A 57,671-nucleotide genomic window follows, 5' to 3' on the forward strand; every position below is an offset into this window, starting at 1 on the left:
AGCCGAAGAGGTGTATTTACCACCCGCCCCGATCTGATCTTGCAACCGGGATCAGCCGGTCAGATCGGGGCTGGCCCGTGTGCCGTATGGTGGCCTTGCGGACATTTTAACTTTGCAAACCGGCGGACATTTCAACTCTCACGCCACATGATGTGCGTCGCGGTACATTCTATTTCCAAGTGCGACATGCCAGTAATTTCAATGGCTTCACTTTGGAGATTTTGGCATGTCGCTTTGCTATCAGCAGTTCACCATCGCCTATCGTCGCCGTCTTTATCATCTCAGAGAGCGAAAGGTGCCAGTTGGCGAGATCGCCCGCCAGCTCGGACGTCATCGCTCAACGATCTATCGTGAGCTCAAGCGCAACACTTTTCACGATCGCGAGTTTCCCGAGTATACCGGCTACTTTGATACGATCGCCGATGACATCGCCAAGGAGCGGCGTCGAAGGCTGCGCAAGCTCAGGCGGCACCCAAGATTGCGCGAGCTGGTAATTGACCGCCTGAAGGCCTATTGGTCCCCGGAGCAGATTGCCGGCCGTCTTGCCGAAGATGCCGCCAACCCGGTTCGCATTTGCCCTGAGACCATTTATCGCTTTGTCTACTGCAAGGAGGATTATGGTCTGGGCCTCTATCGCTATCTGCCGGAGGCACGCCGCAAGCGTCGACCTCGAGGCTCTCGCCGACCGCGCGGCAACGTCTTCCCGGCCGATTGCAGGATATCTCAAAGGCCTGATTTTATTGGCAATCGGACCGAGTTCGGACATTGGGAAGGCGATCTGCTGATCTTCAAGCGGGAGCTTGGGCCGACCAATGTCACCTCACTGATTGAACGCGAGAGCCGCTATACGGTCATGCTCAAGAACAACAGTCGTCATTCGCGACCGATCATGGATAAGATCGTTCATGCTTTCTCGCCGTTGCCAGCGATGGCGCGGCGGAGCTTTACCTTCGATCGCGGCACGGAGTTCAGCGGCTTCAGGGCTTTGGAGGAAGGCATCGGCGCAAGGAGCTGGTTCTGCGATCCCAGCGCGCCATGGCAGAAAGGCGCCGTTGAGAACACCAACAAACGTATCCGACGCTTCATGCCTGTTGACACGGATCTTGCCAATGTCACCCAGCAACAGCTGACTGAGTTGGCGCATCATCTAAACTCACAGCCTCGCAAATGCCTCGGATACCGGACCCCCGCCGAAGCCTTTGCCGCCTATTTGCGCGAAGGTGGCTGATGCCCTACCCTCCAAGGCGGCCATGATGCACTTGGGTTAGCTTCCCCACGCCGGACGTGCTGCGCCTCTCGCGAGGAGTTCCCTCGAAGCACAAAAGATGATGAGCTAGACTGCCGTGGCCGACGGTCGGCTCCAGAAAGTTCGGCGTGCATTTGATGATCTCCTCGATTATAGATTGCCTCTGTCGCTACACGTCTGATCAAACACCGCCGGAAGTCAGGAACAGCTATGAAGCAAGCTTCGATTGCCGCCACCGAAACACATCACGCGGCAATTCCGGCCTGGACCTGGGTGGCTCCGCTTCTTGCCTCGGTCCTATTGGCCCTGAAGTTTCTCCATGTCGTGCCATCGGACGCGGCACTGGTGCTGGTTTTCGCGGCCGTCTTCCTTGGCGCTTCCGTCTTCAGCGCCGTGCATCACGCAGAGGTCCTGGCACTCAAGCTCGGCGAACCTTTCGGCTCGATTCTGCTGGCGATCGCCGTGACCGTTATTGAAGTCGCGCTGATCGTCTCCATCATGGCCTCAGGAGCAGAAGGCAGCGGTTCGGTGGCGCGTGATACGGTATTTGCGGCCGTGATGATCGTGCTCAACGGTGTCGTCGGGCTCTGCCTGATCGTGGGCGGCCGGCGGCACTTCGAGCAGACGTTCCAGCTTCAGGGCGCGTCGTCTGCCCTGGCCGTGCTCGGCACCCTCGCAGCGCTGGCGCTGATCCTGCCGAACCACACGCTGACAGTCCTGGGGCCGTCATACTCGCCGCTACAGGCGATGTTCGTCGGGTTGGTTTCCCTGATGCTTTGGGCCGTCTTCGTCTTCGTGCAGACCGTCAAGCATCGCGCCTATTTCCTGGATGCGCCTGCTGACGATGTGGAAGGCGATAGCACGGTGGCAGAGCACCACGCGAAGCCGTCCGACCGGGAATCGCTAGCATGCCTCGGTCTCCTGCTGGTATCTCTCGCCGCTGTCGTCCTGCTTGCCAAGACCCTTTCCCCCTCTCTCGACAGGGCGATCGATCTGGCAGGCCTGCCCCACACCTTCGTCGGCGTGGTGATCGCCGCGATCGTGCTTTTGCCGGAAGGCATTGCGGCGGCGAAGTCCGCGCTGAAGAACCAGCTTCAAAACAGCATCAACCTCGCTCTCGGATCGGCGATTGCGAGTATCGGCCTCACCATCCCGGCCGTCGCCGTCGTCTCGCTCGTTCTCGATCAGCAACTGTCGCTGGGGATCTCAGCAGCAAACACGACGCTGTTGGTGCTGACCCTCTTCGTCAGCACCCTGACTTTGGGCACCGGCAGGACGACGGTCCTGCAGGGTGCGATCCATCTGGTTATATTTGCGGTGTTTCTGCTGGTTTCGGCAATCCCCTAAGGACCGCCTTCGCGCATGCTGAACTGTGACCGTCAGAACCGCTCGACCCATGGCCTGACTTCGATCTCCCATGACCAGGCGCTTCGATGCTGGCGCAAGAGATCGATGTAGGTTTGTGCGATTGCGTCAGGGTCGAGGGTGCTATCCGGCGCTTCCGCGGGATCGCCGCGAAGCGCGCTCCGGACACCCCCGTCAACCACCACATGGGCGACATGAATTCCCTTCGGAGCCAGTTCTCTCGCAGCACTTTGTGCCAGCCCGCGCAGCGCGAATTTCCCCATGGCGAACGGTGCCGAGTTGGCGAAGCCCTTTACGCCGGCCGTAGCACCCGTCAGCAGGATCGCGCCCTTGCCGGCCGCAAGCATGCGCCTGGCGGCTTGCTGTACCGAGTAGAATGCACCCAACGCGGAAACGGCCACGGCCCTTTCGACCTCCGAGGGATCAAGATCGGTGATTGGTCCGCGCACGCGGCCGCTGGCGTTATAGATGACGACCTCAGGCGGCCCGATATGCGTATCCGCTTGCGCGAAAAGTCTCTCGACCTGGCTCGGGTCGCTGGCGTCGACCTCAAGAGCCATGGCACCGGTCTCCTCTGCCAGCGATCTGAGTTTGCCGGTGTCGCGAGCAGCGATGACAAGGGAGAGACCCGCCGAGCGAAGGCTTCTCGTCAGTGAGGCGCTGATGCCTGGGCCCGCTCCGACGATAAGCGCGCTGCGATAGGGAATGGTCGACATGCCTTTTCTCCGATATGGCCGTTGACGATACAGATCGGATCGATGCCTTCGCCAAACAATGGCGGCAAAGCGAAAACTCATCGGAGGGTGTGATTTTTCCTGAAGTCGCTGTCGGGCTTCGAAGCCGGAGCCGTCGAGACTTCGGCAATACCTAGTGTCCGGGCAGCCTCATAGCCCCTCGCCTAGGGCGTCACACGCGACTTTTGCGACGAGTTCGGCGCCCACTCTCAAGGCAGCCTCATCAATCTTGAACTGCGGATGATGAAGGGGATAGATACAGCCCTCCGCCTCATTGCGGATGCCGAGCCTGAAATAGACTGAGGGCCGTTTCTCGCTGTAGAAGCCGAAGTCATCGGCGGCTGTCCATCCGGCCGCCGCAACCGCTGTTCCGGCACCGAACAGGGTGTCCGCCGCTAATGCGACAACGCGGGCCAGTGCCGGATCGTTGACGACAGGTGGCTCGCCCTCGACAAGGCTGAATTCGACGGTTGCCCTATGCGCGAGCGCAAGTCCCTTCAATATGTCCTGGACACGTTCGCGGGCGCGGAGACGCGTCGCCGGGCTGCCGCTGCGGATGGTTCCCTTCAAACGGACGGTATCGGCAACGACATTGTAGGAACCGCCGCCTTCGATGCTGGTCACGGAGATGACCAGAGGATCGTAGGCATCCCGCTCCCTCGAAACGATTTTTTGCAGCTCCGAGACAATGGCGCATGCTACCGCAATGGCATCAACGCCTTCCTCCGGCTTGGCCGCATGTGCCGAAGAGCCGCGGATCACGGCATCGAAAATGTCGCTGGCAAGCGTGAAGGGGCCTCCGGCGACGGCAATCTTGCCTGCCTGCGTGTAGGGATCGACGTGAATACCGATCGCCGCGTCAATATCGTCGAGGAGCCCTTCCTCTACAATGCGGCGGCCGCCGAGAGGCTCGGCCTCCTCTGCGGGCTGGAATATGAAGCGGACTGTTCCGGCAAAGGTGTCGCGATGCCGGTGAAGATGCATCGCCGCAGCCAACACCATAGCCGCATGCGCATCATGGCCGCATGCATGCATGACGCCCTTCGCCGTCGAAGAGAATGCAACGCCGGAGCGTTCCTCGATCGGCAAGGCGTCGATATCAGCGCGAACGGCAACCTTCCGGTTGGAAAAGCCGGCTGTTCCCTCGATATCGACGGCAAGCCCGAAGCCCGCAACATCGCGGACTGCTGTCAATCCTCCGGTCTCCAGCTGGCCGCGCAGATAGGCTTGCGTCCGCCTCTCCTGATTTGACAGCTCGGGATGGGCATGCAGGTGCCTTCGCACCTCCAGCATGTGCTCGATCTGGCCCGGCGACAGGCTGTCAGGTCTTGGCATGGATTTCTCTCGGAAAATTGGTCAGGGTTTCGCAGCCGGTCTCTGTCACCAGAATGGTTTCGCTCACCTCGATGCCCCACCCGTCCATCCACATGCCCAGGATCGAATGCAGGACATTGCCCGGCTGCAGGACCGACTTGTCTCCAGGACGCAGGCTGATCGTGTGCTCACCCCAGTCGGGCGGATAAGCAACGCCGATCGAGTATCCGATCCGGGATTCCTTCTTGAGCCCATGGCGCTCGATCACCTTGCGCCATGCGAGCTCCACATCCTCGGCAAGCACACCCGGCCTGATCGCCGAGAGCACAGCCTCCATTCCCTCAAGAACGGCGTTGGCGGTGTTGGTGACCTGTTGCGGTGCTTTCCCCAACTGCATCGTCCGCGCCAAACCGGATGTGTACCGGCGGCAGACGCCGGCGAGTTCGAGAGCGATCGTCTCGTTTGCGCCAAAGCGGCGGTTGCTCCACATGATGTGAGGGGCCGAGGCATTTTCACCCGCGAGAATGGTGGGCGGCAATGCGGTGATGTCGCCGGCAAAGTCGGGACTTCCGGCGATCTGCGCGGCCTGGATCTTCGCGATGGCATCGCATTCACGAACGCCTGGTGCGATAATGTCATAGGCGGCTGAAACCGCTGCCTCCGCGAGCCGGGACGCCTTGCGGAGATAGTCAATCTCGGCCGGGCTCTTGACCGACCTTATCCAATTGACCAACAGATCAGCGTCAACAAATGTTGCATTCGGAAGTCCTGCGGTCAGGCGGGCATGTGCTTTGGGTGAGTAATAGTAGGCTTCGAGCTCGATGCCGATCCGCCGGCTGCCCCATCCCTTCGCAGTGATCCACTGCGCGATCCAATCCATCGGGTGACGATCGGATTGCTGTACGTAGCCCTCGGGAAATCCGACGATGTTGTCCGGGCGCATCCACGCCGTCAGCAAGCCGCCGGCCGCATCCATGGCACGGCCGAGCCAGACCGGCTCCGCGCTTTCCTCGATCGGCAGCAAGACGGTCTGTGGGGTATAGAAGGACCAGCCGTCGTAACCCGTAATATAGTGCTGGTTCGCGACATCGTTGATCACAAGAAGCTCGAGATCGCGCCTGCCCATCTCCGCACGTATCCGGCTCAGACGCTCCTGGTATTCGCGCCTGTCAAACGGCAGCTCGATCATTCTTGCCCCTCACCTACATGTACTCTGATCAAAGGGTTTCATGTCGCGCAATCCGGCGCAACATGCCCTTGAGTACCGAGTGTGGCATCACCTCCGCACATTTTTGGTCTAAAGTTTCCCCCTTCGCTAGACGATTTCTCTCTTTGCCAAGTTGAGCGAAGCTTTGGCCCGGGCCATCATCAGTGGCATTGCTGCCATCGATGCGGAAGCGCAGAGCGCCGATCGATCCTTACCGTCTCGGTGCGCGAGGGCGCACTGAACAGTGCGGCGCAAGATAATCAAACGGGCGTTGAGCCGAGAAGCCAACCGGAGGTCCCGGTTGGCTTCGTTCTTTGATCAAGCACCTCGCCAGACGAGCTTGGCATTGGCGAGCTCACGCGCGCCGAGGCCGCCAAGCTCCCGGCCGAAGCCCGAGCCTTTGATGCCGCCAAAGGGCGCGCGGGGATCGGAACGGACGAAGTCGTTGATGAAGACGGCTCCCGCCTCGATGCGGGAGGCGACGCGTTCGGCACGTTCCGGATTGCTGCTCCACACGGCGGCGCCGAGGCCGTATTCCGTATCATTTGCCAGTGCCACGGCCTCGTCTTCATCCTTGAAAGTGAAAAGCATTGCGACGGGGCCGAAAAATTCCTCGCGTGCCACGGCAGCATCGCGGGGCAATCCGGCAATCACCGTCGGCTCGTAGAAATAGCCGTCGCCCGGGATCGATTTGCCGCCGGTCAGAACACGCGCGCCTGCCTTCACGGCGTCATCGACCTGGCGCTGGACATTGTCGCGGATATCGGCTCGGGCCAGCGGACCGAGCTTTGTTTCCGCCTTCATCGGATCACCGACCGGAATGCGCTTGACGGCATCGACGAAGGCCGCGGCGAAGCGCTCGGCAATCGGCGCGTGGACGAAAATCCGCTTGGCGGCAATGCAACTCTGCGCATTGTTCGAATAGCGCGAAACCACTGCCATCTGCACCGCTTTATCGAAATCGGCATCCTCAAAGACGACGAAGGGATCCGAGCCGCCGAGCTCCAGCACCACTTTCTTGCCGAGGGAACCCGCCTGCTCCGCAACCGTGCGGCCCGCGGCCGTGCTGCCCGTCACCGTGACGGCGGCGATGCGTGGATCGGCTATCACTGCCGGAGCACGTTTGCGATCGATCACGAGATTGGAATAGAGCCCCTGCGGCGCGCCGGCATCGAGGATCAGCTTCTCGATCGCCGCCGCCGATCCCTGGACCGTTTCGGCATGCTTGACGATCACGGTGTTGCCGATGAGGGCGGCCGGGATGAAGAAGCGCAGCACCTGCCAGAAGGGAAGATTCCACGGCATGATCCCGAAAATCGGCCCGATCGACTGATAGACGATCTTGGCAGGCGTTCCGGGGATCGGCTCGTCGGCGATATAGGCCAATCCGTCACCGGCGAAGTGCCGGGCGCCGAAAGCCGATTTCTTGATTTCGCCCTGCGCTTCGGCGAATGGCTTGCCCATTTCCGAAACGATCAGCGCGGCGTATTCGTCGACACGTGCCTCCAGCAGATCCGCAAGGCGGTTCAGAAAAGCAGCGCGCTCGCTGAGCGGTGCGGCGGACCAGGTCTTCCAGGTCTTGTGCGACTGATCGAGGATCCGTTCGACCTCGGCTCCGGTGTGTTCTTCATAGCGGCCGATCAATTGTCCATCGGTTGGATTGTAGGAAAGGAAGCCCATCTAAATCTCCTCTTGTTTTAGCAGGCAGGCATCGAAGTGCAGGAGGCGTCAGCCGCTTCCCTGCAGCAGAGAAAAACTGGCGGCGAGACCGAGCGTCAGGCCGCCAAGAACGGCAAATTCGCGCCGCCAAGGAATGAGGCTCTCCAGCGCCATCCACGTGGAAATTGCCGCCATCCAGAGCATGTTGGTGGCGCCTCCCGTGAACTGCAGCAGAACCATGCTGGCACAGCAGGCGGCGCGGCAGAGCACCTCCCTGCCCTGTTCATTCCGGCTGCGGATCAGCACGAGGACGGCGGCGGCAAACATGGCCGGGGCAAAGAGCGGCGCAGCGAAGCGGCCATCGCTATCGAGGAGCCCGAATGGACGCATCAGCCACTCGGCCAAGGCGCCGGTAATGGTGGCGGCAAGAAGCATTGGTACCGGCTGTGACGCTGCCCTGCCGCTCAGGCGGAACAGTCCACGCGACACGAGTAGCGACGGAGCGGCCATCGCCGTCATCATTACGAGCCAGGAGACGATTACCGCCGCCAATCCAGGGGGCTCTGCGGTGGACGCGCCAGCTGACCGGCAAATCACATCGCCGATCGCCTGTGGAGCGCAGTAGAGCGCGAGCCACGCCGCGAGACCGACCGCCAGCATGCCGCAATCGGCGGCACCGCCGCTGATGTTCCGTCGTGCTATCGCCGTGACCATGCCCTTGTCCCAAAGCTCCATCATCAGGGGGACCGGTGGCGGCTTGCCACCGGTCACTGTCCTCAGATCAGCTGCAGCAGCTTGCCTTGTTCTCTCCAGCGAGAACGCTTGCCCTGTTGATCACCGGCGGCAGATTGTTCGACGGATTGACCTCGAAGAAACCGGCCGGTGCGAGCGAGAAGCCGCAGGAAATGCAAGGTTGAACCGGAAAGTCTTCGGCGCGCACGACATGGTGGAGACCGAAGGAATGCCAGAGCACGATGTCGGTGTTCTCGACATTCCGGTCCTGTTTGACGAGCTCGGCGAGACCATCCCTGCCATCGGAATTGGCAACGAATTCTCCCGCCGGATAGCGTTCGTTCTCATTGAACGGCGTGACCCAGATGTGATTGCGGATGAAGTTGGAGCGGACACCCGAAGGACCGTCGTCCTGGATCATCGGTGTTACGCAGTTCGGGGCATGGAGCTTGTAGGCGACCGGTTTGCCGACCTGGTTCAGCTTGTTCGGATTGACGACCTTCCAGCTGCGATGGGTGGAAAGATCGGCGCGCCGCGCCGCCGCAAGTTCGGTCTTCAGCACCGTATCGACAGCATGGAAGGCGTTGCCATACGGATTGCTGTCGCTGAAGGGCTCCATGTAGGAGTTGGTTTCGACGACGCTGTTGCCACCACCATCCACCGCCATATCGAGGCGCGCGCAGAAGATGTGCTGATGGATCGGAGCGCCGAGACCCGGCTGAATCTCCGTCGAGTATTTGTCCGGCTGCCCGGGATGGCATGCATTGGTATTGACGATGCCGGTCGCCTTCATCTCGAATTCGATTTCACCGGCCTGATCGAGATACCAGTACTGGGCATACTCATAGTTACCCACGGTGCAGATGCTCGAGATAACGAGCTTGCGGCCGCGGTGCAGTACCGTCCGCCCTGTTCGGAAATCCCAGTGTTTCCAAAGGATCCCGGCATCTTCCTCATGGATGCAGACAGCCTTTTCGATGGTGACGACCTCGCCTTTCAATCCGTTCACATGTGCGTCGAGATACTGGATCTGGCCGAGGCAATCGCAGCCGAGCTTCAGCGAATTGGTCAGCTTGCCGAAGCCGTACTCGCCGACATCGAAAATGTTCTGGCGGGCGTGGCCGTAGAGCGGTGATCCGTAGGGAACGACGAGCTCGGCAACAGCCGCACGCCGCACGACGGAGCGGCCGTCAAACCGGATATCGTGAAGCACGAGACCTTCGCGTGGCGTAAAGCCGATCGCGAGCGTCCACTTGTCCCAGGACATCGCATGGTCCTTGATCGTGAAGCTGACGCCATCCGGCTGAACGACATCGAGCGGCTTCAGCGGCGCGTCCGGCGGCGGCAGGAACTCCGGATCGTAATCGTAGCGCGTCATCGGGATCGGCGGATGATCGGGATAATCGTCGACCCGCAGCACTTCGCCGGTCTTCACGTCGATCACTGCATTCAGCCCCTCGATCGGGTGGGCATAGTAGTTGCCGAACTCATGAACACGCAGCCAGGAAAAGGTGTGCGAGATCAGCCTCCCCTCCTCATCCTCGTGGCCGAAATTGCCGCCCGACCAGGAATCGACGATCACACCCGTCATGTCGGAGATGCCGCGCCTGCGGCAGGCCTCGATGAAGCGCGGGTCGTTCTTGACGTTGACCTCGACGCTTATCATCTGCTCGACCATGAAGCCGGCACGCGCGGCCGGGAAATGCGTGCGACGGATGATTGCCTTGTCCGCAACAGAAATAATGAGCTGCCAGACGCCTGGGACATCGAGATGGTTGACGTTGATACGCGCCTCGCGCGGCAGTTTTCCGCCGTCGAGATAAGCACGGTACTCGGCAGGCGATGGCTCGCGCAGGTCTATATTCTCGAACAGAACGCCGGCCCCAAGTTCCGGATCCGCCTTGACGACCGCGACGGCGATATTGATTTCGTCCGGGGTGAGTGGCGCCAGTGCCTGCAAGTGCTTCGGCGGCGGAGGTGCCGCAGCAGGTTTGAGGGTGAAAGGTTTGACGGCTTCATTCATGGTTCTGTCCTCAAATTCATGGCCGGAAGCTACGCGCCGCCTGCCGTCTTATGCGTGGAATGGCAGGGCATTCGCGCCCCGCCTATTTGGCTGATCACTGGCGGAGCGATGTCCAGATGCGGTCATAGGCGCGGGTTGCCTTTTCTTCGCAGGCAGGCGCAAAGACGATCTTCATATCTTTCGGTGGGTTGAATTCGGGCGATTCACCCGTTTCCTTCGGCAGGAACTTGTCGGAACCGGTGACTGCGCTCTGATAGCCGGTTGATTTCTGCTGCAGGGCAATGTTCTCAGGATCCATCAGGAAGTTCAGGAACTTCTTGGCATTGTCGGGATTTGGAGCGCCTTTCGGAACCGCGACATTGTCCATCCAGCCGACCGCCCCTTCCTTCGGGAAGACATACTTGATCGTCGGCTTCTGCAGGCGCGAGGCGAGCGCCTTGCCTGACCACTGCTCGTGCATCACGGTTTCGCCGGAGACCTGGCGCTCTGTCGTGCCGTCCGAATTGTAGACCTTGACGAAAGGCTTCTGGGCTTCGAGCAGTGCGTTAAGCGCCTTGAGATCAGCCGGATTGCTGTTGCACTGGTCCTTGCCGAGATAGAGGAGACCGAGTGACATCACCTCGGACGGCGAGCCGAACATGCCGATCTTGCCCTTGAGATCATCGGACGGCTCGAACAGCGCTTTCAGGCTGTCGGTCGGTCCCTTATAGACAGCCGTATCGACCGAATAGGAGGTCGTCCCCCAGACCCATGGAACCGTATATTCGGCCTCCGGATCCCAGCTGCGCTTCTGCCATTTCGGATCCAGGTTCTTGAAGTTCGGCATGGAGGCCACGCCGACCTTCTCGAGCAATCCCTGCTTGACGAAGATCGGTACGAAATCGTTGCTGATGATCATGACGTCGTAGCCGGCTGCGCCCGAGCTGATCTTCGCCAGTGCCGTTTCATTGGAGTCATAGGTGTCGATCGTCACCTTGATGCCGGTTTCGGCCTCGAATTTCTTGACCATCTCCTCCGAGGTATAGTCGGTCCAGTTGTAGATATGCAGGACGCCAGCATCGGCATGCGCGATGCATGGAGCGGCGATGGCAAGCAGACTGGCGGCTGCCAGCATCCTCTTTGCGGTCTTCATGTTCACCCTCTTCTTTTTTGGTTATTCGTTGCCTTGGCTCTTGCGCCCGAGCAGCAGCGCGCCGGTGACGAGCACAAGCGAGATACCGAGCAGGATGGTGGAAATGGCATTGACCTCCGGCGTGACGCCGAGCCGCATCATGCCGTAGACATAGACGGGCAAGGTCGTCGATCCGGCGCCTGAGACCATCAGGCTGATGAGGAAATCGTCGAGCGAGACGACGAAAGCCATCAGCGCACCGGCAAAGATCGCAGGCAGCAGCAGAGGAAACGTTACGCAGCGGAACAGCTGCCATTCGCTGGCGTAAAGATCGCGGGCTGCCTCTTCCAGATTGGTGCCGAGATCGCGCAATCTGGCCTGGATCGGCAAGAGCGCGAAGGGGATGCAGAAGACCGTGTGAGCAATCATCAGGTTGACAAGCCCGTTGGTCATCCCGAGAGCCGAAAAGAAAATCAGCGTCATGATCGCAACGATAATTTCCGGAACGATCAGGGGGAGCGCGATCAAGGAGGTGAGTGCCCCGCGCCCCCCCTTCAAGTCACCGCGCTCGAGAGCGATGGCCCCGGCCGTGGCAATCACTGTGGAGGAGATTGTCGCGACAATGGCGATGACAATGCTGTTGAAAGCCGCGCGGCGGATATCCTCGTTGGCCGCCACTTCACCAAACCAGCGCAGACTGAAGCCGGACCAGATGGTCACCAGCTGATTGGCGTTGAATGCGTAGACGATCAGAATGGCCAGCGGCAGGTAGAGAAAGATCAGAATGACTGCCGTGAAAGGGCCGAAACCCGGCGTATGACGCCAGTCGAATGGACGCTGCGTCTTCATAGCCGCGCCTCCTCGGCCTTTCTGGACCGCACAAGGAAGATTGCCAGAACAGCGATCGTCACCAGGATCGAAAGGGCAGCGCCGAATGGCCAGTTGCGCGATGAGGTGAACTGCATCTGCACCAGGCTGCCGACAAGGAGCTTCTTCCCGCCGCCGAGAAGATCAGGGGCCAGAAACGAACCGAGCGACGGCGCAAAGACAAGGCTGGCGCCGACGAGAACACCGGGCTTTGCCAGCGGCCAGACAACCCGGTGAAAAACGGCGATCCGGCTGGCGTAGAGATCATAGGCTGCCTCGATCAGCCGCGGGTCGATCCGCTCCAGCGTCGAATAGACCGGCAGAACCATGAAGGGCAGAAAGGTATAGACGAGCCCGAGCAGGATCGAGCCGTCGGTGTAGAGCAGCGGCAAGGGCGTCGAGATCACCCCGGCAGCCTTGAGAAGTCCATTTGCCAGACCTTCGTCCCGCAGGATCAGCACCCAGCAATAGGTCCTGATCAGCGTGTTGATCCAGAATGGCAAGGTGACGAGAAAAAGCAGCGTCCGGCGGCGGTTCTCAGACTGGCAAACCAGGTACCAGGCAACCGGAAAGCCGAGCAGCATGCAGATCACCGTTGTCAGGCCCGCCAGATAGACCGACCGCAGGATGATGATCACATAGCTCCAGGAAAACAGCAGCGTATCATCGAAATCGCGCTGGAAGAGGAACTGCACATAGGCGTCCAGCGTCAGCGGCATGTCGACGCCACCGTAGGGATTGGCAGTCATGACGGAATAGGCGACGGCCACCAGCAACGGCAGCACCATGAAGATGCCGATGACCAGGACGGCCGGGGCAGCGAGCGTCAATGTGCGCTGTGTGTTCATCCGCCCTCTCCCTAGTTCGTCAGATGCCGTTCGGCATCGCTCGACCAGTCGAGCACGACGGCCTGCCCGGCGGCCAGGCCGTCCACCGACTGGCGGGTGCGGCTGCGCAGCCGATCACCGTTCTCGATGACGATTTCGTAGAGCGTATCGAGCCCGAGATAGGTCACTGCGGTGACCGTGCCGCGGATCCGCCCCGCCGAGCCGCTAGCCGGAGCCGAGACCGCAATCCTTTCCGGCCGCACCGCGATCAGAATGTCGCTGCCGCGGCCGATCATGGCGCCGGGCAGCACATTGGATTCACCAATGAAATCGGCCACGAAGCGGCTCTTCGGATTGTCGTAGATCTCGCGCGGCTCGCCGATCTGCAGCACGCGGCCAGCCGACATCACGGCGATATGGTCGGACATCGCCAACGCTTCTTCCTGGTCATGGGTGACGAGGACGAAGGTAATGCCGGTTTCCCGCTGCAGCCGCTTCAGTTCGCTCTGCATTTCCTTGCGCAATTTCAGGTCAAGGGCGCTCAACGGCTCGTCGAGCAGCAGCACTTTTGGCCGCGGTGCAAGCGCCCTCGCCAGGGCCACACGCTGCTGCTGGCCGCCGGAGAGCTGGCGAGGCAACCTCGCTGCCATGGTTTCGAGCCGGACCAGCCGCAGCACCTCCGCAACGCGAAGATCCCGTTCAGCCCTGGGCACCTTTTGCATCTGCAGTCCAAAACCAACGTTTTCGGCCACGGTCATGTGCGGAAAAAGGGCATAGCTCTGGAAAACCGTATTCACCGGCCGCTTTTGCGGCGGCAGGAAAGAGGAGTCCGCCCCCTCTATCCGGACCGTTCCGGCGGTCGGAAGTTCGAAACCGGCAATAATGCGCAAAAGTGTTGTCTTACCGCAGCCGGAGGGGCCAAGCAGCGTGAAGAACTCACGGTCCTGGATCTGTATGCTGACCCCGTCCAGAGCCGTGGACGCGCCAGCGCCCTTCGTAGGAAACGATTTTGAGACATTCTCGATGGTGATCATCGCTCGCAAACCAGTCTCCCAAACTGCTATGTAACTATTTAGTTATTAGCTAGCAGTGGCGAATTTACATTGTCAAGTTGAACATCAGAATTTTATTTTTTACCGCCCTCTGATGCGATAGCGTCAGGAAATAGAGGTTGAGAACACGGATTAACCGACTGTTTTAGCGTGTATATCGAAGAAACCGGTAGGATTTCTCTGCGTCAGTGGCATTGAAAAAAATGCAACCAAAGATAAACCGTCGGCAGCTTCCGTCGGAAGCACCGTTGTGAACGCCTGCCCCTGCCGCGTAGCAGCTGCTAGCGCCGGCTTCGGGCAGTTTCTATCAATGTCATCCCAGTTCTGCGCTCACCTTTCCGGCATTCAAATGCCAGCTGCCAACGGCCGGTTGTTCGGCTCTTTCATGGCTTCGCGTTCACCCATTGCCACTGTCTTTCGAACAGTAGATGGGGAAAAAGATAACACAACACTTTTTAATTAAAAGACTTTTGATAAAGCAGGCCGCGATGGTATGAATGGCGGCATGAATCTTCGCCTCGATCGTGACGGTGCGCTGCCCGGCACAAACCTGCTACAGACCCGGACGCTCAACAGAAGAGCCGTGTTCGATGCCGTCCGGCGCAGTGGACCGATCACCCGTACCGAGTTGGCGCAAACGATCGGCCTGACGGTTCAGGCAATCTCGAACATCGCGGCGGATCTCGAGGAAGCAGGTCTGATCCGCCAGCAGGGCAAACGTGCAGGACAGCGTGGGCAGCCGGCTGTGGAGCTGTCTCTCAATCCGCGCGGCGGCTACACGATCGGCCTCAGTCTTGCCTATCAGCGCGTCACCGGCCTGCTTGTCGATCTGACCGGTGCAGTTGTCGCTGCCGAAACCCGGACCCTTGGCGAGCGCGACCCGAAGACTACCGCCGGCGTGCTGGCGGACATCACCTCCGGGCTGCTGGTGGCGGGGCAGGTGCGGCGCGAGGAGATCTGGGGTGTGGGCTGCAGCGTTCCGGGCACCGTCGAGAACGGCACCTTCTGGTACGACAAGGTACAGGAAGGCGACGACTGGACGAAGTTTCCTCTGACATCGCGTCTCGAGGAGCTGACGGGGATCAAGACATTTGTCGAGAATGACGCGACCGTCGCGGCGATTGGCGAGCGGCTCTATGGTATCGGGCGCACCGTCCGCTCGTTCTTCTATCTACACTTCAATCTCGGCATTGGCGGCGGCCTGGTACTGGATGGCCAGCACTTTCGAGGGGCGTTCGGCGGCGCTGGCGAAATCGGCCACCTGATCGTCAAGCCGGGCGGACGGTTCTGTGCCTGCGGCAGCCGCGGCTGCCTGGAGCAATATGTCTCCTTCTATGCGGCGGCAGAAACCATCTGCGGCCCGGCGCGCACGCCGGACGAGGTTTCGGCCGAAGAGCTTGTCGAGCGCTTGGTGGAGGACGATCCACGCCTGATAGCGTGGCTGCGTGAGGCGGCGCAGTATCTGCGCATCGCGATCCGCAATATCGAGGCAATGTTCGACCCGGACACCGTCGTCATCGGCGGCGGGTTGCCGGCGGAGCTTCTCGAACGTCTTATGGATGCGACGACACCGCTGCCGCCGGCGATGATCCACCGGCATTCAAGCACCCTGCCCCGCTTGATGCGGGCCGAGCACAGCTCGGAGCTGCCGGCGCTTGGCGCGGCGGCTTTGCCGATCGCAATCGCGCTTCAACCCAACGTCTCGGGCTTTGCCAGCAATGCGGCGGGCGCGGCCGCAACCGACAATCCTGCCCTTGTCTCACTCGGCATCGATCTCGGCAGGCGCTAACCCGTTGGATCCGAAGCGTGCTAACAGCCATGCAACGGGTCGGCGTATAAGCCTTACAGCGTTGCTCGGCATAGCGAGATTGCACAGCCAATCTGACGAAAAAACGCGCTGGGTGCGGAAGAAATAGTCAGTGACCGCCGGAGGTTACGGCAATACAGGCTGTTTTCAAATGGCACGGGATTTGCGTCGATTGACCGTCCAACAATCGATCGGCAGCCGATGTTCAACCTTCTGATGACCTGTCTTCTGCTTGCGGCGGCGCTCGGGCTCAGCCTGCGCCGCTTTGCCCTTCCCTATCTTGCCCGGCGCGACATCGCCGAGCAATCGGAACCGGTCACCATGGTTGCGAGCGCGGTCTTTCTGGCAGCCCTCGCCTTGACCGTATCGGACAAGGACTTCTGGCACGCAAGCCTGACGGTCGCGGGTGGCATCGTGGTTGCACTGATTTTCGATCAGCAAAGGCCCAGGCTGGCGGCCGTCTTATCGGCAGCCTGCCTGCTCTGCTATCTGGCGCTGCGCTGAGCCGTTTAGGCCGCTGCTCCCTCTTCGCCGGGTTTCTTCGGCAACGAGCGCGAGACGGAGCTCAGGAGGTCCGTCTGCGAAACCAAGCCAAGAATTTGATCGTTTTCGTCGATGATGATGACGGCATGCGTCCGGCCGTTGGTCAGCAGAGGCAGAAGATCGAAGGCGCGGTCACTGGCGCGCGCTGTCGTCGCTTCCGAAATGCGCCCTTCCAGGGCACCCGAAAAAAGCGCCAGTTCGCGCAGTCCAACGGTGCCGATAAGCCGCCGCCGGGCATCCCTCACCGGCAGGGTGCGGACGTTGTGGTTGAGCAGCAGCCAGCGGGCCTGTTCGACCGTGGCATCGGCGTCGATGGCGATCACATCGCGCGACATGATGTCGGCGCAGCTGATCTCGGCATTGGCGCGCGCGACGGCCTCGAATTCAACCCGGCGCAGCAGACGCCCGAGATCGGCGCGGTCGATGTCGAAGGTCTCGTTCAGCGCCGCAAGCGCCGCGTCGATATCTTCCTCCCGAAAGCCCGTCCGCTCTTCCGGGCGCGGATCGGCAGTCCGGTGGGTATTTGCAGGCGCGATGACGACATGCGGATAGTTGTGCCGCGAGAGCTTGTGGAACAGCAGCCCGATCGCCACCAGCAGGCAGGAGTTGAGAGCCACCGGCACGAAGGGGAAAAGAAGGCCCCAGCTGGCGACGACGGGTCCGCCGAGAACAGCGGTCAGCGCCGCAGCACCGCCGGGCGGGTGCAGGCATCGCGTCAGGGACATGGCCGCAATGGCGAGCGATACGCCGACGCCTGTGGCAACGATCGGATCCTTGATCAGGCTCGCTGCGGCAACGCCCATCAAAGCCGAGATGGTATTGCCGCCGATGATCGACCATGGCTGCGCGAGCGGGCTTGCCGGGACAGCGAACAGCAGAACGGCCGAGGCTCCCATGGGGGCTACGATCAGCGGCAGATGCGATCCCTCACCGAACAGGAACCCGCATAACATGCCCGTCATCGCGATAGCGACGAGCGCGCCCAAACAGGCGAGCAGCCGGTCCCGCAGCGTGGCGCCGGCAAGGATCGGGTGAAACAGGCGGGACGCAAGCGAGTTTTTATCGGAAAAGCGCTGCGGACTGGGAGGGGTCATGGGGTAACCAGATAAGACCGTTTGCAGTTTCGGTATGTCGATGCGGTTGATAGCGGATGTTTGCTGCCGCGAAAAGGAGAAGTTCGAACCGGCGTGGCTATGCCGCATGTCGACTGTCGGTCAGTTTGCAGCCCGGAATTCAACCCGGCAAAGTGCTGCCGGAAAGCGCCTTACGGTCCATGATCTGCGCAATCTTCCCGGCATCCATGACGACGGCACGGTCGCACATATGGGCGACGACGCCGGGATCGTGGCTGACCAGAATGAAGGTCATGCCGTGCGAGGCCTTGAGATCGTTGAGCAGGTTCAGGATTTCGGCCTGCACCGAGACATCGAGCGCCGAGGTCGGCTCGTCGAGCAACAACAGCTTGGGTTTGAGCAAGAGCGCACGGGCAATCGCCACACGCTGGCGCTGGCCGCCGGAAAGCTGGTGCGGATAGCGGCCCGCGACGGCTGTGGGCAGCCCAACCTGATCGAGTGCGATGCGCACCTCTTCCTCGACATTGCGAATGCCGCGCAGTGACAGCGGTTCGCCGAGAATGCGGGAAATGCGATGGCGCGGATGTAGCGACGAATAGGGATCCTGGAACACCATCTGGATACCGGCGCGTAGGGCGCCGGTGATTTTCCGGCCGGGGTGCAGAGGTTCGCCGGACACGGAGATCGAGCCCTGCCAATTGGTGTTCAAGCCGGCGACTGCGCGCAAAACCGTGGTCTTGCCGCATCCCGACGGGCCGATCAGTCCGAAGGTCTCGCCGTGCGCGACATCGAAACTCACCTCGCGCACGGCGGTGAAGCCCTTCCCGCCGCCCTGGAAGCTGACGGAGAGATCGGCGATCGTCAGCGCGCTCATGCCTCGTCTCCATAGACGGGAAGCCGTGTCCCGTAGGTCGCCGCCGACGGGCGAGCGGCCCAGAGCGCACGGGTATAGGCGGAGCTGGCATTGGCAAGATCGGCGGAGGCCATCTGCTCCTCGATCCTTCCCTGGCGCATGACCATGACGCGGTCGGCATAGCGGGAAACCTGTTGCAGGTCGTGGCCGATCAGCAGCAGCCCCATGCCGAGTTCTTCGGTCAGCGAGCGCAGCAAGGTCAGGATCTGGTCCTGCAATTCGCGATCGAGGGCCGATGTCGGTTCGTCGGCAATCAGCAGCTTCGGCCGGTTGATCAGCATGGCGGCGAGCATCACCCGCTGGCCCATTCCGCCCGACAAGGCGGCAGGATAGCTGGAATAGATCCGTCCGGGGTCAGGCAGGCCAACCTTGTCGAGCATGTCGAGTGCGCACTCGCGCCGCTCAGCGGATGAAAGCTTGGTGTGCAGCAGCAGGGTTTCCTCGACCTGCCGGCCGATTTTATGGGCCGGGTTCAGCGAATATTTGGGATCCTGCAAAATCAGGCCAAGGCCGCTGCCGCGCAGGCTGTTCCAGCCGGACGCGGAAAGCGCCGTGAGGTCCTTTTCATCGAATGACAGGCGCTTCGCTGCAACCTCCGCGCGCCTCGGCAGAAGGCCCATGACCGCCCTGCCCGTCATCGACTTGCCCGAACCGGATTCGCCGACGAGTGCGACCACTTCGCGTCCGACCGAAAACGAAATCCCATCGACAACCCGGATCGGCCCGGCCTCAGACGGAAAGGTAACAGATAGATCCTCGGCGGATAGCAGCGGCTCAGTCATGACGCGGATCCAGAATGTCGCGCAGGCCATCGGCCAGCAAATTGAAGGCAAAGGAGGTGACGAGAATGGCAACACCCGGAACCGCGGCCACCCACCATTGATCGAAGATCACCTGCGTGCCTTCGGAGACCATCGAACCCCATTCTGCTGTCGGCGGGCGAACGCCGAGGCCGAGGAACCCTAGCCCCGCAGCCGCGAGGATGATCCCCGAGAGATCGAGCGCCAGCCGGATGATGGCGGATGGCAGGACCAGCGGCAGGATATGCCCCCAGAGCAATCTCGCCCCCCGGATACCGACCATTTCGGCGGCCGCCAGATAATCGCTGCGCCTCAGAGCAGCGGTCTCCACGCGGGCCTGCCGCGCATAGGCTGGCCAGCTGGTCAGCGCCAGCGCCAATGCACCGTTGATGAGGCCCGGCCCCATGATCGCGACAAAGGCGAAGGCGAGCAGCAGACGCGGAAAGGACATGACGATATCGGTGATCCGCATCAGCAGGCGCTCGGTCATGCCGCCGAAGAAGCCCGCGAAGGTGCCGATGAGAATGCCGAGCGGCGCCATCAGCAGCACGACGACGAGAACGAGGAGCAAGGTCGGCCGCGCGCCGTAAATCATGCGCGACAGGATATCCCGCCCGAAGGCGTCGGTGCCGAGCCAGTGCAGGGCGCTCGGCGGCATCAGCCGGTTTGCGGTCTCCTGCAGGTTCGGGTCATAGGGCGCAATCAGCGGCGCCAGCAGCGCGAAGGCGAGAATGAGAAGCACGACGGCGCTGCCGGCGGCGGCCGATGGCGAGCGCAGGACACGCCGGACGAAGGACGGACCGCCGAGCGGCGCCTGGACGATCGCACTCATCGCGTCTTCCCCGCTTCCAGCCGGGCGACACCGAGATCGGTCAGCGCATTCAGAAGCACGAAGCAGGCGCCGACGATCAGCGTGGCGCCGAGGATGGCAGGCATGTCCCCCGCAAACATCGCCGTCGTCAGATAGCGGCCGATACCGGGCCAGGCAAAGACGGTTTCCGTCAACACCGCGCCCTCAAGCAGGCCGGCATAGGAAAGAGCAATCACGGTCAGCAGCGTTCCTGAAATATTGGGAAGAATATGGACGAAGACGATGCGGCCGAGACCTGCCCCTTTGGCGCGCGCTGTCGTCACATATTCCTGGCCGAGTTCGGTGAGGATGGCGGCACGCGTCAGCCGGGAGATGGCAGCCAGCGCATTCAGGGCCAGAACGGTGGCCGGCAATGCCAGATGGGCGAGTGCATCGCGAAAGGCGCCCGCCTTGCCGGACATCCATGTATCGATCAGGGCAAAGCCGGTGACCGGCTTGACGGTGTATTGAAAAACCACATCCGCCCTGCCCGGTCCCGGCGCCCAGTGCAGCCGGGCGTAAAACAGGAGCAGCATCAGCAGGCCAAGCCAGAAGATCGGCACCGAGTAGCCAAAGAGCGAGACGAAGCGGGCAAGACTATCCACCCAGGTGCCTTGCCGCATGGCGGCGGCGATGCCGAGCGCAAGGCCGATCACGGCTCCCAGAATGATGGCCGCGGTCGCCAGCTCGATCGTTGCCGGGAAGGTGCGGGCGATGTCCTTGGCGACCGGCTGGCCTGTGGAGATCGACTGGCCGAAATTGCCCGACAGCGCCGTCTCGACATAGCGGACGAACTGAAGTGGCAAGGGCTGATCGAGCCCCAGCTCCACCCGCGCCTGCTGATAGGTCGATTGGCTGGCATGATCGCCGACCAGCTGCAGCGCCGGATCGATCGGCGAGAGCCGCGTCATCGCAAAGGTCACCAGCGCTAACCCGAACAGCGTCAGCGCGAAAGACCATGTCCACTTGATGAGCGGCCAGACGAAAGACAACTCCCGCCAGCTGTTGTGCTGGCGGGAGTTGTTCATGTCGGCGCTATTATCGGTTGCCGTTTGCGGCACTTATTTCTCTACCTTGTCGTAATAGACCTGATCTGCATTCAGGCCCTGGGCATAGTTCTTGACCTTGTCGCTTATCACGACCTGATCGTTGCCCTGAAGCGTAAAGATGAAGGGCGAACTCGCCTGGATCTTCTTCTGCAGGTCCTGATAGAGCGCGGCGCGCTTGGCGGCGTCCTGTTCCTTGACGGCGGCGAGCGTCTCGTCGGTCAGCTCGGGGATCACCCAGCCGGCATATTTCGCGGCCGTGTTGGTGGAGTTGTCCTTGTTGATCGCAAAGGCGCTGGCGTTGGAATGCGGATCGAAATAGTCCGGGATCCAGTAACGCAGCGTCATTTCGAACTTGCCGGAGCGGCCGCGGGCATAGATGTCGCTGGCGACGCCCGGCTGGATATCGAGATTGATGCCGGCCTGAGCGAAGGTCGACTGCAGCGACTGGGCGATCGACAGGAACGGCTGGTCGTTGAAGACGATGAATTCGACCTTGAACGGCGTCTTGATGCCGGCATCCGCAAGCACCTTCTTCGCCTTTTCGACGTCGAGCTTGAACGGGGTGTCCGTCAGAGCGCCCGGGAAGCCGACTGGCAGGAAGGATTGGTGAACGGTGCTCTGGCCGCGCAGCAGGTTCTTGGCGATACCATCGTAATCGACGAGATAGCGGGCTGCTTCCCAGAAGGCCGGGTTGCCGAGCGTCGGGTTGGCCTTGGTGTTCAAGAGGATGTAATCGGTGCGTGCCGAGGGAACCGAGAGAACCTTGACGCCACTCTTGTCCTTCAGTGCGTCGATCTGGTCGGCAGCGAGGCCGCGGGCGATATCGGCATCGCCCTGCTCGACGAGCAGGCGGCGGGCGCCGACGTCGCGCACGTTGCGGATGATGACATTCTCGAGCTTCGGCTTGTCGGACGAATTGGCGTTCGCCTGCAGCACCAGCGCCTCATGCGGCGTGTAGGTGGCGATCGTGAAGGCGCCGCTGCCGGCGGAATTGGTCTTCAACCAGCCATTGCCGAAATCATTGTCCTTGGCCTCAGCCGAAACCGTCTGCTCATCGACAACCGAAGCGATCGGCGCGGTCAGCAGCGACAGCGCAAAGCCGGCACCGACATCGGCGGTCCATGTGAGCTTCACGTGCTTGTCGTCTACCTTGGTGACGGCGGTATCGACGTTGTCGGCCTTCCAGCCGAGTTCGTTGAGAATGAAGGCCGGGGATTTGTTGAGCTTCACGGCGCGCGTCAGCGAGAAGATCACGTCTTCGGGACGAACCGGATTGCCGGATGCGAACTTGGCATCGGCGAGCGCGAAGGTCAGGCTCTTGCCGTCGCTGCCAGCTTCCCAGGACGCGGCGAGCGCAGGCTCGATCTTGGTGCCGTCGTCGCGGTTCGACTGTACGAGACGCTGATAGAGATTGTTGAAGGACTGAACGGTGGTGAGCTCGAAACCTTCGGCCGGGTCAAAGCTGACGGCGTCATCAATCGACTGCGCAACGACCAGCGTATCGGAAGGGGTTTCGGCGTAGGCGGCGAGCGGGCTTAAAGCAAAGCTGAAAACGGCGCCGAGCAGCGCGGCGCGGCAAGACTGCAGCAACATTTTGATCTCCTTATATATTTCTTCTTTGAGCGTCGTTCCGGCGATGCGCCGTGTCACCCGCAGGCCGTCAACTTACGGCGCGACAATTGTTTCGACAGATCAGATCGTTTCGATTTTGGTGTTCGTACAGGAAAAATATTCTGACAACGCCTGTTTTCTCAAAAGCCGGCATTAAGTCCGCATGTTCACGCGGCAGTTTTGCTGCGCGAGCGTGCTTCCGTGCGGCCCCGCAGGAAATCGGCAGCCGTGTGCCAGACAACGGCTGCGACGATGACGACGCCGCCGAGCACGGTTGCCAGGGGCGGCCTCTCGCTGAGAAACAGCCAGACCCAAAATGGCGTCAGGACGATTTCCATCGTGCCGATGAGGGCCGCCTCGGCAGGCGGCATGCGTTTCGCGCCAGCGAGGAATAGGACAAGCGCGATCGAGAAGTTGGTGGCGCCGAAAGCTGCAAGGACGACCCAGTTATAAAGGTCGATCGATCCCACCGAACCGAAGGGCGAGAAGAGCGCCAGCGTCAGGAAAGCGCTAACGATGGTCGGCGGCAGGCTTGGCACGCCGGGGCTGATACGCGGAATGACGATGATCAGGGCGAAGGACGCCGTCATGCCGAGGGCGAGAAGATCGCCGAGACCCGTCCCTCCGCCGATCGACGACGCGACGATGATGACGACGCCGAGCAGACAGGCGCCGCCCGCCATCATGGTTCGTCGTGCAACGCGTTCCCGAAGCAGCAACCAGCCGAGGAGCGCCGCGATGAAGGGGGCCGTTGCATAGATGACCGCAACATTGGCGACGCTGGTCGTATAGAGCGCGCCGATGAAGCAGGCCTGACAGAAGGTCTGGCAGGCGATCATCGCGATGCCCGACGGATGGAAGATCGAGGCCCATTGCTTTCTCGACAGACCGCCTTCGAGGAAGAAGCTCGGTATCAGCAGGAACAGGCCGCCGAAAAGCGACCGCCAGGCGATCGTCGTCCAGGCATCGATGCTGAGCATGCGTGAGTAGATGCCGCTCGCGCTCCAAGCCAGCGTTGCGGCAACCACCAGAATGACGCCCTTCTCGTGCTCGCTCAGGCCGAGCGGGCGGACGTCCGTATTGAGTGACATTGGTTTTCCCGAACCAGAGGTCTGATTTGCCCTGTTTGCTCTCATTCTTGACATCAGGCAAACGAATAGTTGAGATGGCTACCATCTGAATTTTTTGTGGCTCGATCATGCGGCAACCCATCGAAAGCGATCTGCTCCGGACCTTCCTCGTCGTCGTCGAGACGTCGAATTTCTCCGCGGCGGCGCTGGCGATCGGGCGGACACAGTCTGCGGTCAGCGCGCAGATCAAGAAACTCGAGGAAACCATAGGCGAAAGTCTCTTCGAGCGCGGGGCCCGCGGCGTTGTCCCGACCCGCTGGGGATTGCAGCTTCTGCCCTATGCGCGGCGCGTCATCGACCTGCTGGACGAAGCGGCGGCGACGATCCGCACCAAGCCGCTGGATGGGCCGGTCCGGATCGGCATTCCCGAGGAATACAGCCAGACGGTACTGCCGGCGGCGCTTTCCGCCTTTGCCGTCCGGCATCCGGCTGTCGAGGTTACGGTGTCCTGCGATTACACGGCGCGGAATCTCGCCGCGCTCGAGCGTGACGAGCTCGATCTCGCCGTGGTCTTCGACTGGAACAACCAGTCGCCGGGCGAGGTTCTCTGCGTCGATCCAACGGTGTGGGTCACCTCCATGGTGCACCGGCTGCAGGATCTCGATCCCCTGCCGATTGCGACCTACCGGAATTCCACATGGTCGCGGGACTTCGCCTTCCGTTCGCTCGATCTGCAGGGACGGAAATACCGGGTCGCCTTTGTCGCCGACACAAGCTCGGGGTTGAAGAACGCAGCATCCGCGGGCCTCGCAGTGACGACGCTGTCGCGGAGCAATATCCCGCCCGGTTGCCGGGAGCTGACGGCAGACGATGGCTTTCCGCCTGTCGACTCTTCGCGTGTCGTTCTGCGCCGCAATCCTTATCATTCAACCGAAGCTGTCCGCGAACTCGCGGAAATGGTTCGTGAGGCGTTCAAGCCGATCGGGTATCAGGCACTGGCGTAACGGGGCGGCGCAGCCTTCGCCGGGTATCGGAGGGACTTTCGGAGAAGCTGGCGCGGTAGCTGCGGGCAAAGGCGGAGGCGGAGTTGAAGCCGGTCGCGGCGGCGATATCGGCGAAAGATGCCTTGGTCTCGATGACTTTCCGCCGCGCCGCGTTCAGCCGCAACGCCAGATAATGCACATGTGGCGGCGCGCCGATGCTCTCCTGAAACAATCCCTGCAAGTGGCGGGCGCTGACGCCGACGCGTTTGGCGATACGGCTCAGCATGATAGGCTGCTCGATGTGCTCCTCCATCAACCGCACGGCTGACGCCACGCGCGGATCGCGCATGCTCAAGCCCGCGGCGGAGGGTGAAAGTTGGCTTTCGTTGTGGAAGGATATCTGCTCGTAGCTGAAAAGGCGGCTGACCTCGAGTGCCAGCGAATAGCCCTGCCGCTGGCGGATGATCTCCAGCATCAGATCAACGGTCGGGAGCGGCCCCGCCGTGGTGAGCCGCTTTCCGTCGATGACAAAGCGGTCCTTGACCGCTTTGACCTGCGGATAGGCCAGCGAAAAATCCTCGAAATCCTCCCAGTGGATCGTTGCCGTCAGGCGGTCGAGAAGGCTGGATTCGGCCAGCAGCCATGTGCCGGATTCGATTCCGGCAATCACACTGCGATGGCGTGCGGCCTGCGAGAGCTGCATCTTCAGCGCCGCCGTTGCGCTCCGGCGCCAGTTGTAACTCGCGAGAACGAAGAGCGGCGCCTCCTCCCGCGCAGTGCTGAAAGCCCCCGCCGCAGGCACCGGAATGCCGCTCGTCGTCAAGACAGGCGCGCCATCAGGCGTCAAAAGCCGCCAGCGGTAGAGCTCGCTGCCGGCGATACGGTTTGCGCCGCGCATCGGCTCGATCACCGAGGCGAGCAGGATCAGGTTCGTCTCCGGCAGGACGAGAAGATCGAGATCGAGGCGGTCGTTCGAGCGGCTTAGCATGGTCTCTCCAGATTGCCGAAACTGTATCAATCAATTCCGTTTCTGCAAAGCATGCGGCTGCATCTTGCCGCGTAATGGGGTCAATACGAGGGAGAACACGATGCCTCTTGCGATGAACCGCGATGTCTTCATCACCTGTGCCGTCACCGGCGCCGGTGACACGGTTTCGAAATCCAGCCACGTTCCCATTACTCCCAAGCAGATCGCGGATTCCGCGATCGACGCCGCCAAGGCTGGGGCGGCCGTTGTTCACTGTCACGTCCGCGATCCCGAGACGGGGGCTGCAAGCCGCCGCAACGATCTCTACCGCGAAGTGACGGACCGCATCCGCTCCGCCGATATCGACGTCGTGCTGAACCTGACGGCCGGCATGGGTGGCGACCTGATTTTTGGTGATGTCGAACGCCCGCTGCCGCTCAATCCCGCGGGCACCGACATGGCCGGCGCCACCGAGCGTGTCAGCCACATTGCCGAATGCCTGCCGGAGATCTGCACGCTCGACTGCGGCACGATGAATTTCAGCCTCGGCGACTACGTGATGACCAACACACCGGCAATGCTGAGGGCGATGGCGAAGAAGATGACTGATCTCGGCGTCCGCCCGGAGATCGAGGCATTCGATACCGGCCATCTGTGGTTTGCCAAGCAGCTAGCCGAAGAAGGCCTGATCGAGGATCCGGTGCTGATCCAGCTCTGCATGGGCATTCCCTGGGGCGCGCCGGATGATCTCAACACCTTCATGGCGATGGTCAACAACGTGCCCAAGAGCTGGACCTTCTCGGCCTTTTCGATCGGCCGTAATGCCATGGCCTATCCGGCTGCGGCGGTGCTCGCCGGCGGCAATGTCCGTGTCGGCCTCGAAGACAATCTCTATGCCGGAAAAGGCATGCTCGCCACAAATGCGCAGCTGGTCGAAAAGGCCGTGCAGGTGGTGGAGGGCATGGGCGCGCGCATCATCGGCCCTGCGGCCGTGCGCGAAAAACTGAAACTGACGAAGCGCTGAGGGCTGCATGATCAAGATCAACAAAGCAGCGTGCGTGGGCGGCGGCGTCATCGGCGGCGGATGGATCGCAAGGTTCCTGCTGGCCGGGATCGATGTCGATGTCTTCGACCCGCATCCGGAAGCGCAGCGCATCGTCGGCGAAGTGATCGCAAATGCCGAGCGCGCCTATGCGATGCTGACAGGCGCCCCCCTGCCTCCGCGCGGCAAGCTTACCTTCTGCAAGACACTGGAGGAAGCTGTTGTCGATGCCGACTGGATCCAGGAAAGCGTCCCTGAAAGGCTCGATCTGAAGCGCGGCGTGCTGACTCAGATCGACGGCGCCTGCCGCCCCGATGCGCTGATCGGTTCGTCGACTTCGGGCCTGCTGCCGACCGATCTGCAGCGAGACATGCAGTTCCCCGATCGCCTGTTTGTCGCCCATCCCTACAACCCGGTCTACCTGCTGCCGCTGGTAGAGATCGTCGGCGGCGAGAAGACCAGCCATGCAACGATCAAGGCGGCAATGGAAAAGCTGCCGCCGATCGGCATGAAGGGCGTGCATATCGCCAAAGAGATCGAGGCCTTTGTCGGCGATCGCCTTCTGGAGGCGCTGTGGCGCGAGGCGCTCTGGTTGATCCAGGACGATATCTGCACCGTCGAGACGCTCGACGACGTGATCCGCTATTCCTTCGGCCTGCGCTGGGCGCAGATGGGTCTATTCCAGACCTATCGGATCGCCGGTGGTGAAGCCGGGATGCGCCATTTCCTGGCGCAGTTCGGCCCCTGCCTGCAGTGGCCATGGACGAAGCTCACTGACGTCGTCGATCTCGACGATGCTCTGGTCGAAAAGATCGGCCAGCAATCGGATGAGCAGGCGGGCGATCTTTCGATCCGCGAGCTCGAACGGATCCGCGACGAGAACCTGGCTGGCATCTTCCAGGCGCTGAAGGCCGGTGACGGCGGCAAGGGCTGGGGTGCAGGCAAGTTGCTGAAAGATTTCGAGCATTCGCTCTGGGCAGCTGCAAAGCCGGCTGAGCAGGCGAAGACCTCGGCTCCGCTGCGGCTCGTCGATACCAAGGTCAGCCCCGCCTGGGTCGATTACAATGGCCACATGACCGAGCATCGCTACCTGCAGGTCTTCGGCGATACCACGGATGCGCTGCTACGGCTGATCGGCGCTGGTCTCGCCTATGTTGAGGCCGGACATAGCTACTACACCGTCGAGACCCATATCCGGCATCTTGGCGAAGCGAAGCTTGGCCAGGGGATCTATTCGACTTGCCAACTGCTTTCGGTGGATGACAAGCGGCTGCATGTCTTCCACAGCATCTGCGATGCGGCGAGTGGCGAGGTGCTGGCGACCGCCGAGCAGATGCTGCTGCATGTTGATTCCAAGGCCGGAAAGGCGATTCCGGCACCGCCGGAAATCCTGGCCGAAGCGAAAGCGATTGCCGAGCGTCATTCCTCCCTCCCTGCCCCGGATGGCGTTGGACGCCATGTCGGGCAGAAGAAACAGGCGTGAGCAATGATCTGCCTGCCAACTCCCCTTTCCGATAGCCTATCCCGCAAGGCATTACCTTGTGGGCTGGCGGGATCGGGAGTGCGTGGCAGCGAAGAGATCAACCAATACAACCAGAGAGATGGGGTTGCATCCTTATCTGCCGGGTGGCTTTCTCGGCGGAGGCGCGAAATGTCTCCTGCACTCATCAATGCAGAACCGCCCTTGGCGCGGGCATATGCTCGTTATGTCGCATACGATGCAGATCATGTCGCTACACCCGCCCCCCTACTGTCCAAAACAGCCCTTAATTCAATCTCACTCATATCAGAGGCAGAGGCAGTCCTGACGGGCCGTGTCGCCGCAAGAGCGGAGGTAGCGTAGGTTGAACGGACGTAGCTTGACCGCCTTTGAGCTGCTGACCTCTCCGCCTTCCGCCGCGGCGAAAGTGCATGTGGCACGCTGTCGTCTCGCCATCGCGGGCGCGATCCTTACCCATCATTCCGATCTTCAGGAAACAGGCCGGACAATAAGAACTCCCGGTATTCCCGATCGCCGCGCCATCAAGCTGGCGCCTCCGCTCACGCGCAATCGTCGAACCGAGAAAGGAAGATAAGGCGGCGCCAACCGCGACGTTTTCCCGAACGAATATGGGCCTGGCACCGGAGAGGAAACCGGTTCTGCGGTCCACTTGCCAATTCTTAAATCATGACAAGAAGGAACAGGGGAATGAACGACTACACGAAATATCTTGCAAGCCGCGTCACCGCAGGCGGGTTGAACCGCCGCGAATTTCTGGGACGCGCCATGGCTGCCGGCCTCACGCTCGCCGTCGCCGACAAGCTCTTCACCGAAAGCGCCGAAGCCGCCGAACCGAAGCGCGGCGGCCACCTGAAGCTCGGCCTAGAAGGCGGCGCTGCCACCGACTCGAAGGACCCGGCGAAGTTTCTCTCGCAATTCATGTTCTGCGTCGGCCGCTGCTGGGGCGACATGCTGGTGGAATCCGATCCGCTGACGGGTGCTGCCGTTCCGTCGCTGGCCGAATCCTGGGAACCGTCGAAGGACGCTGCCACCTGGACCTTCAAGATTCGCAAGGGCGTGAAATTCCACAACGGCAAGGAACTGACGATCGACGACGTCGTCGCCACCCTGAAGCGCCATACCGACAAGAAGTCGGAATCGGGCGCGCTGGGCGTTCTCGGCTCGATCAAGGATATCAAGGCTGACGGCGGCAACCTCGTGCTGACGCTGACCGAAGGCAATGCGGACATGCCGCTGCTGCTGACGGACTATCACCTGGTCATCCAGCCGAATGGCGGCAATGACGATCCGCTCGCCTCGATCGGTACCGGTCCCTACAAGCTGGCGAGCTTTGAGCCAGGCGTCCGCGCTACCTTCGAGAAGAACGCCGACGACTGGCGCTCGGATCGCGGCTATGTCGATTCCATCGAAATCATCGGCATGAACGATGCGACTGCCCGTATCGCAGCGCTCTCCTCCGGCCAGGTGCACTATATCAACCGAGTCGATCCGAAGACCGTCGATCTCTTGAAGCGCGCGCCGACCGTGGAGATTCTCTCGACCTCGGGCCGTGGCCACTATGTCTTCATCATGCATTGCGACAAGGCGCCGTTCGACAACAATGACCTTCGCCTCGCGCTGAAATACGCCATGGACCGCGAGACCATGGTCAAGAAGATCCTCGGCGGCTACGGCAAGGTCGGCAACGACTTTCCGATCAACAACACCTATGCCCTCTTCCCCGAAGGCATCGAGCAGCGCGCCTACGATCCCGACAAGGCGGCCTTCCACTACAAGAAGTCCGGCCACAGCGGCTCGGTTCTGCTGCGTACCTCGGAAGTCGCCTTCCCGGGCGGCGTCGATGCGGCGGTTCTCTATCAGGAAAGCTGCAAGAAGGCCGGCATCGAGATCGAGGTCAAGCGCGAGCCGGGCGACGGCTACTGGACCAACGTCTGGAACGTCCAGCCCTTCTCGACCTCCTACTGGGGCGGACGCCCGACGCAGGACCAGATGTATTCCACGGCCTATCTCTCGACGGCCGACTGGAACGACACCCGCTTCAAGCGTCCCGACTTCGACAAGCTGCTGCTCGAAGCACGTTCGGAACTCGACGAGACCAAGCGCAAGGACATGTACCGCACCATGGCGATGATGGTGCGCGACGAAGGCGGCCTGATCCTGCCGATGTTCAACGACTTCGTGAACGCCTGCTCCAAGCAGGTGAAGGGCTATGTCCACGATATCGGCAACGACATGTCGAACGGCTACGTCGCCACCCGCGTCTGGCTTGATGCCTGACGGCCGGGGGCTTCTCCGCCATCTCTGACTGAACCAGGACCGCAAGGATATCCCTTGCGGTCCCCCTGACGTTTCAGCGCGAGGCTTTCGCCATGTCCAGTTCATCGACCGGTAGTCCCCTGCCGGGCCTGAGGTTCAGGCAGCGTTTTCCGCTGCTTGCCCTGATCATCGAGCGCTTCGTGCTCTCGCTCATCCTGCTGCTTGCGGTGTCGGTTCTGATCTTCGGCGGGCTGGAAGCCCTGCCCGGCGATTTCGCCACCACCTATCTCGGCCAGTCGGCAACGCCGCAGGCGGTCGCCAATATCCGCCAGGATCTCGGCCTCGACCGGCCGGTGACGACGCGTTATTTCGAATGGCTCGGCAATGCCGTTCAGGGTGACTTCGGTACGTCCTGGGCCAGCAAGAACTCGGTCAGCGAGCAGATCGGCAAACGTCTCGGCAACTCGCTGTTTCTCGCAGGTTTCGCTGCATTGATCTCGGTCCCGCTGGCCGTGGCGCTCGGCATGTTCTCGGTGCATTTCCGAAACCGGATGCCGGACAAGATCATCAATGTGATTTCACTGGCGGCGATCTCGCTGCCGGAATTTTTCATCGGATACCTGCTGATCCTCGTCTTCGCCGTCAAGCTCGGCGTCGCGACCTTTCCGGCGACCGTTTACGATAGCATGGGCTTTGCCGAGCGGCTGCAGGCGATCGCGCTGCCGACGGCAACACTTGTTCTCGTCGTCCTTGCCCACATGATGCGGATGACCCGCGCGGCGATCCTTTCGGTCATGTCGTCGGCCTATATGGAGACGGCGGAACTCAAGGGCCTCAGTGCCTTCCGCTCCATCGTCAAACATGCGGCACCCAACGCGCTGGCGCCGATCATCAACGTTGTGGCGCTCAACCTTGCCTATCTCGTCGTCGGCGTCGTCGTCGTCGAGGTGGTCTTCGTCTATCCCGGCATGGGCCAGTACATGGTGGATGCGGTGACGGTGCGCGACATGCCTGTCGTCCAGGCCTGCGGCCTGATCTTCGCGGCTGTCTACATCTTCCTCAACATGATCGCCGACATTCTGGCCATCGTCGCCAATCCAAGATTGAGGCACCCGCGATGAGATTGAGAGATATCCCCATCACCGCCTGGGTTGGCATGACCGGTATCGTCATCGCCTTCATCTTCGCAATCTTCGCGCCCTGGATTGCCCCTTATGGCGAGACCGAAGTGGTCGGCAATGTCTGGCAGGTGGCCGACAGCCAGTATTTCTTCGGCCTGGACAATCTCGGCCGCGATATTCTTTCGCGGCTGATCTACGGCGCCCGCACAACGCTCTTCGTGGCGCTCGGCGCAACGCTGATCTCATTTTCGCTCGGCATCCTGCTGAGCTTCACGGCTGCCGTCTCGCGCGGCATCATCGATACCGTGTTCTCGCGTTTCAACGACCTGATGATGTCGATCCCGACGCTGATCTTTGCGCTCGTCGTTCTGGCGGTCCTGCCGCAAAACATCATCATCCTGATCCTCGTCATGGCGATCCTCGATTCCACCCGCGTCTACCGCCTCGGCCGCGCCGTGGCGCTTGATGTCGCGGTCATGGAATTCGTCGAGGCCGCCAAACTGCGTGGCGAGGGCAAGGCGTGGATCATCTTCCGCGAGATACTGCCGAACACGCTGACCCCGCTTTTGGCCGAATTCGGCCTGCGCTTCGCCTTCTCCATCCTGTTTCTCTCCACCCTCTCCTTCCTCGGCCTCGGCATCCAGCCGCCGGCAGCAGACTGGGGCGGCATGGTGAAGGACAACAAGGACGGCATCATCTTCGGCATTTCGGCAGCACTCGTTCCGGGAACGGCGATCGCCGCTCTTGCCGTCTGCGTCAATCTCGTCGTCGATTGGCTTTTGAAACGCACATCCAGCCTCAAGGGAGGGCGCGGCGATGCCTGAGCTTCTTTCCGTTCGCAATCTGAAGATCGAGGCCACCAGCTATCCGCCCGGCGAGCCGCCGAAACGGGTGACGATCGTCGATGGCGTTTCCTTCGACCTGCAGAAGGGCAAGGTGCTCGGCCTGATCGGCGAATCCGGCGCCGGCAAATCGACCATCGGCCTGTCGGCGCTCGCCTATGGCCGCGGCGGCGCCGAGATCACCGGCGGCGAGGTGCTGCTCGAGGGGAAGGACATCCTGCCGCTCGGCAAGGGCGGCATCCGGCAGATCCGCGGTGCTCGCGTTTGTTACGTCGCACAGTCGGCGGCTGCCGCCTTCAACCCGGCCCACAAGCTCGGAGACCAGGTGATCGAGGCTTCCGTCAAGCACGGCCTGATGACAAAGGACGAGGCGCGCAAGCGGGCACTCTATCTCTTCCAGGTGCTTGGTCTGCCAAACCCGGAAAGCTTCGGCGACCGCTTTCCGCATCAGGTCTCCGGCGGCCAGCTGCAGCGCGCCATGACCGCGATGGCGCTCTGCTCCAACCCGTCGCTGATCGTTTTCGACGAACCGACGACTGCGCTCGACGTGACGACGCAGATCGATGTGCTTGCCGCCATCAAGCATGCGATCGAGGAGACGCATACGGCGGCCCTCTACATCACCCACGACCTCGCCGTCGTTGCGCAGATCTCCGATGACATCATGGTTCTCCGGCACGGCAAGACGGTGGAATATGGCAGCGTGCAGCAGATCATCGAACAACCGCAGCAGGACTATACGCGGGCGCTGGTCAATGTCCGGCAGGCCGCGCGCGCGGAGGCGTCGGATCAATCGGGGGCACTGCTGAAGGTCGAGAATGTCAGCGCCGAATATTCCAATGGTTTCAAGGTTCTGCACGATGTTTCTCTACACGTGCCGAAGGGCCAGACACTCGCGGTCGTCGGCGAATCCGGCTCCGGAAAATCGACGCTCGCGCGCGTCATCACCGGCCTGCTGCCGCCGAACGAAGGCCGCGTGATCTTCGACGGCAAGCCGCTGACGGCGGATCTGAAGAAGCGCTCGAATGACGATCTCCGGCGCATCCAGCTGATCTATCAGATGGCCGACACGGCGATGAACCCGCGCCAGACGGTTCGTGATATCGTCGGCCGTCCCCTCACCTTCTACTACGGGCTGCGGGGCGCCAAGAAGACGGCGCGGGTGAAGGAGCTGCTCGACCAGATCGAAATGGGCAACGGCTTCATCGATCGCTACCCGGCCGAACTCTCCGGTGGGCAGAAACAGCGCGTGGCGATCGCCCGGGCGCTGGCGGCAAAGCCTGAGCTCATCCTTTGCGACGAACCAACCTCGGCGCTCGACCCGCTGGTGGCGGAGGGGATCCTGAAGCTACTTCTGCGGCTGCAGGAGGAGGAGCAACTCTCCTATATCTTCATCACCCACGATATCGCCATCGTCCGGGCGATCGCCGATAGCGTGGCGGTGATGCATCGGGGCAAGCTTGTCAGGTTCGGGCCGAAGTCGAAGGCGCTCTCGCCGCCCTTCGACGATTATACGGACCTGCTGCTCAAATCCGTGCCGGAGATGGAAATCGGCTGGCTGGAACGGGTGCTTGCCACGCGGCGGATGGAAAGTGCCGGCAACTGAACAGGCGCGGGGCGGCGCAAGCCGCCTCGTCTTACAAGAGTGCATCGAGGAAAAGGCATGACCGACCGCAGCTTCACCACCATCGAAAACCAATGGATTACGCTTGAGGACGGCACCCGGCTTGCCGCCCGCATCTGGATGCCTGATGGCGCCGAGAGCGATCCGGTTCCGGCCGTCTTCGAATTCCTGCCCTACCGCAAGCGCGACGGAACCTGCCTGCGTGACGAGTCGACCTATCCGGTGTTTGCCGCCGCAGGCATCGCCGGCGTGCGCGTCGATATCCGCGGCTCCGGCGAATCCGATGGCGTCATCGATGGCGAATATACGGAGCTCGAGCTGGCTAATGCCTGCGAGCTGATTGCCTGGATCGCCGCCCAGCCGTGGTCGAACGGCTCGGTCGGGATGATGGGTATCTCCTGGGGCGGGTTCAACAGCCTGCAGGTCGCAGCCCTTCGTCCACCTGCCTTGAAAGCTGTGATCTCGATCGCCTCGACCGTCGATCGTTATAATGACGATATCCACTACAAGAACGGCTGCCATCTCTCGGCGCAGCTTTCCTGGGCGGCTACAATGCTCGGCTACCAGTCCCGCTCGCCCGATCCCGAACTGGTCGGCGATCGCTGGAAGGCGATGTGGCTGGAGCGTCTCAAGCACGAACCGTTCTTCATGGAAGAGTGGCTGACACATCAGCGCCGCGACGAATTCTGGCAGCATGGCTCGATCTCCGAGAATTTCGGCGATGTCGAGGTCCCGGCCCTCGTGCTTGCCGGATGGGCAGACGGGTATCGCAACACACCGCTGATGGCAATCGAAGGGCTCGGCGAAAAGGCCAAGGCGCTTGTCGGCCCTTGGGTGCACAAATATCCACATTTCGCCTGGCCGAAACCACGCACGGATTTCCACAGCGAGGCGATCGCCTGGTGGAACAAGTGGTTGCGCGGCGAGGACAACGGCATCGACAAGCTGCCGCAAACCCGCGCCTACCTTCTCGACGCTATCCGCCCTGCCCCACGCCGCGATTTCGATCCCGGCTTCTGGGTGGCGAAGGATGTCTGGACCGCACCCGAAATGCAGTGCTTCTATGTCGAGCAGTTCGGCAGGCTCACCGAGGGCATGCCGATCCCGCAGGCTCCGGAACATAGCGTCTATCTTCGCTCGCCACTCGATACCGGGACGTCTTCGGGCGAGTATTTCACGCTGAAACCGGACGCCGAGATGGCGCTGGATCAGCGCTCCGACGATGCCGGCTCGCTTGTCTTCGACACGATGCCGCTCGGATCGGATCACGACTATCTCGGCCGCCCGGTGCTGACGCTGTCCCTGCGTCCGTACGCCAATACCGGCAATCTCTGCGCCCGTCTCGTTGATGTTCACCCCGATGGAACCGCAACACGCGTTGCCTTCGGCGTCATCAATCTGACCCATCGTAACGACAATGCGGATCCACAGCCGCTGGTCCCGGGTGAAACGGCGTCCATCCGGCTGCAGCTGGATTCCTGCGGCTATCGCTTCCGCAAGGGTCACCGGATTCGCCTGGCGATCTCGACGGCCTATTGGCCGATGATCCTGCCACCACCGGAGGATCTCGGTGTCGAGATCGATATCGCGTCGCTTGGCTTGGGGCTGCCGTTGCTCGGCGATCACAGGAAAATCAGTATTCCCGAGCCCGAGAACCTCGATCCGCTGCCGAAATATATCGAGCACGCGCCATCGGTCACAAAGCGGCAGGTTTTGCGCGATTTCTCTGCCAATCGGAACGACTACCGGATCCATGAGGATACCGGCCTCTTCGAACATCCGGATACCGGGCTCTCGACGCGGCAGCTGCGCGAAGAAACCTGGTCGATCTCGCCCGGCGATCCACTATCGATGACAGGAACCTCCACCTGGACCTGTGACATGCGCCGCCCAGATTGGTTCGTGCGGACTGTTTCGACGGCGAAGATTGGCTGCACCGCCAGCGACTGGGTCATCAGCGCCGTAGTGACCGCCTATGAAGGAGATGTTCAGGTCTTCGAGAAGGTATTTGCGGAAAAGCGCATTCCGCGCGACCTGATGTGAGCCTCAGCCGCAAGCGAAGCGGCGCACCGCTTCGCAAACGGCGCGAAATCCGGCTCGCGCTCCGTCGCTCATGTGGCGGGCGCGAAGCCAGGCGTGCACCATCTGCGGCTCTTCGCGGAACCAGACTTCGACGCCGGCTTCTGCCAGCCGTGCCGCATAGTTCCGCGCGTCATCGCGTAGCGGATCGAAAGCGGCGGCAGTGATGAAAGCGGGCGGCAGGCCCTTTACCGTGGCGCTGTTCAGCGGCGCGGCAACGGGATCGTTCTGCGGCGCCTGCAGAACCTCGCGGTAATAGGCGACATCTGCAGTGGTCAGCCCGGGTGCTTTGGCCATCTCGATATAAGAGCCCTTGGAAAGATCGCCGCCGAGAGCCGGATAGATCAGAACCTGGCCTGCAATGCCGGAAACGCCCGCGTGCGCTGCGCGAATGGCCAGACCCGCGGCCAGATTGCCGCCCGCGCTATCGCCGATCAGCACAATCCGCTGTCCGCTTTGCGCAATTGCCGAAAGCACCGCGAAACCATCATCGGTCTGCGCCGGCCACAGGTACTCGGGGGCTAGCCGGTAATCGACAGCGACGAGTTCGGCGCCAGCGAACTCGGCAATCTCGGCGCAAATGGCATGGTGGCTTTCCAGCGAACCGACAACGAAGCCGCCGCCATGCAGGTAAAGGAGCAGCGTCGGCGTCGTCACCTTCGACGGTCGATAGCGCCGCGTTGGAACACTCCGAATGATGCTGTCGGCAAACGTCAGCCCATCTGGAATCGGTGGGCTGAAGCGGGCGCAAAGCGCATCATATTGCGCCCGTTGCGCCTCAATCGATTGCGATACCGCATCGTCGGAATAGACGCTGCTGCAGATCTCCAGGAACTTGAGAATGCCCTCTTCTTCGGGCATCGGGCGCGTAACGGTCATGGTGCAATCCGTGCGGTTCGGCGATATCACGCAGGATAGGATTTGCCGCAAATATTAGGCAAGCGCGTTGACGCCATCCCCGCGCCGGAACCCGCCAGAGGCGCGATTATCCACGCCGCACCGAGCGTTCCAAGGCTTTATCTTCGCGCACCGGCCGCGGCTTTTCCGTCAGCCCCACCAGTTGACGCAGCGGGCTCGGCAACTGATCGACGGCAATGGCAAAGGCGATCGAGACGGCAGCCGTTGCGGCGGCGACAAGTGCGAAACTCGGGAGCGCCGGCAGATCGAGCGGAAGGACATAATAGAGCGCTCCAACCGTTACCGTCTGGTGGACGATATAGAGCGGGAAAACCAGCCGGTTCATCGTCACCAGGCGTTCGCTCGGCTGATTGAGATAGCGCGCGGCAAAGCCTATCAGGGTGAGGATCATACTCCAGGCAAGCAGGAAGATGCTGGTCTTGAAGAGCAGGGTCTCGTTGACATCGTAGCTGCCGATCGCCTGCTCCGGCGCAAGGGTCCAAGATGCCAGATAGAGCCAGATGGTCGTCGCCAGCGCGATCCCGCCGCTGACATAGCGGCGGGCAGTCAGCGTACCGATCAGGGTCCGGTGATGGCGGGAAATCAGGAAGCCGAGGCCGAACCAGCTGGCCCAGACGGCAAACCAGGCGCCGTCATTATAGAGCGCGTTGGTCTCGCGCGGGTAGATCGGCGAAAGCGCCAGGTTGAGGCCAAGGGGCAGAAGGAAGAAAAGATAGATAGCGCCGGTCCTGGCCGTGCGCTCGAACCAGGCAAAGACCGGGTTTCCCGGCCGCAGCAGATACTGAAAGATCGGGTAGCAGATGACGGACATCACCAGCAGGTAGGCGACGAACCACATATGCGCCCAGGTGAAATTGCCGGTCGGATATTTTCCCTCGGTGAAATAGCGCGTCAGCCAGAATTCCAGGAACGAACCGGTATAGCCGTTCTCATACATCCGCTCGTACCAGACCTGCGGCACGACGATGACAGCCATGGCAAAGAGCAGCGGGATGAGCAGGCGCAGGGTGCGCCGGTAAATGAAGGTCAGCCCGTGCTCCGGCTTGAAGGTAAAGGCGACGCCCATGCCGGATATGAAGAACAGCAGCGCAAGACGCCAGGCGCGCGGAAAATCCATGATGAGCGACAGGCCGCGGCTCGTATTCTCGCTATGCAGCAGCCAGCCCATGTCGGGGAAAAATGCGGCCGCGGAATGATAGAGGATCAGCAGGCCAAAGGCGAAAACCCTCAGACGATCCACATAGTAAAGTCTCTCTCTCATCGCAGACGACGGATCCCCACACAGCACCATCATCCGATATGCTGTACCCCTCAGATATTAAGGATCGCTGCCGAAACTTCGTAAACTGATGCTTTATTAGCCAAACAAGCGAGATGCCAAGCAGGTGCCGGCGAGCTGGTGTGATGTTGCCTGGGTCAAATCGGCAGCTTTTCGAGATCGCGACGACCGTCTATGACACGGACGATCTGAATGGTTTCGACCGGTGCCTCATCATCGTCAGGAATGGTCTCGTAGAGAATCACAAATGGCGCTTCGACAAGCATTCGCGTGGTTGCACTGATCTCAGGGCGGCGCACTCCCATGCGTGGCTGGCCTGCCAGGAGCTGTGCCTTTTGCTCAAACCGATCGAAGAAGCGCTCGGCAGCGGCAGGATTGTCGAGGCCGATTTGCACGTAGGTGTCGTGCACATCCGTCAGAGCCTTCGGTAGCCAGACTAGCTTAGCGGCCATTGTTGCGCGCTGTGTCCAATGCTTTACGCGCCTGCATTCGAATGCTCTCGAAATCAGCGGCAACCGGCTCTCCGCTCGCCTTGCCTTCTTCCCAAGCGCGGCGTAGGCGCTCGATGTCGCCTTTGCGGTTCTCCCATTTGGCGGTCCAGTCCCGCAAAGCCTCGCGGATCACTTCGCTACTGCTCGCGTAGGCGCCGCTGCTTACCGCATCGCGAAGCAGATCGGCCTGCTGCGGCGTCATGGAAACACTGATCTTTTCAACATTGGCCATCGGCTGTTTCTCCAACATCGGTGGTAAATATTACTACCGCCCGAGCATTCTGCAAGGTCTCACGTGAATGGAAGCGCTGCTTCCAATGACGTTTCAGCATCCCACCTCTCCCATCGAGGGCGCGATAGCCATCCTCGCTCACCGCTATTCATAACCGCGATCGAAGCAAGACAGCTATCAGCTGTGAGAAAACCTTTTCTCACTTGACAGTCGACTTGGTAAAAGGTTTTCTCACGATCGAACTGTGGGAGGACGACACTGGATATCGCGGGCGGAAAGCGCGGGCGGATTACCATTCACGACGTGGCGGCGGCTGCGGGCGTCAGTATCTCGACGGCGTCAAAGGCGTTGAACGATACCGGCCGGATGGGTGCCGAGACGCGTGAGCGGGTCAAGCGCATTGCTGCCGAGATCGGCTTCCGGCCGAATGCTCTGGCGCGCGGTCTGCTCAGCAAGCGCAGCTTCACGATCGGGCTTCTGACCAACGACACATACGGCCGCTTTACCCTGCCTGTGATGGCGGGAATTTCCGAGGCGCTGGTCGATCATGGTGTTTCGGTCTTCCTCTGCGCGATCGAGGATGACCCTGCCCTCGCGCAGATCCATGTCGATGCGATGCTCGACAAGCAGGTGGATGGCATCATTGCCACGGGAAAGCGTCTGGATAGACGGTTACCCGTCGATCTATCGAATTTGCATGTGCCTGTCGTCTACGCCTTCACCGAAGGGGCGCCTGACAGCGTCACGTTCCGTTCCGACGACGCACATGGCGCAGGGCTTGCCGCCGAGTGGCTGGCGAAGCTTGGGCGGCGGCGGCTCGTCCATGTCACCGGGCCCGAGGATTTCTTCTCGGTGCGCGAGCGGGCCAATGCATTTCGCGAGGCTGCCGGCAGCGAGCGGCCCGTCATGTTCGGCGTCTGGTCGGAGAGCTGGGGGCACGATGCGGTCGCAAGGCTCTGGAGCGCCGGGGGCGAAAGGCCGGACGGCATCTTCTGCGGCAACGACCAGATTGCCCGCGGCGTCATCGACGCGTTGCGGGAGCGCGGCATCAAGGTGCCGCAGGATGTTTCGGTGGTCGGCTTCGACAATTGGGAGATTGTCGCCGCCCAGACCCGTCCGCCGCTGACAACGGTGGACATGGAGCTGCGGGAACTGGGGCGCCAGGCCGGGTTGACGGTTCTGGCGCTTGCCGAAGGGCGGCCGGTGGAGCCCGGCATCCGGAAATTGCCGTGCCGCCTCGTGGTGCGGCAGACATGCGGGGGCGACGCCCTCGGGATTTAGAAACGGCGCGAAGGAGACGCGCCCTATTGGGAGGAGTGCCATGATGAAGCGTCTGTTGGTGGCAACGAGCCTTGCCACCCTTAGCCTCGTATCGACAGCCTCGGCTGCCGAAAAGATCGAAATGTGGGTTCGCTCGGGTATCGGCGACGCCTTCAAGAAGGTCGTCGAAGCCTATAATTCCAGCCACGAAAACCAGGTCGTCGCCACCGAAGTGCCGTTCAGCGAGCTGGTGCAGAAATATGCGACGGCGATCGCCGGCGGCCAGGCGCCCGATGCGCTGTCGATGGACCTGATTTACACGCCGGCCTTCGCCGCAGCAGGCCAGCTGGAGGACCTGACGGACTGGGCAAAGAAGCTGCCCTATTTCAACTCGCTGTCGCCGTCGCATGTCCGGCTCGGCACCTATCAGGACAGGATCTACGGCCTGCCGCTCTCGGTCGAGACCTCGGTCTTCGCCTGGAACAAGGACCTCTACAAGAAGGCCGGACTCGATCCTGAAAAGGCGCCTGCCACCTGGGAAGAAATCGAGGCCAATGCCGAGAAGATCCGCAAGCTTGGCGACGATACCTACGGCTTCTATTTCTCAGGCGGCGGCTGCGGCGGCTGCATGATCTTCACCTTCACACCGCTCGTCTGGGGCGGCGGTGCGGATATCCTTTCGGCCGACGGCAAGACCGCGACGCTCGACACGCCGCAGATGCGCAAGGCTGTCGGCTTCTACCGCGACATGGTCAAGAAGGATCTCGTTCCGGCAGGTGCCGCCAGCGATAACGGCTCGAACTTCCTGAGCTTCACCAACGGCAAGATCGGCCAGCAGTCGCTGGGCGCCTTTGCCATCGGCACGCTGGTCACCAGCCATCCGGATATCAATTTCGGCGTGACGCTGATTCCCGGCGTCGATGGCAAGCCTTCATCCTTCGCCGGTGGCGACAACTTCGTCATCACCAAGGGCACCAAGAAGATCGACGCGGTGAAGGAGTTCATCGAATATATCTACTCGATGGACGGCCAGAAGGTGATGGCCAAGTATGGCAGCCTGCCGACCCGCGGCGATATCGCCAATGAGGTCCTTGCCGGGCTCGACCCGCGCATGGAAGTCGGCCTGAAGGCGATCGCCGTCGCCAAGACGCCCTACACGCTGCAGTTCAACGACCTGATTAACAGCGCCAACGGCCCCTGGGCGACCTTCACCAACGCGGCCATCTTCGGCGACGATGTCGATGGTGCGTTCTCGAACGCCCAGTCCGAAATGCAGTCGATCATAGACAGCGGCCAATAAGTCTCTCCCGGCCGCGGCCGGGGAGCGGTGGCAGCTCTCCGGCCGATCCATCCCCGATGCAGCAATGAAAGATGCGGAGCGTTTCGATGACCGTTTCAGGTCCCCAGCGCCAGCTCGCCGGTCGCAAGCGGCGGCGCAGATCGCAATGGCGCGGACTTTTCTACATCGCGCCAGCCATGGCGCTGGTCATCGTCTTCTTCGTGATGCCGGTGCTGTTCACCGGCTGGATGAGCCTGCACAACTGGCCGCTGATGGGCGCGCAGCGCTGGATCGGTTTTGCCAATTATACCCGCATGTTCAACGACAGCCGCTTCATGGCGGCGTTGAATTTCACCGCTTATTACACCGTCATCGTGACCATCGCTATTTTCGCAGTCGCCTTCCCGCTGGCGATCTTCGTCGAGAAGGAGCGCCGCTTCGTCAGTACCTACAGGACGATCATCTTCCTGCCCGTGGTCGTCGGTCTCGCTACGGCCTCGTTGCTCTGGGTGTGGCTTGCGAATGTCGATAGCGGCTTTTTCGGACCGGCGTTGCGTGCCCTCGGTCTTGTCGAACGCAGCCCCAATATCATGGCGAGCTTCGACACCGCCTTTGCAACGATCGTCGTCATGGTCGTCTGGAAGATTGCCGGCTTCACGATGATCATTCTGCTGACCGGACTGCAGGCCATTCCCACGGAACTCACCGAAGCCGCGCGCATCGATGGCGCCGGGCGCTGGCAGCGCTTCCGCCATCTCACCCTGCCGCTGATGCGCAAGACCATTGCGCTGGCGCTGATCGTCTCGGTTACAGGCTCGATCCTCGCCTTCGACCAGTTCTACATCATGACCTCGGGCGGCCCGCAAAACAAAATGATCTCGGTGGTCTACTACATCTTCAACCAGTCCTTCGTCTCCTTCAATCTCGGCTATGGCGCGGCCTTATCGATCGCGCTGCTGGCGATCCTGGTGGCGATCTCCATCGTTCAGCTCTGGCTGCTGCGTGTCGGGGAGGAACGCTGATGACTTCCTCCAGTGAACGCCGCGCCCGCAAGCGCTTCCGCTCGCAATCGGCCTATCATGTCGCAGGCATCGCCATTTCGGTTTTCTTCCTGGCGCCCTTCGTGATCGCCCTGCTCTCGTCTTTCCGGCATGGCACCGAGGCCAGCCTCCCGCCCCTGCCGCCCTGGCCGACGACCGGCGTTAGCTTCGACGCCTATGCGCTGCTCGATACGTTCGGCGCCGGTATCTGGCAGCACATGATCAATTCGCTGTTCGTGTCGCTGGCAACGGTGGTGCTGACGGTCGCCGTCAGCCTGCTCGCCGGCTACGGTTTCTCGCGCTACCGCTTTCCGCTGAAGAACGCGCTCTTCGTGCTGATCATCGCCACGCTGATGATCCCGTTCCAGTCGATCCTGACGCCGCTTTTCATCATTCTCGCCAAGCTCGGCCTCAACAATTCGCTGCTAGGGCTGACGCTCGTCTATGTGACGCTACAGCTGCCCTTCTCGGTCTTCATGATGCGCAATGCCTTCGACGCCGTGCCGAAGGAGATCGAGGAGGCGGCGCGGATCGACGGTGCGCGCGATTTGAAACTGCTGATCCGCGTGCTCCTTCCGCTGGTGCTGCCGGGCGTCGCGACCGTCGCGATCTTCGCCTTCCTGAATGCCTGGAACGAGTTCCTTGCCGCCCTCGTGCTGCTCTCCAGCAACGAGAAATACACGCTGCCCGTCCTGATGACGGCGGTGCGCGCCGGGCGCCTTGGCGCCATCAACTGGGGTGCGGTCCAGGCCGGCGTCGTCGTCATGACGATCCCCTGCCTGATCGTCTTCCTGCTTCTGCAACGCTACTACATGCGCGGGCTGATGGCCGGCGCGGTGAAATGATGATCTTTCAACGAAATGGATGAAGCCATGAACAAGCTGAAGAGAGACCGCCAGTTCCGTCCCCTGCCCGTGCCGAGCGTCGAGCTCGCCGGCCTGTTCGGCGACCGCCAGGATGCGATCTGCGATTCGACGGCCGAAACGCTGCTCGACCGCTGCGTCGAGGCCGGGATGATCCAGGCGATCGACGTCAACCAGCCAAGCCCCGGCGTCGTCATCCCGATCGGCCCATGGGGCGGCTCGACGCAGATGTTCTGGGACAGCGATCTCGGCAAGTCGATTGAGACAGTTGCCTATTCGCTTTACCGCCGCGCCAACCCGAAGCTGGAGGCCCGCGTCGACGAGATCATCGACATGTATGAGAAGCTGCAGGACAAGGACGGCTACTTGAATGCCTGGTTCCAGCGCGTGCAGCCCGGCCGCCGCTGGACGAACCTGCGCGACCATCACGAACTCTATTGCGCCGGACACTTGATCGAGGGCGCCGTCGCCTATTACCAGGCAACCGGCAAGCGCAAGCTGCTCGACATCATGTGCCGCTATGCCGATTACCTGATCAGCGTTTTCGGCCATGGCCCCGGCAAGCTTCCCGGCTATTGCGGTCATGAGGAAGTGGAGCTTGCGCTTGTGAAGCTTGCCCGCGTCACCGGCGAGAAGAAATATCTCGACCTCTCGAAGTTCTTCATCGACGAGCGCGGCACGGAACCGCATTTCTTCACCGAGGAAGCGACCCGCGATGGCCGCAGTGCTGCCGATTTCCACCAGAAGACCTATGAATATGGCCAGGCGCATCTGCCGGTGCGCGAGCAGAAGAAGGTCGTCGGCCATGCCGTGCGCGCCATGTATCTCTATGCCGGCATGGCTGACATCGCCACCGAGTATAACGACGATACGCTGACATCCGCGCTCGAGACGCTCTGGGACGACCTGACGACCAAGCAGATGTATGTCACCGGCGGCATCGGCCCGGCCGCGTCCAACGAAGGCTTCACCGACTATTACGACCTGCCGAACGAGAGCGCCTATGCCGAGACCTGCGCCTCCGTCGGCCTCGTCTTCTGGGCCAACCGCATGCTCGGCCGCGGCCCGAACCGCCGCTATGCCGATATCATGGAGCAGGCGCTGTATAATGGCGCGATGGCGGGCCTGTCGCTCGACGGCAAGACCTTCTTCTACGAAAACCCGCTGGAAAGTTCCGGCAAACATCATCGCTGGATCTGGCACCATTGCCCCTGCTGCCCGCCGAACATTGCCCGGCTTCTGGCATCTGTCGGCTCCTATATGTATGCGGTCGCCGAAGATGAGATTGCCGTGCATCTCTATGGAGAAAGCAAAGCGCGTTTCGAGGTTTCGGGTGCCAAGGCCGAGCTTTCGCAGACGACGCGCTACCCATGGGACGGCGCGATCCATTTCGACCTAGATCTCGACCGCCCTGCCCGCTTTGCCATCTCGTTGCGTATCCCGGAATGGGCTGATGCCTCGACGCTTTCCGTCAATGGAGAAAGCATCGCGCTCGAATCCGTCGTCGTGGACGGTTACGCTCGCATCGATCGGGAATGGAAGAACGGCGACAAGGTGGATCTCGTCATTCCCCTTGAAGCCCGTAAGCTTTTCGCCAATCCGCGCGTGCGCCAGGATGCAGGACGGACGGCGCTGATGCGCGGGCCGCTGGTCTATTGCGTCGAGGAGACTGATAACGGCGCCGGGCTGAACGGCATTTCGCTTTCCGCCGATCCGTCGAAGGCAAAGGTCTCGGAAATCGCCGGATTGCGTGGCGCCGTCGCGCTCGATCTGCCGGTAAGCCGCGACGCGTCGGACTGGGGTGCCGATCTCTACCGGACAGCGCCGCCTTCAGCGAAGCCCGCAACGGCGCGCTTCGTTCCTTATCCTCTGTGGGATAACCGCGAACCGGGTGAGATGCTGGTCTGGGTTCGCGCTGGCGAGGCCCGTGGTGAATAAGATGCCTGATACAGGAGTGGTGCTCTCAGGCATTCGCAAGAGCTTCGGCAGTCTCGACGTCATCCATGGCGTCGACCTGACGATCGCGGAGGGATCCTTCGTGGTCTTCGTCGGTCCGTCCGGCTGCGGCAAGTCCACGCTCCTGCGGATGATTGCCGGGCTGGAAGATGTCACCGATGGCGAGATCGAAATCAAGGGGCGCAATGTCACCGATCTCGATCCCTCCGACCGCGGCATCGCCATGGTCTTTCAGTCCTATGCGCTCTATCCGCATATGAGCGTGCGCGACAATCTGGCTTTCGGGCTGAAGATGGCGCGGACACAAACTCCGGAGATAGATGCCCGCGTCAAGGCGGCGTCGGCGATCCTGAAGATCGACCATCTTCTCGACCGCCGCCCCGGCCAGCTTTCCGGCGGCCAGCGGCAGCGCGTCGCGATCGGGCGGGCCATCGTCCGCAAGCCCGACGTCTTCCTGTTCGACGAGCCCTTGTCGAACCTCGATGCAGAACTGCGCGTCTCCATGCGCATAGAGATTGCGAGGCTGCACCGGGAACTCGGCAACACGATGATCTATGTGACCCATGATCAGACCGAGGCGATGACGCTGGCCGACAAGATCGTCGTGCTGCGCGATGGCCGCGTCGAGCAGACCGGAACACCGCGCGAAGTCTACGAAAGGCCGGCCAATGTCTTCGTTGCCGGTTTCATCGGCTCGCCGCGCATGAACCTGCTGAACGCCGAATGGCGCGGCGGTGGCCTTATCGCCGCCGGTGGCCAGACCATACAGTCGCCGATCTCCGGCGATGGTCTTTCGACCGGTGCCAAGGTGACGCTCGGCATTCGCCCAGAGCATCTCACCCTTGCGACCGGCGAAACCGCGGGCACCTTGCGCGCCACGGTCGATTTCTCCGAATATCTCGGCGGGACGCAATATGTCTACTGCCAGCTGCCGGATGGCCAGCCTCTGACGGCAGAGTACCGTTCGGCCGTGCCGATCGACGTCGGCGCCGAGGTCGCCTTGCGGGCTTCGCCGGAGGATATCAGGCTGTTCGATGAACAGGGATTGAGGCGGGACTGACGCCAATAGGGAACGCCTATTTTTTATCCACAGATGTTCCTTGCCCAAATTTATAGCCGTTATCTTGCGAGTCTTGCTGCACTGCGTCATAACTGACGCATGAACCACCTCGACCTGACGATCCTTGTCATCGACGAAACCGCGATCCGTGCTTCGATCATCGAAGAAGGATTGCGCGAAGCCGGGCATCTGCGCGTCACCGTCATTCACGAGGTCCAGGGCGTGGCGCGCATTATCGAAACGCTAAAGCCTGATGTCATCATCATCGATATCGAAAATCCGAACCGCGACATGATGGAACATCTGTTTCAGCTGACGCGCTCGGTCAGCCGCCCGATCGCCATGTTCGTCGATCGGTCCGATAGCGCCTCGATCGAGGCTGCCGTCGATGCCGGCGTCTCGGCCTATGTGGTCGACGGACTGAAGAAGGAGCGCGTCAAGCCGATCCTCGACATGGCCGTCAGCCGCTTCAATGCCTTCAGCCGCTTGCAACGCGAGCTTGCCGATGCCAAATCAGCCCTTGAGGAGCGCAAAGTCGTCGAGCGGGCCAAGGGCATCATGATGCGGATGCGTGGCCTGTCCGAAGAGGAAGCCTTTGCGTTGCTGCGCCAGACGGCGATGAACGAAAAGAAGAAAATGTCTGAAATCGCGCAGAGCGTCGTGACTGCGGCCGGGCTATTGATGTGAGCCCGCTCTTCGACGCGATGGGCGCCCGGAGGACGCTGGAGTGAATGTCTTGACGAAAATCAGCAGCGGCGACGGCCGCGCCGCATCTCCCGCACTTTTGACCGGCGAAGGACCAAAAGCCCTGCGCGCAGGCTTCATTCCGCTGGTCGATGCTTCGGTCTTGATCGCCGCCGCGGAATTCGGCTTTGCCAAGAAGGAAGGGCTGACGCTCGATCTGGTCAAGGATGTCTCCTGGGCCAATGTGCGCGACCGGCTGGCGTTCCGCCAGTTCGACATTGCCCATATGCTGTCGCCGATGCCGGTCGCAGCCATGCTCGGCCTCGGCTCCAATCCGTCCCCGGCAATCACGCCCTTCTCGCTCGGGCGCGGCGGCAATGCGATCACACTCTCCACGCGCCTGTTCGAGCGCATGCAGCAGACGGCAGGCATTTCCGAGACCGCCAGCGCGCTCGACAATGCCAACGCGCTTGCGGCCGTTCTTGCCGATATGCGTGCGCGCGGCGAAGCCATGCCGACCCTTGGGATGACCTATCCCTTTTCGTCGCACAATTACGAATTCCGCTACTGGCTGGCAGCCGGCGGCATCGACCCGGACAAGGACGTGAAGCTGGTGGTCGTCCCGCCGCCGCTGACCTCCGACGCGCTGGCAGCCGGCGGCATCGACGGTTTCTGCGTTGGCGCACCGTGGAACATGGTGGCCTCCGAACGCGGCGTCGGCCGTATCGTCGCCGCCAAGCAGGATATCTGGCCTTCGGCGCCGGAAAAAGTGATCGGCATGCGGCCGGATTGGGCCGAGAGCCACCCGGAAACCGTGTCACGGCTGATCGTGGCGCTGGATGGCGCGGCCCGCTGGTGCGACGACCCCGCCAATCACGATGTGCTGGCGGAAGCACTGGCTGACGCTCGCTATATCGCCGCCCCGGTCGAGATCATCCGCCACGTTCTTGCCGGCGAATTCAGCCTCGATGCCAAGGGCAACCGCCGCGTCATCGAAAACTACTTCCAGTTCCACGCCGGTCACGCCAATTATCCGCGGCCCAGCCAGGCGCTCTGGATTTATAGCCAGATGGTGCGCTGGGGCCAGGCGGAACCAAGCCTGACGCTGGCACGCGCCGCCGCTTCCGCCTACCGGCCCGACCTTTACCGTGCGGCGCTCGGTGATGACTGCACACCTGTTGACGCCGATGTCCGGATCGAGGGTGAGCGCGATGGCGACCGCTTCATGGACGGCCGGATCTTCGATCCGGGCGACTTCGCGGGCTATATCAACGGCTTTCCGGTCAAGAGCGCATCCATCCTCATCCGCGAGCCCACAGAGGCGTAAGCTCTACTGCGCTGCACAAATCGATGGCAGCCGGGCGCGCCTTGTTGAGAGCATTCGCATAAAAGATACGCAGTTGTCAGCGCTGCTCAATTTGAAGCAGACCGCCCTTTCTGGCTAAAAGTCGCAACCTTTCCAGATACTTGAATAGCCGCTTTTGAAATTGGCACGCCCTTTGCAAGGCTAGTAGTGCCCGGATCAACGGCGATCCAGGCAGACGAGCGCGCCATAGGCGTTCGCAACAGACATCGACGTCGCAAGGTTTTTGCAGTCCGGGACGCTCCCTTCCCGCAGACGCAATCTCCGAGCGGCGTTTTTTTATGCCCAAAATCCGGCAACCACTCGACAGCAAGGGGACTGCGCATGACCAAGATCTTCTCCGGCAGCATCGGCCGCCGCAACGTCCTGAAGATAACCGCCACCGCTGCTCTCATCGGCGCAGTCCGTTCCGCCTTCCCATCCGGCGCTTTCGCTGCATCGGCAGGACCGGAAGTATCCGGCGCCAAGCTCGGCTTCATCGCGCTGACGGATGCAGCTCCCTTGATCGTGGCCAAGGAAAAGGGTCTCTTCGAAAAGCACGGAATGCCTGATGTCGACGTCGCCAAGCAGGCGTCATGGGGTGCCACGCGCGACAATCTCGTCCTCGGTGGCGCCGCGAACGGCATCGATGGCGCGCATATCCTCTCGCCGCTGCCTTATCTCATGCACACCGGCAAGGTGACTCAGAACAACCAGCCAGTGCGGATGGCTCTGCTCGCGCGCCTCAACTACGACAGCCAGGGCATTTCCGTCGCCAAGGAATATGCCAGTACCGGCGTCGGGCTTGACGCCTCGAAGCTGAAAGCGGCCTTCGAGAAGAAGAAGGCCGGCGGCGGTGAGGTCAAGGTTGCGATGACCTTCCCGGGCGGCACGCATGATCTCTGGGTCCGGTACTGGCTGGCCGCAGGCGGGATCGATCCCAACAAGGATGTCTCGACCATCGTCGTTCCGCCACCGCAGATGGTGGCCAACATGAAGGTCGGCAACATGGACGTCTTCTGTGTCGGCGAGCCCTGGAACGAGCAGCTCGTCAACCAGGGCATCGGCTTCACAGCGGCGACCACCGGCGAACTCTGGAAGCACCACCCTGAAAAGGCGCTCGGCATGCGCGCCGACTGGATCGAGAAAAATCCGAACGCCGCCAAGGCCTTGCTGATGGCGGTGATGGAGGCCCAGCAATGGTGCGACAGCATGGACAACAAGGAGGAAATGTCGGCGATCCTTGGAAAGCGGCAATGGTTCAACGTGCCGCCGAAGGATGTGCTCGGGCGCCTCAAGGGCGACATCAACTACGGCAATGGCCGCGTCGAGCACGGCACGGATCTCTACATGAAGTTCTGGGCCGGCGGCGTTTCCTACCCCTTCAAGAGCCATGACAGCTGGTTCATTTCCGAGAACATCCGCTGGGGTAAGTTCGCGCCGGATACGGATATCAAGACGCTAGTCGATCAGGTGAACCGCGAGGACATCTGGCGCGAGGCTGCCAAGGATCTCGGCGTTGCCGCCGCGGATATTCCGGCCTCGGCATCGCGCGGCAAGGAGACCTTCTTCGACGGCAAGGTCTTCGATCCCGAAAACCCATCCGCCTACCTCGATAGCCTCGCCATCAAGGCCGCGTCCTAGTTCCCGCCTCCGGCGCGTGACGGGCGCGCCGGCCTTTTCATTCTCAAGGAGCGATCGCATGTCAGCCCTCGCAAAGAACGAACCGCTCACGCCGGTCCCGGCCTCATCGAAAGCCGCGAAAGTGGTGCATCTGACCAAGCCGCCGGTGCGGCGTTTCAACCTCGGCAATCTCGGTGCGGCCATCGTACGCAATGTCGTCCCGCCGATGATCGTGCTCTTCATCATCCTCGGCGTCTGGCAGGTTCTCTGTTCGTCGCCGACCGCCTCGCTCCCCTCGCCGCATCAGGTCTGGCAGGAAAGCTATGATCTGATCGCCTATCCGTTCTTCAACTATGGTTCGCAGGATATCGGCCTCGGCTGGCGCGTGCTGATTTCGCTGCAACGCGTTGCCTATGGCTTCGGCCTGGCGGCCGTGGGCGGCATCGTCATCGGCGCCATCATCGGCCAGTCGGTCTGGGCGATGCGCGGGCTCGACCCGATCTTCCAAGTGCTGCGCACCGTTCCGCCACTCGCCTGGCTGCCGCTGTCGCTGGCTGCCTTCCAGGACAGCAATCCATCGGCAATCTTCGTGATCTTCATCACCTCGATCTGGCCCGTGATCATCAATACTGCCGTTGGCGTGCGCAACATTCCGCAGGACTACCGCAACGTTGCCGAGGTGCTGCGGCTCAACCAGGTCGAATTCTTCTTCAAGATCATGCTGCCATCTGCCGCCCCCTACATCTTCACCGGCCTTAGGATCGGCGTCGGCCTGTCCTGGCTCGCCATCGTCGCGGCCGAAATGCTGACTGGCGGCGTCGGCATCGGCTTCTTCATCTGGGATGCGTGGAACTCGTCGCGCCTGCCCGACATCATCGTCGCGCTCGCCTATATCGGCGTCGTCGGCTTCGCCCTCGACAAGCTCGTTGCGGCAGCCGGACGGCTGATTACCCGCGGCGCAAACTGAGGAGCAGCAATTCCAGGAAAAATGGGAACCGGTTTTCGGTCCGGAATTGCGTCCACAACAAGGGATACTCAGATGACTGCCTATTTGAAGCTCGACCATATCGACAAGCATTTCGACCGCGGCGGCACGCGCGCCGAAGTCCTGAAGGGGATCAACCTGACGATCGCCAAAGGCGAGTTCGTCTCGATCATCGGCCATTCCGGCTGCGGCAAGTCCACGCTTCTCAACCTGATCGCCGGCCTGACGCCGGTATCTTCAGGCGCCGTTTTGCTTGAAAACCGGGAGGTGAATGCACCGGGGCCGGAACGCGCCGTGGTGTTCCAGAACCACTCGCTGCTGCCTTGGCTGTCGGTCTATGACAACGTCAATCTGGCCGTCTCCAAAGTCTTCGGCGGCACCAAGACGAAGGCGGAACGCCATGACTGGGTGATGGCCAATCTCGATCTCGCGCAGATGGCGCATGCCAGGGACAAGCGCCCCGCCGAAATCTCGGGCGGCATGAAGCAGCGTGTCGGCATAGCACGCGCACTAGCGATGGAACCGAAGATCCTGTTGCTCGACGAGCCCTTCGGCGCGCTCGATGCCCTGACCCGCGCCCATCTGCAGGATGCGGTGATGGAAATTCATCAGCGGCTCGGCAACACCATGGTGATGATCACCCACGACGTCGATGAAGCGGTGCTGCTGTCCGACCGGATCGTGATGATGACCAATGGCCCGGCTGCCCGGATCGGCGAAGTCCTAGACGTTCCGATCCCGCGGCCGCGGGGCCGCATCGAGCTTGCTTCCGACCGAACCTACCTCAAATGCCGCGAGGCCGTGCTGAAGTTCCTCTACGAACGTCACCGCTTCGTCGAAGCTGCGGAGTGAACCCATGACCGAGAAACTCGTCATCATCGGCAATGGCATGGCGCCCGGGCGCATGCTGGAGCATCTCTTCGAACAGGCACCCGGCCGCTATCAGGTCACGATCTTCAACGCCGAACCGCGCGTCAACTACGACCGCATCATGCTGTCGCCGGTTCTCTCCGGTGAGAAGACCTACGACCAGATCGTCATCCATGGCGACGGCTGGTATATCGACCACGGCATCACGCTCTATAAGGGCCACAAGATCGTCGCGATCGACCGTACGGCGAAAACCGTCACGTCGGATCATGGCGTTACCGAAAGCTACGACAAACTCGTCATCGCCACAGGCTCCGTTCCCTTCATCATCCCGGTTCCGGGCAAGGATCTGCCGGGGGTCATCACCTATCGCGATCTGGACGATGTGCAGGCCATGCTGCTTGCAGCACAGTCGCGCGCCAAGGCGGTCGTCATCGGCGGCGGCCTGCTGGGGCTTGAAGCGGCCGCGGGTCTCAGCTTGCGCGGCATGGATGTCACGGTGCTGCACGTGAACCCAACCCTGATGGAGCGCCAACTCGATCCTGCCGCCGGCTACCTCCTGCAGAAGGCAATCGAGGAACGCGGCATCAAGGTGATCTGCAAGGCCAATACCAAGGCGATCGTCGGCGAAGGCAAAGTCGAGGGCATCGAGCTCGATGACGGCCGGATCATTCCCGCCACCCTCGTCGTCATGGCCGTCGGCATCCGTCCCAGTGCCGGCCTGGCAAAGGACGCCGGGCTGGCCGTCAATCGCGGTATCGTCGTCGATGACGGCATGCAGACGTCCGACGGCAGCATTTTCTCACTCGGCGAATGCGCCGAGGTCGGCGGCATGGTCTATGGGCTTGTCGCGCCACTCTACGAGATGGCCCGAATTGCCGCCGCGCATCTGGCCGGGGATACCAAGCACGCCTTCGTCCACTCCGACACGCCGACCAAGCTGAAGGTCACCGGCATCGAGCTCTTCTCGCTGGGCGATTTTGCCGATGGTGACGATCGCGAGGAAATCGTGCTGCGGGACGCGACGGCCGGCATCTACAAGCGTCTCGTCATCAAGGAAAACCGCATCATCGGCACGGTGCTCTACGGCGAAACCGCCGACGGCGCCTGGTTCAACGACCTGAAGAAGAAGGCGACCGATATTTCGCAGATGCGCGATACGCTGATCTTCGGCCAAGCCTACCAGGGAGGGTCGCCGCTGGACCCTATGGCGGCCGTTGCAGCCTTGCCGGATGATGCGGAAATCTGCGGCTGCAACGGCGTTTGCAAGGGAAAAATCACGTCGGCAATCACCTCCAAGGGTCTGACATCGCTCGATGATGTCCGCGCTCATACGAAGGCGTCAGCCTCCTGTGGCTCCTGCACCGGGCTTGTCGAACAGCTGATGTCGCTGACGCTCGGCGACGCGTATAGCGCCAAGGCGGTTCAGCCGATGTGCACCTGTACCGAGCTCGGCCATGACGACGTCCGCCGCCTGATCAAGGCGAAGAAGCTGAAGACGATCCCCGCCGTCATGCAGGAACTGGAATGGAAAACATCCTGCGGCTGCGCCAAATGCCGGCCGGCGCTGAACTATTATCTCGTCGCCGACTGGCCGGATGAATATGCCGACGACTACCAGTCGCGTTTCATCAACGAGCGCGTCCACGCCAACATCCAGAAGGATGGCACCTATTCCGTCGTGCCGCGCATGTGGGGCGGGGTGACGAACGCCAGCGAATTGCGCGCCATCGCCGATGTCGTCGACAAGTTCGAGATCCCGATGGTGAAAGTCACCGGCGGCCAGCGGATCGACCTTCTGGGGATCGAGAAGGAAGACCTGCCGGCGGTCTGGGCCGATCTCGGCAAGGCGGGCTTCATCTCCGGCCAGGCTTACGCCAAGGGGCTTCGGACCGTGAAGACCTGCGTCGGCTCCGACTGGTGCCGCTTCGGCACGCAGGATTCCACCGGTCTCGGCATCCGCATCGAGAAATTCATGTGGGGCTCCTGGACACCGGCAAAATTGAAGCTCGCGGTCTCCGGGTGTCCGCGTAACTGCGCCGAGGCGACCTGCAAGGATATCGGCGTCATCTGCGTCGATTCCGGTTTCGAGATCCACTTTGCCGGCGCCGCAGGCCTCGACATCAAGGGCACGGAGGTGCTCGGTCTGGTGAAAACCGAGGATGAGGCGCTGGAGCATATCGTGGCGCTGACGCAGATGTACCGCGAGCAGGGCCGCTATCTCGAGCGCATCTACAAATGGGCAAAGCGTATCGGCCTTGACGAAATCCGCCGCCAGATCATGACCGATCACGACAAGCGCCGCGGATATTACGAGCGCTTCGTCTTCTCGCAGACATTCGCCCAGGTCGATCCCTGGTCGGAGCGGGTCTCCGGCAAGGACAAGCACGAGTTCAAGCCGATGGCGACTGTCGGCTTCAGCGAAGCGGCGGAGTGAGGAAATGGATATGAACTGGATTTCGATCGGCAGCATATCCGACATCCCGCTGCGCGGCGCGCGCTGTGTGAAGACGCCTCAGGGCAAGATCGCCGTCTTCCGCACGGCGGAGAACGAAGTCTTCGCCATCGAGGACCACTGCCCGCACAAGGGCGGACCGCTCTCGCAGGGTATCGTCCACGGCAAGGCCGTCACCTGCCCGCTGCACAACTGGGTGATCTCGCTGGAAACAGGGAAGGCTCTTGGGGCGGATGAGGGTGTGGTGCGTACGATCCCCGTCAGGAACGAGGATGGGGCGCTGTTTATAGCGTTCGAGAGCTTGATGATGGCGGCGGAGTGAGCGGCTGATGGTGGAGAGAACACCCCCCTCTGCCCTGCCGGGCATCTCCCCCTCAAGGGGGGAGATCAGCTGGACGGTCCCGCTCGCTCCAACCTCAATTGCGTGGGCAGATGCCAACCACGAGTCGATCTCCCCCCTTGTGGGGGAGATGTCCGGCAGGACAGAGGGGGGTAACCACACCCACCGACACCTGAGAGGGCAGCCCCATGCCCACTGAGACCAAAACCACCTGCCCCTATTGCGGCGTCGGCTGCGGCGTCATCGCAAAACTCGACGACAACGGCACAGTCTCCGTCAAAGGCGACCCCGATCATCCCGCCAATTTCGGCCGCCTCTGCTCCAAAGGCTCGGCGCTCGCCGAAACCATCGATCTCGACGGCCGCCTGCTTTATCCTGAGATCGGTCGAGAACGGTCGGACTGGAATACCGCCCTCGACCTCGTCGCCTCCAAATTCTCCGATGCCGTCGCCGAACACGGCCCCGATGCCGTCGCCTTCTACGTTTCCGGCCAGCTGCTGACCGAGGACTACTACGTCGCCAACAAGCTGATGAAAGGCTTTATCGGTTCGGGCAATATCGACACCAATTCCCGTCTCTGCATGTCGTCGTCTGTCGCCGGTCACCGCCGCGCCTTCGGTTCCGATACCGTGCCCGGCATCTACGAGGATCTGGAGCTCGCCGATCTCGTCATCCTGACGGGTTCAAATCTCGCCTGGTGCCATCCGGTTCTCTATCAGCGGCTTTCGGCTGCAAAGACCGCCCGCCCCGGCATGAAGATCGTCGTCATCGATCCGCGCCGGACAATGACCTCTGACATTGCCGACCTGCACCTGGCGATCCGCCCCGATGGCGACGTCGCGCTTTTTACCGGCTTGCTGGCCCATATCGCCACCAGCCCGGCCATCGACCAGAACTATATCGGCGCTCACACAGCCGGATTTGGCGAGGCTTTCGCGGCCGCATCATCGATCAGCTGGGATACTTTGCTGGAACGGACCGGGCTGCCCGCCATGCAGCTCCGCGAATTCTTCCGGCTGTTCGAAACCACCGAGCGGGTGGTCACCTGCTACAGCCAGGGCGTCAACCAGTCGTCATCGGGCACGGACAAGGTCAACGCCATCATCAACTGCCACCTGGCGACCGGCCGGATCGGCCGGCCGGGCATGGGACCGTTTTCGCTGACCGGCCAGCCGAACGCCATGGGCGGACGCGAAGTCGGCGGTCTTGCCAACATGCTAGCCGCCCACATGGCCATCGAAAACGCCGACGACAGGGATCGTGTCCAGCGCTTCTGGTCGTCGCCCGTTATTGCGCAGAAGCCCGGTCTCAAGGCCGTCGACATGTTCCGCGCCGTCGCCGATGGGCGCATCAAGGCGCTCTGGATCATGGCCACCAATCCCGTCGTCTCTATGCCTGACGCAAACGCGGTCGAGGCGGCGATTGCCGCCTGCCCCTTTGTCGTCGTTTCCGATGTTCTGCGAGAGACGGATACGACCCGCCATGCCGATGTGCTGCTGCCATCGCTTGGATGGGGAGAAAAGGATGGCACGGTCACCAACTCCGAGCGCCGCATTTCCCGCCAGCGTCCATTTCTGACCATTCCCGGCGAGGCAAAGCCGGACTGGTGGCAGCTTGCGCAAGTCGCGCGCCGCATGGGACACACGAGCGCTTTCGGCTTCGAAAACCCTGCGGCGATATTCGCCGAACATGCCACGCTTTCGGCTTTCGAGAATGGTGGCACGCGCGATTTCGATATCGGGGCGCATGCCGATCTGGATCCTGATGCTTACGACAGTCAGCCGCCGTTCCAATGGCCGGCGCCGTCAGGCGGCGGCAACACGGCCCGGTTCTTCAGCCAGGGCGGCTTCTTTCACGGCGATCGCCGCGCCCGTTTCATCGCTGTCGAATTGCCGGAGACGGATCGCACCAGCAGCGGCTACCCGCTGACACTCAACACCGGGCGTATCCGCGACCAGTGGCACACCATGACCCGCACCGGCAAAAGCGCGCGCCTGTCTGCCCATATCGCCGAACCCTTCGCGGAGATCCATCCCCGCGACGCGATCGAACTTGGTGTGCGCAGTGCCGGTCTGGTGCAGCTCGAAAGTCCACATGGCACGGCGGTTGTCCGCGCGCTGGTGACCGACCGGCAGGCTCGGGGCAGCGTGTTCGTCCCCATGCATTGGAACGACCAGTTCTCCGCCCGCTCCCGCATCGATGCCGTCGTCGCGCCCGTCGTCGATCCGCTCTCCGGCCAGCCGGCCTCGAAAAACGTCGCGGTCAAGATTCAGCCGGTGAAAGTCCTGCACTATGGCTTCGCGGTATCGGTCGAAAAACCGGATGGTCTCGACTGCGATTACTGGGCACTCGCCAAGGCCGACGGTGGCTGGCGGCTGGAATTCGCGGCATGTGACAGCATGCAGGATTGGACAGGGTGGTGCAAAGCGCATCTCGGAATTCTGCCGGAGGCCGAGCCGATCGGCTATACTGACGGAACGGCTGGCGAGACCCGCCTCGCCTTCTTCGACGGTAGCCGCCTGCTTGCCGCGGTCTTCATTGCCGCCGAGCCGGTCGCTGTCGCCCGCACCTGGGCGATCCAGCAGCTGGCGGCCTCGCATGACGATTTGCGCAAACGGTTCGCGATCGTAGCCGGCCGGCCGGGCGCCGGAAAGCCGGATCCGGGCGCCACCGTCTGCTCCTGCTTCGGCGTCGGGGTTAACCAGATCATCGGCGCGATCCGCGGC

General features: G+C 61.7%; 48 protein-coding genes (1 of these 48 running past the window's edge). 26 read left to right on the forward strand and 22 right to left on the reverse strand.

The window, feature by feature from the left end; translation table 11 throughout:
• Positions 1 to 226 precede the first annotated feature (226 nt).
• Positions 227 to 1,228 carry an IS30 family transposase gene (locus tag AC1DNK_RS25820; protein WP_112445352.1) on the forward strand — a complete coding sequence of 334 codons (1,002 nt, stop codon included), beginning with the start codon at positions 227 to 229 and terminating at the stop codon, positions 1,226 to 1,228.
• 228 nt (positions 1,229 to 1,456) lie between these two features.
• The gene (locus tag AC1DNK_RS25825; protein ID WP_477943964.1) at positions 1,457 to 2,593 is read left to right on the forward strand and encodes a calcium:cation antiporter; all 1,137 of its coding nucleotides are present in this window, start codon (positions 1,457 to 1,459) and stop codon (positions 2,591 to 2,593) included.
• Positions 2,594 to 2,625: 32 nt separating this feature from the next.
• On the opposite strand, the gene AC1DNK_RS25830 is transcribed toward AC1DNK_RS25825, so the two are convergent.
• From AC1DNK_RS25830 to AC1DNK_RS25875, 10 genes are all read right to left on the reverse strand, one after another.
• Complete coding sequence (locus tag AC1DNK_RS25830) at positions 2,626 to 3,327, reverse strand: SDR family NAD(P)-dependent oxidoreductase (protein WP_477943965.1); 702 nt, start codon at positions 3,325 to 3,327, stop codon at positions 2,626 to 2,628.
• 168 nt (positions 3,328 to 3,495) lie between these two features.
• Positions 3,496 to 4,680 (reverse strand): M20 metallopeptidase family protein, encoded by a 1,185-nt coding sequence (locus AC1DNK_RS25835; RefSeq protein ID WP_477943966.1) that lies wholly within the window; start codon positions 4,678 to 4,680, stop codon positions 3,496 to 3,498.
• Positions 4,667 to 5,848, reverse strand: a complete 1,182-nt coding sequence (locus AC1DNK_RS25840) for a M24 family metallopeptidase (RefSeq protein ID WP_477943967.1) — start codon at positions 5,846 to 5,848, stop codon at positions 4,667 to 4,669. Before AC1DNK_RS25840 ends, AC1DNK_RS25835 begins: the two co-directional genes overlap by 14 nt.
• 336 nt (positions 5,849 to 6,184) lie before the next feature.
• A complete protein-coding gene (locus AC1DNK_RS25845) occupies positions 6,185 to 7,546 on the reverse strand; it encodes an NAD-dependent succinate-semialdehyde dehydrogenase (protein WP_477943968.1) in 1,362 nt (453 codons plus the stop codon).
• Positions 7,547 to 7,594: 48 nt separating this feature from the next.
• Positions 7,595 to 8,263, reverse strand: a complete 669-nt coding sequence (locus AC1DNK_RS25850) for a copper chaperone (RefSeq protein ID WP_477943969.1) — start codon at positions 8,261 to 8,263, stop codon at positions 7,595 to 7,597.
• Positions 8,264 to 8,306: 43 nt separating this feature from the next.
• On the reverse strand, positions 8,307 to 10,280 hold the full coding sequence (locus tag AC1DNK_RS25855) for a primary-amine oxidase (RefSeq protein ID WP_477943970.1): 1,974 nt from the start codon (positions 10,278 to 10,280) through the stop codon (positions 8,307 to 8,309).
• 94 nt (positions 10,281 to 10,374) lie between these two features.
• Positions 10,375 to 11,412 (reverse strand): extracellular solute-binding protein, encoded by a 1,038-nt coding sequence (locus AC1DNK_RS25860; RefSeq protein ID WP_477943971.1) that lies wholly within the window; start codon positions 11,410 to 11,412, stop codon positions 10,375 to 10,377.
• 21 nt (positions 11,413 to 11,433) lie between these two features.
• Entirely contained in the window at positions 11,434 to 12,240 is an 807-nt protein-coding gene (locus tag AC1DNK_RS25865; RefSeq protein ID WP_477943972.1) for an ABC transporter permease, read from the reverse strand.
• Positions 12,237 to 13,106, reverse strand: a complete 870-nt coding sequence (locus AC1DNK_RS25870; RefSeq protein WP_477943973.1) for an ABC transporter permease — start codon at positions 13,104 to 13,106, stop codon at positions 12,237 to 12,239. The genes AC1DNK_RS25865 and AC1DNK_RS25870 overlap by 4 nt, the downstream gene beginning before the upstream one ends.
• An 11-nt stretch (positions 13,107 to 13,117) precedes the next feature.
• Positions 13,118 to 14,119, reverse strand: a complete 1,002-nt coding sequence (locus AC1DNK_RS25875; RefSeq protein ID WP_477944055.1) for an ABC transporter ATP-binding protein — start codon at positions 14,117 to 14,119, stop codon at positions 13,118 to 13,120.
• Positions 14,120 to 14,642: 523 nt separating this feature from the next.
• Here AC1DNK_RS25875 and AC1DNK_RS25880 point away from each other — a divergent pair.
• Positions 14,643 to 15,926, forward strand: coding sequence for an ROK family transcriptional regulator (locus tag AC1DNK_RS25880; protein WP_477943974.1), 1,284 nt, complete (start codon positions 14,643 to 14,645; stop codon positions 15,924 to 15,926).
• A gap of 219 nt (positions 15,927 to 16,145) precedes the next feature.
• The gene (locus AC1DNK_RS25885) at positions 16,146 to 16,448 is read left to right on the forward strand and encodes a hypothetical protein (protein ID WP_477943975.1); all 303 of its coding nucleotides are present in this window, start codon (positions 16,146 to 16,148) and stop codon (positions 16,446 to 16,448) included.
• A gap of 5 nt (positions 16,449 to 16,453) precedes the next feature.
• Here the strand turns inward: AC1DNK_RS25885 and AC1DNK_RS25890 are convergent, their stop codons facing one another.
• The 7 genes from AC1DNK_RS25890 to AC1DNK_RS25920 form a co-directional block, all read right to left on the reverse strand.
• On the reverse strand, positions 16,454 to 17,581 hold the full coding sequence (locus AC1DNK_RS25890) for an HPP family protein (protein WP_477943976.1): 1,128 nt from the start codon (positions 17,579 to 17,581) through the stop codon (positions 16,454 to 16,456).
• A gap of 139 nt (positions 17,582 to 17,720) precedes the next feature.
• Entirely contained in the window at positions 17,721 to 18,434 is a 714-nt protein-coding gene (locus tag AC1DNK_RS25895; RefSeq protein ID WP_477943977.1) for an ABC transporter ATP-binding protein, read from the reverse strand.
• A complete protein-coding gene (locus tag AC1DNK_RS25900; protein WP_477943978.1) occupies positions 18,431 to 19,255 on the reverse strand; it encodes an ATP-binding cassette domain-containing protein in 825 nt (274 codons plus the stop codon). Before AC1DNK_RS25900 ends, AC1DNK_RS25895 begins: the two co-directional genes overlap by 4 nt.
• Positions 19,248 to 20,105, reverse strand: a complete 858-nt coding sequence (locus AC1DNK_RS25905) for an ABC transporter permease (protein WP_477943979.1) — start codon at positions 20,103 to 20,105, stop codon at positions 19,248 to 19,250. Before AC1DNK_RS25905 ends, AC1DNK_RS25900 begins: the two co-directional genes overlap by 8 nt.
• Positions 20,102 to 21,184, reverse strand: coding sequence for an ABC transporter permease (locus AC1DNK_RS25910; RefSeq protein WP_477943980.1), 1,083 nt, complete (start codon positions 21,182 to 21,184; stop codon positions 20,102 to 20,104). The genes AC1DNK_RS25905 and AC1DNK_RS25910 overlap by 4 nt, the downstream gene beginning before the upstream one ends.
• On the reverse strand, positions 21,185 to 22,765 hold the full coding sequence (locus AC1DNK_RS25915; protein WP_477943981.1) for an ABC transporter substrate-binding protein: 1,581 nt from the start codon (positions 22,763 to 22,765) through the stop codon (positions 21,185 to 21,187).
• 185 nt (positions 22,766 to 22,950) lie between these two features.
• On the reverse strand, positions 22,951 to 23,874 hold the full coding sequence (locus tag AC1DNK_RS25920; RefSeq protein WP_477943982.1) for a DMT family transporter: 924 nt from the start codon (positions 23,872 to 23,874) through the stop codon (positions 22,951 to 22,953).
• 107 nt (positions 23,875 to 23,981) lie between these two features.
• On the opposite strand from AC1DNK_RS25920, the gene AC1DNK_RS25925 reads away from it, so the two are divergent.
• Positions 23,982 to 24,857, forward strand: a complete 876-nt coding sequence (locus tag AC1DNK_RS25925) for a LysR substrate-binding domain-containing protein (protein WP_477943983.1) — start codon at positions 23,982 to 23,984, stop codon at positions 24,855 to 24,857.
• Here the strand turns inward: AC1DNK_RS25925 and AC1DNK_RS25930 are convergent.
• Positions 24,826 to 25,824, reverse strand: coding sequence for a GlxA family transcriptional regulator (locus tag AC1DNK_RS25930; RefSeq protein ID WP_477943984.1), 999 nt, complete (start codon positions 25,822 to 25,824; stop codon positions 24,826 to 24,828). The two genes, AC1DNK_RS25925 and AC1DNK_RS25930, sit on opposite strands and share 32 nt — an antisense overlap.
• A 100-nt stretch (positions 25,825 to 25,924) precedes the next feature.
• Between AC1DNK_RS25930 and bcoG the strand changes: the two genes are divergently transcribed.
• The 7 genes from bcoG to AC1DNK_RS25965 all read left to right on the forward strand — a co-directional run bounded on the left by bcoG (position 25,925) and on the right by AC1DNK_RS25965 (position 36,232).
• Positions 25,925 to 26,827 (forward strand): 3-dehydrocarnitine:acetyl-CoA trimethylamine transferase BcoG, encoded by a 903-nt coding sequence (gene bcoG, locus AC1DNK_RS25935; protein WP_442209397.1) that lies wholly within the window; start codon positions 25,925 to 25,927, stop codon positions 26,825 to 26,827.
• A 7-nt stretch (positions 26,828 to 26,834) separates the two neighbouring features.
• Positions 26,835 to 28,328, forward strand: coding sequence for a carnitine 3-dehydrogenase (locus tag AC1DNK_RS25940; RefSeq protein WP_477943985.1), 1,494 nt, complete (start codon positions 26,835 to 26,837; stop codon positions 28,326 to 28,328).
• A gap of 705 nt (positions 28,329 to 29,033) precedes the next feature.
• The gene (locus tag AC1DNK_RS25945) at positions 29,034 to 30,623 is read left to right on the forward strand and encodes an ABC transporter substrate-binding protein (RefSeq protein ID WP_112388202.1); all 1,590 of its coding nucleotides are present in this window, start codon (positions 29,034 to 29,036) and stop codon (positions 30,621 to 30,623) included.
• A 92-nt stretch (positions 30,624 to 30,715) separates the two neighbouring features.
• Positions 30,716 to 31,723: an ABC transporter permease gene (locus AC1DNK_RS25950; RefSeq protein ID WP_112514925.1), complete on the forward strand. Its 1,008-nt coding sequence runs from the start codon at positions 30,716 to 30,718 to the stop codon at positions 31,721 to 31,723.
• The gene (locus AC1DNK_RS25955; RefSeq protein ID WP_112514923.1) at positions 31,720 to 32,547 is read left to right on the forward strand and encodes an ABC transporter permease; all 828 of its coding nucleotides are present in this window, start codon (positions 31,720 to 31,722) and stop codon (positions 32,545 to 32,547) included. The genes AC1DNK_RS25950 and AC1DNK_RS25955 overlap by 4 nt, the downstream gene beginning before the upstream one ends.
• Positions 32,540 to 34,171: an ABC transporter ATP-binding protein gene (locus AC1DNK_RS25960; RefSeq protein WP_477943986.1), complete on the forward strand. Its 1,632-nt coding sequence runs from the start codon at positions 32,540 to 32,542 to the stop codon at positions 34,169 to 34,171. Before AC1DNK_RS25955 ends, AC1DNK_RS25960 begins: the two co-directional genes overlap by 8 nt.
• 57 nt (positions 34,172 to 34,228) lie before the next feature.
• Complete coding sequence (locus AC1DNK_RS25965; RefSeq protein WP_477943987.1) at positions 34,229 to 36,232, forward strand: CocE/NonD family hydrolase; 2,004 nt, start codon at positions 34,229 to 34,231, stop codon at positions 36,230 to 36,232.
• A gap of 3 nt (positions 36,233 to 36,235) precedes the next feature.
• On the opposite strand, the gene AC1DNK_RS25970 is transcribed toward AC1DNK_RS25965, so the two are convergent.
• The 4 genes from AC1DNK_RS25970 to AC1DNK_RS25985 all read right to left on the reverse strand — a co-directional run bounded on the left by AC1DNK_RS25970 (position 36,236) and on the right by AC1DNK_RS25985 (position 39,188).
• Positions 36,236 to 37,147, reverse strand: a complete 912-nt coding sequence (locus AC1DNK_RS25970) for an alpha/beta hydrolase (RefSeq protein WP_477943988.1) — start codon at positions 37,145 to 37,147, stop codon at positions 36,236 to 36,238.
• 106 nt (positions 37,148 to 37,253) lie between these two features.
• The gene (locus AC1DNK_RS25975) at positions 37,254 to 38,447 is read right to left on the reverse strand and encodes an acyltransferase family protein (RefSeq protein ID WP_477943989.1); all 1,194 of its coding nucleotides are present in this window, start codon (positions 38,445 to 38,447) and stop codon (positions 37,254 to 37,256) included.
• 155 nt (positions 38,448 to 38,602) lie between these two features.
• Positions 38,603 to 38,917: a type II toxin-antitoxin system RelE/ParE family toxin gene (locus AC1DNK_RS25980; RefSeq protein WP_477943990.1), complete on the reverse strand. Its 315-nt coding sequence runs from the start codon at positions 38,915 to 38,917 to the stop codon at positions 38,603 to 38,605.
• Positions 38,907 to 39,188 carry a type II toxin-antitoxin system ParD family antitoxin gene (locus tag AC1DNK_RS25985; protein WP_477943991.1) on the reverse strand — a complete coding sequence of 94 codons (282 nt, stop codon included), beginning with the start codon at positions 39,186 to 39,188 and terminating at the stop codon, positions 38,907 to 38,909. Before AC1DNK_RS25985 ends, AC1DNK_RS25980 begins: the two co-directional genes overlap by 11 nt.
• A gap of 303 nt (positions 39,189 to 39,491) precedes the next feature.
• Here AC1DNK_RS25985 and AC1DNK_RS25990 point away from each other — a divergent pair, with 303 nt between their 5' ends.
• The 14 genes from AC1DNK_RS25990 to AC1DNK_RS26055 all read left to right on the forward strand — a co-directional run.
• Complete coding sequence (locus AC1DNK_RS25990; RefSeq protein ID WP_477943992.1) at positions 39,492 to 40,469, forward strand: LacI family DNA-binding transcriptional regulator; 978 nt, start codon at positions 39,492 to 39,494, stop codon at positions 40,467 to 40,469.
• Positions 40,470 to 40,509: 40 nt separating this feature from the next.
• On the forward strand, positions 40,510 to 41,748 hold the full coding sequence (locus AC1DNK_RS25995) for an ABC transporter substrate-binding protein (protein WP_477943993.1): 1,239 nt from the start codon (positions 40,510 to 40,512) through the stop codon (positions 41,746 to 41,748).
• Between the two features lie 86 nt (positions 41,749 to 41,834).
• Positions 41,835 to 42,749, forward strand: coding sequence for a carbohydrate ABC transporter permease (locus AC1DNK_RS26000; protein ID WP_442209382.1), 915 nt, complete (start codon positions 41,835 to 41,837; stop codon positions 42,747 to 42,749).
• Positions 42,749 to 43,612, forward strand: a complete 864-nt coding sequence (locus AC1DNK_RS26005; protein WP_477943994.1) for a carbohydrate ABC transporter permease — start codon at positions 42,749 to 42,751, stop codon at positions 43,610 to 43,612. The genes AC1DNK_RS26000 and AC1DNK_RS26005 overlap by 1 nt, the downstream gene beginning before the upstream one ends.
• A gap of 27 nt (positions 43,613 to 43,639) precedes the next feature.
• Positions 43,640 to 45,568, forward strand: coding sequence for a glycoside hydrolase family 127 protein (locus tag AC1DNK_RS26010; RefSeq protein ID WP_477943995.1), 1,929 nt, complete (start codon positions 43,640 to 43,642; stop codon positions 45,566 to 45,568).
• 1 nt (position 45,569) lies between these two features.
• A complete protein-coding gene (locus AC1DNK_RS26015) occupies positions 45,570 to 46,646 on the forward strand; it encodes an ABC transporter ATP-binding protein (RefSeq protein WP_477943996.1) in 1,077 nt (358 codons plus the stop codon).
• A gap of 99 nt (positions 46,647 to 46,745) precedes the next feature.
• Positions 46,746 to 47,333, forward strand: coding sequence for an ANTAR domain-containing response regulator (locus AC1DNK_RS26020; RefSeq protein WP_112388214.1), 588 nt, complete (start codon positions 46,746 to 46,748; stop codon positions 47,331 to 47,333).
• Between the two features lie 49 nt (positions 47,334 to 47,382).
• Complete coding sequence (locus AC1DNK_RS26025; RefSeq protein ID WP_477943997.1) at positions 47,383 to 48,657, forward strand: CmpA/NrtA family ABC transporter substrate-binding protein; 1,275 nt, start codon at positions 47,383 to 47,385, stop codon at positions 48,655 to 48,657.
• A 360-nt stretch (positions 48,658 to 49,017) separates the two neighbouring features.
• Positions 49,018 to 50,316 (forward strand): CmpA/NrtA family ABC transporter substrate-binding protein, encoded by a 1,299-nt coding sequence (locus tag AC1DNK_RS26030; protein ID WP_477943998.1) that lies wholly within the window; start codon positions 49,018 to 49,020, stop codon positions 50,314 to 50,316.
• A gap of 58 nt (positions 50,317 to 50,374) precedes the next feature.
• The gene (gene ntrB / locus AC1DNK_RS26035; RefSeq protein ID WP_477943999.1) at positions 50,375 to 51,262 is read left to right on the forward strand and encodes a nitrate ABC transporter permease; all 888 of its coding nucleotides are present in this window, start codon (positions 50,375 to 50,377) and stop codon (positions 51,260 to 51,262) included.
• Between the two features lie 72 nt (positions 51,263 to 51,334).
• Complete coding sequence (locus AC1DNK_RS26040) at positions 51,335 to 52,132, forward strand: ABC transporter ATP-binding protein (protein ID WP_477944000.1); 798 nt, start codon at positions 51,335 to 51,337, stop codon at positions 52,130 to 52,132.
• A 4-nt stretch (positions 52,133 to 52,136) separates the two neighbouring features.
• Entirely contained in the window at positions 52,137 to 54,587 is a 2,451-nt protein-coding gene (nirB, locus tag AC1DNK_RS26045) for a nitrite reductase large subunit NirB (RefSeq protein ID WP_477944001.1), read from the forward strand.
• A gap of 4 nt (positions 54,588 to 54,591) precedes the next feature.
• On the forward strand, positions 54,592 to 54,927 hold the full coding sequence (gene nirD, locus AC1DNK_RS26050) for a nitrite reductase small subunit NirD (RefSeq protein ID WP_112514901.1): 336 nt from the start codon (positions 54,592 to 54,594) through the stop codon (positions 54,925 to 54,927).
• 206 nt (positions 54,928 to 55,133) lie between these two features.
• A protein-coding gene (locus AC1DNK_RS26055) for a nitrate reductase (protein ID WP_477944002.1) crosses the window boundary here: on the forward strand, positions 55,134 to 57,671 show its 5' portion. Its footprint extends 117 nt past the window's final position; the window shows 2,538 of its 2,655 coding nt (coding positions 1-2,538); the start codon lies at positions 55,134 to 55,136; its stop codon lies off the right edge, out of view.

The sequence above is a fragment of the Rhizobium sp. 01N424 genome (assembly GCF_056399485.1).

What these genes read in the sequence shown, in the direction of transcription:
- AC1DNK_RS25915 (WP_477943981.1), bottom strand. Translation starts at nt 22,765, where the DNA reads ATGTTGCTGCAGTCTTGCCGCGCCGCGCTGCTCGGCGCCGTTTTCAGC.
- AC1DNK_RS25955 (WP_112514923.1), top strand. Translation starts at nt 31,720, where the DNA reads ATGAGATTGAGAGATATCCCCATCACCGCCTGGGTTGGCATGACCGGT.
- AC1DNK_RS25995 (WP_477943993.1), top strand. Translation starts at nt 40,510, where the DNA reads ATGATGAAGCGTCTGTTGGTGGCAACGAGCCTTGCCACCCTTAGCCTC.
- AC1DNK_RS25820 (WP_112445352.1), top strand. Translation starts at nt 227, where the DNA reads ATGTCGCTTTGCTATCAGCAGTTCACCATCGCCTATCGTCGCCGTCTT.
- AC1DNK_RS26015 (WP_477943996.1), top strand. Translation starts at nt 45,570, where the DNA reads ATGCCTGATACAGGAGTGGTGCTCTCAGGCATTCGCAAGAGCTTCGGC.
- AC1DNK_RS25825 (WP_477943964.1), top strand. Translation starts at nt 1,457, where the DNA reads ATGAAGCAAGCTTCGATTGCCGCCACCGAAACACATCACGCGGCAATT.
- AC1DNK_RS25940 (WP_477943985.1), top strand. Translation starts at nt 26,835, where the DNA reads ATGATCAAGATCAACAAAGCAGCGTGCGTGGGCGGCGGCGTCATCGGC.
- AC1DNK_RS25975 (WP_477943989.1), bottom strand. Translation starts at nt 38,447, where the DNA reads ATGAGAGAGAGACTTTACTATGTGGATCGTCTGAGGGTTTTCGCCTTT.
- AC1DNK_RS25855 (WP_477943970.1), bottom strand. Translation starts at nt 10,280, where the DNA reads ATGAATGAAGCCGTCAAACCTTTCACCCTCAAACCTGCTGCGGCACCT.
- AC1DNK_RS25950 (WP_112514925.1), top strand. Translation starts at nt 30,716, where the DNA reads ATGTCCAGTTCATCGACCGGTAGTCCCCTGCCGGGCCTGAGGTTCAGG.
- AC1DNK_RS25960 (WP_477943986.1), top strand. Translation starts at nt 32,540, where the DNA reads ATGCCTGAGCTTCTTTCCGTTCGCAATCTGAAGATCGAGGCCACCAGC.
- AC1DNK_RS25945 (WP_112388202.1), top strand. Translation starts at nt 29,034, where the DNA reads ATGAACGACTACACGAAATATCTTGCAAGCCGCGTCACCGCAGGCGGG.
- AC1DNK_RS25880 (WP_477943974.1), top strand. Translation starts at nt 14,643, where the DNA reads ATGAATCTTCGCCTCGATCGTGACGGTGCGCTGCCCGGCACAAACCTG.
- AC1DNK_RS25970 (WP_477943988.1), bottom strand. Translation starts at nt 37,147, where the DNA reads ATGACCGTTACGCGCCCGATGCCCGAAGAAGAGGGCATTCTCAAGTTC.
- AC1DNK_RS25835 (WP_477943966.1), bottom strand. Translation starts at nt 4,680, where the DNA reads ATGCCAAGACCTGACAGCCTGTCGCCGGGCCAGATCGAGCACATGCTG.
- AC1DNK_RS25845 (WP_477943968.1), bottom strand. Translation starts at nt 7,546, where the DNA reads ATGGGCTTCCTTTCCTACAATCCAACCGATGGACAATTGATCGGCCGC.
- AC1DNK_RS25905 (WP_477943979.1), bottom strand. Translation starts at nt 20,105, where the DNA reads ATGAGTGCGATCGTCCAGGCGCCGCTCGGCGGTCCGTCCTTCGTCCGG.
- AC1DNK_RS25860 (WP_477943971.1), bottom strand. Translation starts at nt 11,412, where the DNA reads ATGAAGACCGCAAAGAGGATGCTGGCAGCCGCCAGTCTGCTTGCCATC.
- AC1DNK_RS25965 (WP_477943987.1), top strand. Translation starts at nt 34,229, where the DNA reads ATGACCGACCGCAGCTTCACCACCATCGAAAACCAATGGATTACGCTT.
- AC1DNK_RS25850 (WP_477943969.1), bottom strand. Translation starts at nt 8,263, where the DNA reads ATGATGGAGCTTTGGGACAAGGGCATGGTCACGGCGATAGCACGACGG.
- AC1DNK_RS26010 (WP_477943995.1), top strand. Translation starts at nt 43,640, where the DNA reads ATGAACAAGCTGAAGAGAGACCGCCAGTTCCGTCCCCTGCCCGTGCCG.
- nirB (WP_477944001.1), top strand. Translation starts at nt 52,137, where the DNA reads ATGACCGAGAAACTCGTCATCATCGGCAATGGCATGGCGCCCGGGCGC.
- AC1DNK_RS25870 (WP_477943973.1), bottom strand. Translation starts at nt 13,106, where the DNA reads ATGAACACACAGCGCACATTGACGCTCGCTGCCCCGGCCGTCCTGGTC.
- AC1DNK_RS25895 (WP_477943977.1), bottom strand. Translation starts at nt 18,434, where the DNA reads ATGAGCGCGCTGACGATCGCCGATCTCTCCGTCAGCTTCCAGGGCGGC.
- AC1DNK_RS25980 (WP_477943990.1), bottom strand. Translation starts at nt 38,917, where the DNA reads ATGGCCGCTAAGCTAGTCTGGCTACCGAAGGCTCTGACGGATGTGCAC.
- AC1DNK_RS25890 (WP_477943976.1), bottom strand. Translation starts at nt 17,581, where the DNA reads ATGACCCCTCCCAGTCCGCAGCGCTTTTCCGATAAAAACTCGCTTGCG.
- AC1DNK_RS26040 (WP_477944000.1), top strand. Translation starts at nt 51,335, where the DNA reads ATGACTGCCTATTTGAAGCTCGACCATATCGACAAGCATTTCGACCGC.
- AC1DNK_RS25875 (WP_477944055.1), bottom strand. Translation starts at nt 14,119, where the DNA reads ATGATCACCATCGAGAATGTCTCAAAATCGTTTCCTACGAAGGGCGCT.
- AC1DNK_RS25840 (WP_477943967.1), bottom strand. Translation starts at nt 5,848, where the DNA reads ATGATCGAGCTGCCGTTTGACAGGCGCGAATACCAGGAGCGTCTGAGC.
- AC1DNK_RS25865 (WP_477943972.1), bottom strand. Translation starts at nt 12,240, where the DNA reads ATGAAGACGCAGCGTCCATTCGACTGGCGTCATACGCCGGGTTTCGGC.
- bcoG (WP_442209397.1), top strand. Translation starts at nt 25,925, where the DNA reads ATGCCTCTTGCGATGAACCGCGATGTCTTCATCACCTGTGCCGTCACC.
- AC1DNK_RS25830 (WP_477943965.1), bottom strand. Translation starts at nt 3,327, where the DNA reads ATGTCGACCATTCCCTATCGCAGCGCGCTTATCGTCGGAGCGGGCCCA.
- AC1DNK_RS26000 (WP_442209382.1), top strand. Translation starts at nt 41,835, where the DNA reads ATGACCGTTTCAGGTCCCCAGCGCCAGCTCGCCGGTCGCAAGCGGCGG.
- AC1DNK_RS26005 (WP_477943994.1), top strand. Translation starts at nt 42,749, where the DNA reads ATGACTTCCTCCAGTGAACGCCGCGCCCGCAAGCGCTTCCGCTCGCAA.
- AC1DNK_RS25885 (WP_477943975.1), top strand. Translation starts at nt 16,146, where the DNA reads ATGTTCAACCTTCTGATGACCTGTCTTCTGCTTGCGGCGGCGCTCGGG.
- AC1DNK_RS25985 (WP_477943991.1), bottom strand. Translation starts at nt 39,188, where the DNA reads ATGGCCAATGTTGAAAAGATCAGTGTTTCCATGACGCCGCAGCAGGCC.
- AC1DNK_RS25900 (WP_477943978.1), bottom strand. Translation starts at nt 19,255, where the DNA reads ATGACTGAGCCGCTGCTATCCGCCGAGGATCTATCTGTTACCTTTCCG.
- ntrB (WP_477943999.1), top strand. Translation starts at nt 50,375, where the DNA reads ATGTCAGCCCTCGCAAAGAACGAACCGCTCACGCCGGTCCCGGCCTCA.
- nirD (WP_112514901.1), top strand. Translation starts at nt 54,592, where the DNA reads ATGGATATGAACTGGATTTCGATCGGCAGCATATCCGACATCCCGCTG.
- AC1DNK_RS26020 (WP_112388214.1), top strand. Translation starts at nt 46,746, where the DNA reads ATGAACCACCTCGACCTGACGATCCTTGTCATCGACGAAACCGCGATC.
- AC1DNK_RS25920 (WP_477943982.1), bottom strand. Translation starts at nt 23,874, where the DNA reads ATGTCACTCAATACGGACGTCCGCCCGCTCGGCCTGAGCGAGCACGAG.
- AC1DNK_RS25925 (WP_477943983.1), top strand. Translation starts at nt 23,982, where the DNA reads ATGCGGCAACCCATCGAAAGCGATCTGCTCCGGACCTTCCTCGTCGTC.
- AC1DNK_RS26030 (WP_477943998.1), top strand. Translation starts at nt 49,018, where the DNA reads ATGACCAAGATCTTCTCCGGCAGCATCGGCCGCCGCAACGTCCTGAAG.
- AC1DNK_RS25930 (WP_477943984.1), bottom strand. Translation starts at nt 25,824, where the DNA reads ATGCTAAGCCGCTCGAACGACCGCCTCGATCTCGATCTTCTCGTCCTG.